This window comes from Shewanella sairae (assembly GCF_023283535.1).
Classification (GTDB): Bacteria; Pseudomonadota; Gammaproteobacteria; order Enterobacterales; family Shewanellaceae; genus Shewanella; species Shewanella sairae.
Genome location: NZ_JAKILT010000001.1, coordinates 115,344 through 173,014, shown reverse-complemented (window position 1 = coordinate 173,014; position 57,671 = coordinate 115,344). Strand labels below are relative to the sequence as shown.

Genomic DNA, 57,671 nt, shown 5'->3' with positions numbered 1-57,671 from the left:
GGCCATAAACAAGTTGCTCAATTTCTTTCGGGTTTAGCTCTGAGCGAGAAAGTAGTTCATTAACAACCATTTTTCCCATGTCTAAAGCTGAAACACCATGAAAAGCCGTTGCTTGTTTAGCGAACGGGGTACGTAAACCCGAAACTATCGCAATCCGCTCTCCTCGCGCATTTGTCACCTGTTGTCTATCACTCATTTTCTGCCCTCTTATTCTGGCTACAATCTCTGTTGTAAGCTTTTATTATCCTTGAGAAACCTATTTACTGCATTTGAACAGGTCTGACCAATAAAGTGTGATCTGATTCTAACTTCTAAGTGAAAAGTTTTAAACACTTGTTTGTTTTTTTGTTCTGCAAATATAACAAACTTGTTTATTAACAAAGGTTAATGGATATAAATTTCATTTTTGTTGTCTACAAAAATCACTATAGCGACCTAAATATCGCATCTGCAGCGGTTAACTCCGCCAATTATCGATAGCAAAACACAAATTAACAGCGATTGGCACTAGCCAAACCCGTATTGAATTTTTTACTATGTTGCAGGTCTATATCTTACTAACTTTAAATAAACCGAGTAGCATCATGCCCTTGAGTCGATTTCACGCTTTACGCGATTACCTTAATACTGTCATTCTTGGACAGCCAGTTCTTACCGAAAATCTACTAATTGCATTAATTGCCGACGGACACTTATTAGTGGAAGGACCTCCAGGTCTGGCTAAGACTCGTGCAGTAAAGGCACTATGTGATGGCGTTGAAGGAGATTTTCACCGTATTCAATTTACCCCAGATTTACTGCCGGCAGATTTAACCGGTACTGATATTTACCGCGCGCAAACGGCGACATTTGAATTCGAAGCGGGTCCCATTTTTCACAACCTTATTTTGGCTGATGAAATAAACCGTGCACCAGCCAAGGTTCAATCAGCTTTATTAGAAGCGATGGCTGAAGGCCAAGTTACTGTGGGTAAGCACAGTTATCAGCTGCCAGAGTTGTTTTTAGTCATGGCAACGCAAAACCCACTTGAAAACGAAGGCACCTACCCGTTACCTGAAGCTCAACTCGATCGTTTTTTAATGCACTTAAACCTTGATTATCCTAGTGCAGAGACTGAGTTTGAGATCATGAGAATGTCTCGTAACGAAGCATTAAAACACGTTGCGCCACACGTTGAGCCGATTATTCAAGACGACATTTTTGCTGCACGTGAGCACGCATTACAAATCTATTTAGCTGAGCCGCTAGAGAAGTATATCGTCGACATTATCATGGCAACACGTAAGCCAGAAGCATACAGCCAAGAGCTTGCTAGCTGGCTTGAATATGGCGTCAGTCCTCGTGCAACCTTGTCACTAGAACGCTGCGCTCGCGCAAGAGCTTATTTATACGAACGAGACTTTGTGTCGCCTGAAGATATTCAAGCTGTTGCCCCTAACGTGCTGCGTCACCGTCTGCTATTAAGCTATCAAGCACAAGCTGACGGCGTTAGCGCTGATGATGTAATTAACCATATTCTTTCACAAGTTGCGGTTCCTTAATGGTCAATACAGCACTGCCATTGTTTAGCGATGGCATTCATATTACAGAAAAAGAACTTCTAGCTTGCCAAAGTTTAGCTAAAGCGCTGCCTGAAAAGCGATCCAAGGCTAAAGCAAGCCTTGCAGGACACCGTGCAAGTTTAATTAAAGGTAGAGGTATGGAGTTTGCTGAGGTTCGCCACTACCAAAGTGGTGACGACGTGCGTACCATAGATTGGCGTGTCACGGCTAGAACCGGCAAAGCCCATACCAAGCTGTTTGTCGAAGAGCGAGAGCGACCAGTGCTCATTCTACTCGACCTTAGCAGTAGCCTTTATTTTGGCTCAAGTTTAATGCTGCAATCCGTACAAGCGGCGCACTTAGCCACCACTTTAGGTTGGAGCGCTATCATGCATGGCGATCGTTTAGGTGCACTCATTGCTACAGAGCAAGAGCATATTGAACTTAAACCTAGAAGTCGCCAACAGGGAATTTTGCAAGTCATTGCAGCCATTAAGAAGTTGCACCAAAACCAATTGCAAAGTATTGAGCAACCACCAGAACCACAACATATGGTAAAGGCTTGTCAACGTTTGCGCAGACTGGCAAAGCCCGGCTCATTAATTTGGATTATCTCTGATGGTAGTCATCTTAATTCAAGCTGTTTAGCGACACTATCAGACCTAAAACGCCACTGTGATATAGGTGCATTCTTAGTTACGGATCCATTACGCCAAGGCAAGTTAACGCTACCTAAGCATTTTCAGCTACCGGTAAAAGAAGGCGGCAAAGAGCAACTCCTTGATAGACATAGCTATGAGAAATGGCTTATCAGCCAACACCAACTGCAAAATAGTTTTATCGAAATGATGCAAAAACTCAATGTACAAACTCGAATGATTGATTCTGGTATTCGCTTGAATCAACAGCTAGAGGCACTGCGATAGATGAGCAATTCCGTTAACCCTGCCCTAGCAAGCCTGCAGGATATTCAAACACCGACAGAAGTCGGTACATGGCCTTTTGCCTATGGTTATTGGCTTACACTTACCCTCCTTATCGTGTGTGTAGCTCTGTTATTTGTTTGGTTTAGAAAACGTCAGCAACGCCTAGCCCCTAAAAAAGCAGCGCTAAATGAACTTGCCGCAATGAGCCCTAGCAGTGAACACTTTGTTGTCGAAGTCAGCAGCTTACTAAAGCGGGCTGCGATGAGTTACACCAGCAGAACGGATATAGCCAAACTCAGCGGTGATAAATGGGGTCAATGGTTAAGTGCTCAAGTGACTAAGCCTCAAGATGAACTCGCTCAATTGCTAGCAGCCCGTTTTCAACCGCAGCAATTAACTGAAGCAGATAAACAACGACTCAAGTCATGTGCTCAAAACTGGCTAAAGCAGGCGCTACCACTAAAGCCAAATCATGACCAAGATGCAAATCGAGAGGTAAGTAAATGTTAACTCTTGCCTGGCCATTTTTGCTGTTGTTACTGCCATTACCACTTATTTTTAGAAAAAAACAGCAAGTGAAGCCATTAGGTGGCCACTTACTATTACCCGGTGTAAGCATGCCGAATCAAGCGCTTGCAATCGAAAATAGCCGCAAGACAACTAAGCGATATTGGATTGTTTGGTGCTTACTTGTTTTAGCCTGCGCCCGACCACTTTGGGTTGGCGAGCCGATAGAGCTGCCTAGCAAAGGCCGAGACTTGATGCTATCTGTTGATTTGTCCGGCAGTATGCAAATCGAAGACATGGTCTTAAATGGCAGAAACGTAGATCGTTTTACGCTTATTCAACACGTCATTAGTGACTTTATTGAACGCAGAAAAGGCGATCGTATCGGCTTGATCTTGTTTGCTGATCACGCTTACCTGCAATCACCACTCACTCAAGATCGCAGAACCGTTGCTCAATATCTAAAAGAAGCGCAAATAGGCCTAGTGGGTAAGCAAACGGCTATCGGCGAAGCTATCGCTTTGGGGGTAAAGCGTTTTGATCAAGTAGAGCAAAGTAACCGCGTACTTATTCTACTCACTGACGGCTCAAATAATGCGGGCGCAATATCGCCTGAGCAAGCCACAGAGATAGCTAAAAAAAGAGGGATCACCATATACACTATTGGCGTTGGCGCTGATGTTATGGAGCGCAGGACCTTATTTGGTAAAGAGCGAGTCAACCCATCAATGGACTTGGATGAAAATCAATTGCAACACATCGCCAGAACAACGGGCGGTCAATACTTTAGAGCGCGAAATACCGAAGAGCTAGAACAGATCTATCAAGTTATTGATACCTTGGAGCCCGTTACCCGAGATCAAATCAGCTATCGTCCACAGGCGGAGCTGTTTTATTGGCCTCTTGCTTTAGCCTTGTTAGCATCAATACTCATGTCATTAACTCATTTGTCTTTTAGCTTCCCGAAAAAACTTGGCGCCAAAGGTTTTGCGCAATCAGCTAACCATAACGACGTTAACAGCAATGTTAAGGGAGGCCGTTAATAATGCACTTTTTACGTCCAGAATGGTTTATAGCCCTGCTTCCTCTCGCCTTACTGTTACTATTGCTATTTAAGAGCAAAGCGGCAAGTTCAAACTGGGACCATTATATTGCGCCTCACTTGGCTAAGCTGTTGATTAGCAGTTCAAGCCCAAAAAAGCACAATAATATTGGTTATCTTGCAATAGCCTGGTTTATAGCGGTAATCGCACTGTCAGGCCCGTCTTTAGAGAAACGTGCCCTTCCAGTGTATGAGTCGACACAAGGACGAGTGATTGTGATGGATATGTCACTCTCCATGTATGCCAATGATGTTGCACCTAATCGTTTAACCCAAGCCAAATACCGTGCCACCGATCTGATTGGGGAGTTAAGTGCGGGCGAAACGGGGTTAATAGCCTATGCCGGAGACGCATTTACCATAAGTCCTTTGACTCGAGATAAATCGACATTGCTCAATTTGCTGCCTACGTTAACGCCGAGTATTATGCCGGTTAGAGGTTCCAATCTCGAAGCCGCTATTAGCCAGGCGCAATCGTTACTCAGTCAAGGCGGGCATATTCGCGGAGACATTATTCTTTTTACCGATGGCATTTCAACCACGCAATTTAAACGTGCTGAATCGGTATTAAAAGACAGTCCATATCGTCTGGCGATTCTAGCATTTGGTAGCCAACAAGGTTCGCCCATCAAACTTCCTGATGGACAACTATTACGCGACAATGCCAATCAAGTCGTCGTCGCAAAAACCGATTACGCCCTATTAAAAGAGCTCGCTAATGACGCAAACGGGATCATGGTGGCGAACCGTGCCGATGGGGCTGACGTAGCGCAAATCAAGCAATGGTTAGCAACAACTCAAGATTCTAAAGCCAGTGATTTAGAGGGAGAAACTTGGGTTGATCTAGGGCCATACATTGCACTGTTATTACTACTACCTGCACTGTTGAGCTTTAGAAATGGCATGCTCGCCGCGCTAGCACTTTTTATGGTTATACAACCTAGTGGCGTGACCTACGCCAATACTTGGGATGACTTATGGCAAACTCAAGATCAGCAAGCCATGCAAGCTTACCAAGATAATGACTATACAAAAGCTGCGAGCCAGTTTGTCGATCCCCAATGGCAAGCAAGTGCTCTGTATAAGGCTGGCGAGTATCAACAAGCGCTGAATGCATTTGAAAAAGATAATTCTGCCAATGGCTTATACAATCAAGGCAATGCGTTGATGCAACAAGGTCTATATCAAGAGGCGCAAAAGCGTTATCAATCAGCGCTGGACAAGTCCCCAGATTTTGACGCAGCCAAGAGCAATTTAAATCTCGCGAAAGAGCTTGAAAAGCAACAGCAGCAAAATAACCAACAGTCGGATCAGCAAAACCAACAGGACTCGCCTCAAGATCCATCTCAAGATAAGCAGCAATCAAGTGAACAGTCGCAAAATCAGCAATCGCAAGATGGGCAATCTAATCAAGATCAGTCGCAGCAGAGTCAACCTCAGCAGCAAGAGCAATCAGAGCAAGGCGGTCAACAACAAGATGAACCGCAGCAGCCTGAATCAGAACCTGAACCTGAATCACAGCCATCAGAAAATGACACTAGTGAACAAGACGCTAATGACAGCACTCATGATGAGCCAAAAGACCAACAAGCGACCAACGAAAATGACGCCAAGTCAGGTGATGCTGAGCAGCAATCAAATGAAGCTGAAATGCAGGCTAGCCCTCAAAGCAATCAGCAGCAAGCTAAAGACAAAAATGCCGAGCAGCAAACAGAGCAACAAGCACAGTCAGCACAGATGACCGAGGACGCAGAAGCAGGCAAGCCAGATCAGCAATCTGAGCAAGTCGCAGCTAGTGCCCTACCAACCGATAAACCTTTGCCGCCAGAAATGGAGCGAGCACTGCGGGCAATAGCAGACGATCCCCAAGTGTTACTGCGCAATAAAATGCAGCTTGAATATCAGAAACGTCGCCAACAAGGTATTAATTCTAAGGAAAATGAACAGTGGTAATACGGTATATTTTTACGTTAGCAATTATCGCGCTAACAGCGGCCTTTCCTGCCAGCGCTATAACAGTGCTGCAAGCTTCTGTTGACCGAAACCCGGTAATGGAAGGCGATACATTAGTACTCACGGTAACCGCTGATGACGATGTCAATAATGGTAAGCTCGATACGTCAGCCCTGCTGAAAGACTTTATTGTGGGTCGCACAAGTATCAGTCGTAGCAAGAAGATTATGAACTTTGATGCGAGTAATGAAACCCGCTGGCAGGTTCTAGTTTCACCAAGAGCCCCCGGCAATATCACTATCCCGGCGTTTACAATTGACGGTGTTAGTTCGAGCCCTATCTCGCTATCTGTGGTAAAAGCCGGTTCTCAACCACAACGGATGCAAGATATCTTCATGCGCGGCAACCTCAATACAGAGGAAGCATATGTGGGTCAAATGCTCACCTATAAAGTCAAACTTTATTTAGCGCTTGAACTGCAACGAGGCGTGCTAAACGCACCCGATTTAGAAGGCGCGCAAATAAAGCAACTTGGAGAAGACACCGATAGTACTGAAATCGTTAATGGTCGACGCTATCGAGTCATTGAGCGCAACTATGCCATTGTTGCCGATCAACCTGGAGAGCTTACCATTAAGGGCGCTAGTTTTGCTGGGGATGTGCTTGTTCAAACTCGCCGTAATGGCGGTATGTTCGGCTTTAACGAAAGCAAGCCGACGCAAACTCAAGCGCCTAAAATGACAGTGCTAATTAACCCTATGCCTGCCGATTATCATGGTGAATGGCTAGTGTCTGATCTTGTGGTATTGAAAGAAGACTGGCCAGAAACACAAACTGAATTTAATGTTGGCGATCCCATTACCCGCACCATTACCTTGCTTGCATCGAATACCGATGAAACCAGTTTGCCCGACATCAATATTGAGACTCCTGCAGGTCTAAAAACCTACCCAGAGAAAGCGCAGCGCAATACCTTCTTACGTGATAACCAAATGGTATCGCAACTCACCCAAACAACGGCAATTGTTGCTACCAATGGTGGTACGTACACATTACCTGAAATTAAGGTGCCTTGGTGGAACCCTCACTTAAACAAACAACAGTTTGCCACGCTGCCAGCGCGCACAATTACCGTTAACGGACCAGTTGCTGTCACGCCGCTGCCTGAGCAAAGTCTTACACCGCAACCAAGTTATGATGCAGGCTTTTGGCCTTGGTTATCGTTAATATTCGCCATACTTTGGCTTGCGACGATAATGCTCTGGCTCAATGCACGTAAAAAAGCTCAAGTACAAAACGTGACAGCGCCTTTACCTATAGCGGTAAAGTCACCATTGGCGCTCTCTGAATTGCAAGCTGCTTGCAAGTCACAAAATGCCACTCAAGTGCTAAATGCATTAACGCGATATTACTCAGAACTTTATCAGCGCCCGATGTCATTAACTCAGATAGCCGTTACCGATGAAGCCATTAAGCTTGCCATCAGTCAATTGCAACGCATGGCATATAGTCCAAATAAACAGGCTGAAACAGTCGACTTCAACAAATTGTTTGCCCAAGTGAAAGCAGTAAAAATCAGTGAGAACAATACAGCAACCGCGCTGATGGCACTTAATCCCAATTAATTGCGCTTTGTCCGCTGTTAATCCAATTAGAGCAAACATAGTTTCTCAATACTAAAGGCACAGATAACCAGTGCCTTTTTCTATTTTAACGATAGAAAAATTGGGTCTAGGATTTAGGAGGTAGCGAGAAGCAGGATGCCAGAGCCGAGAATAACGATTAGCTTCAATTTTCCAGCTTGCCTTCAGAGCTTTGAATTCACACTGAATGAACAGATTATTAATGCAATTCGTATAACAATTGGCATTACATCTGCGACAAGGTTAAGCTGATGTGACTCATCTAAATTAGAAAAAATAAAAATGTTTGAGAGTTGGCGAAATAAAAAATCAAAGTCCACGGTCTCTTCAGACATGGTTAGTAAACAACGACGATACGATAGCCTTGTCAGGGCACTTCATGCCGATATTTACCGCTTTGCCTATTGGTTATGCGGTGATAAACATATCGCTGAAGATATCACTCAAGAAACCTTTCTTCGTGCTTGGCGCTCGCTTGATTCTTTAAAAGATGAAAAAGCTGCTAAGTCTTGGTTAATCACAATTCTAAGGCGAGAAAACGCCCGAAGATTTGAGCGTAAACAATTTGATTACTCAGATATTGAACAAGAGTTTATCGAAGATAACCTTTCGAGCAGTACCGAAGAACATGCTGAACAACACCTATTGCAACGGCAAATCGCTAAGCTGGAACTTGAGTATCGCGAACCTTTAGTATTACAAGTCATTGGCGGTTTTAGCGGTGACGAAATCGCCAAGATCCTCGATTTAAATCGAAATACCGTGATGACACGCTTATTCAGAGCCAGAAACCAGTTAAAAGATGTACTTGAACAACCAACCCACAGAGGTCAATCCAATGGATGAGCTTAAGTTTCGCCGCCAGGCCTACAGTGAACCTAATAATCAAGATCCTGACTTTCTTGCTGCAGCAAAAGAGTCTGCTGAACATGAAGCATTTTTAACGGTTCTGAAAAAGTTAGATAGTAAAATAGAAGGTGCGCTAAAAGTCGATGTACCCGACGATCTTGCCGCGAAGTTACTATTAAGACAGCAGCTGCAACAACATCATAGCCAACGTCGTAAAACCGGGTTTGCTTTTGCGCTCGTCGCATCGGTTGCCTTCTTAGCGGGTATGACATTCACCTTGCTGAGAATGGCTCCCGTTGATTTAAGCCAGCATGCACTTGCTCATGTGTATCATGAAGATAGAGCATTACGGATTGATCAAGACGTGCAATACCAAGACGTGAACTTTCAACTAGCATCGCTTACAGGCGGTCAAAATATGAAGTTTACCCAGCAACCCGGCAAAGTGTTTTACAGTAAGTATTGTGACTTCCAAGGCGTGCAAAGTTTACATTTGGTGATGCAAGGCGAGCATAGCAAAGTCACTTTGTTCATCGTGCCCCTTGAAGACAGGTTAGTACTTGAAGAAGCCTTTGCCGATAATAAATACAAAGGCATGGGCTTTGAAACAGATAATGCCTACATGTTACTAATTGGTGAGCAGAGCCAAGATCTCAACTTCGTAAAAAACGAAATTAAGCAAACTTTTATCTAAATCCCTTACAACCAATAATGTCAAACCGGCATTATTGGTTGTAATTCATCACATTTCCGCCCTTTATTGGGCTCAAGCTCATACTTCTGTTAACATAGCGCTCCCACATATCGAAAATACAAGAAGCGTGAATCACACATGACAATTGAATTACCCATTTTAATTACTTTTATAGGCTATCTCTCTTTAATGATGGGAATTGGCCTATGGGCATATAAAGCCACAGACTCTGTAGATGATTATATCTTAGGTGGTCGCGGTATGGGCCCAGGTGTAACAGCATTGAGTGTTGGTGCATCCGATATGTCAGGCTGGTTGCTACTTGGCTTACCTGGTGCCGTATATCTTGGTGGTTTAGGCGAAGCCTGGATTGGATTTGGTCTTGTTTTTGGTGCTTGGCTTAACTGGCTGTTTGTTGCTAAACGCCTACGCATTTATACTGAGTTCACCGATAACGCCCTAACCCTACCCGACTTTTTCGAAAAACGCTTTGAAGATAATAAAGGCATTTTGAAATTAGTCTCTGCTGTCACAATTTTAGTTTTCTTCACCTTCTATGCATCTTCAGGCATGGTTGGCGGTGCGATACTGTTTGAAAAAGTATTCGGCTTAGATTACACATTAGCACTGATCATTGGTTCAACCATTATTGTTGCCTATACCTTTGTTGGCGGTTTCTTTGCGGTTAGTTGGACTGACTTTTTTCAAGGCTGCTTAATGTTGGTTGCTTTATTAATTGTTCCTGTAGCAATTATGAGCCAACCAGAAACACAAGTTGGCTTGGAAAACATCGATCCAAAAATGCTAGCCTTTATTAGCGATGACACTACAGTTCTAGGTATCATCTCTTTGTTAGCATGGGGCTTAGGCTATTTTGGTCAACCACATATTCTTTCTCGATTTATGGCGATTGGCTCAGCAAGCGAAATCAAAGTGTCTCGACGTATCGCTATGAGCTGGATGCTTTTAGCTCTTGTTGGTGCACTCGCCACTGGTATTGCGGGGAGCCTCTATTTTGCTGCCGAACCTTTAGCCAATCCTGAAACCGTATTTATCCATCTTGCACATGCCGCCTTTAATCCATGGATTGGTGGCTTATTGATTGCCGCAATTCTTTCGGCAATTATGAGTACCATTGACTCACAACTTTTGGTTTGCTCTAGTGTCATAACAGAGGATTTCTATAAGAAATGGTTACGCCCACAAGCGCAAAGTAAAGAGTTGATGTTAGTAGGCCGAATTGGCGTATTAGCGATTGCCGTGATTGCGGGAATTGTCGCCTTGAACCCAGAAAGCAGTGTGCTTGGTTTAGTGAGCTATGCATGGGCAGGGTTTGGCGCAGCATTTGGCCCCGTTGTCTTACTCGCGCTATTTTGGCGTAACTACAGCCGTAATGGCGCGATTGCAACAATTGTTGTTGGCGCATTAACTGTGGTTATTTGGAAGCAAATGTCTGGTGGTATTTTTGATATTTACGAGATCTTACCGGGCTTTATTTTAGCCACGCTTTCTGGCGTTATCATTAGTAATCTACAAGCTCCTTCAGAGGCAATTAAGCAGCAGTTTGCCCATTTCGAAGCCAAGCTATAACCCAAATAGCGATTTAAAGCAGACAAAAAGCGTACATTTGTACGCTTTTTTACTTTTCCAACAAGTTTGTTTAATTTCCGTTAGTTACATATCATTAACTAATAGTGAAACCAACTATTAGCGCCAACCCCCTGCTGGCTATACTTTCTTTTGCCTGTTTTAAAGGCTTGCTTTAAATGCAATCAACAAACCAGTCTATAATTAACTAATAATTAACAGAATTCACGTTCTGGTCGGAGTTGTTAGCTTGCTAACTACTACCTACTATGCACTCGTCTAATAAGTGGATCTTGCCGCCAATCAAACAGAGTTGGCACTAAAATAAGCAAGACCAAAAATAATAGAGATGATTAATAATGAAGTATTTCAACAAGACTCTTATTGCAGTATCAGTAGCTCTAGCAAGCACACAAACCATGGCTGCCGGTTTCCAACTAAACAGCCAATCTGCTGTTGGTATTGGTCGTGCTTTCGCTGGTGACGCCGTGATCGCCGATAATGCCTCTGTATTGGCACGTAACCCAGCCGCCATGGCTATGTTTGATACGACAGCAATTTCTGTTGGCATGACCTATGCTGATGTCACTGTTGAGGTTCAAGACGCAAATTGGGATCGCGGTCCTCTAGCACCAAATGCGCCAGACGTAGAGTATGGTCATGTGGCTAATGCCGCAGAAGGGAAGTTAATTCCTAACGCTTATTATATTCAGCCAATCAACGATACTTTTGCTTTCGGTCTAGCTGCATTCTCTAACTATGGTACAGGTACTGATACGAGCGATCTTACCGCTGGCGGTAATTTACCAGTACCAGGTGACTTAGTCGGTAACACCGAAGTCACCACCGTAAACTTTAACGCTAGCGTATCGGCTCGTATCAACGACCAATGGAGTGTAGGTTTAGGCCTAGACATTATCCATGGTGAAGGTGTATTAACTCGCGATGGTCAAACGGTAATTACTGGTCCAGATTCAGTTAATTTTGTAGACGTTGAAGCTGATGGTATTGGTTTTGGCGGTATCGTGGGCGTGACTTATGAAATGAACGCCAATAACCGTTTTGGTCTGAGCTACCGATTCAGTCCTGATATCGACGTAGATGGCACACTAAACCGTCTGGGTACAGAATATGAAGAGATGACTGTACCATTAGCTGATATTGCGCAGTTTGCCGGTTTCCACCAGTTAACAGACACTTTTGCAGTTCACTATACAGCACAGTGGACACAGTGGAGCAACTTTACCTCAGTTGATTTGCATGATAACAACGGTACAACAGTACTGAAAGAGTACCAGTGGAATGACTCTTGGTTCCTAAGTGCCGGTGTAACTTATCAATTAGATGAGAAAATGACACTACGTGCAGGTATTGCATATGACCAAGGCGTAGTTGGTGATATCGAGTCAATTTCAATCCCAGATTCAGATCGTAACTGGTTTACTGTTGGTGCAACCTACCAGCTAAACAAACATTCATCTGTTGATTTTGGTTATGCTTATGTGACTGGCCGCGATACTCAGGTAACTGAACAGTCAGTAGTGGTTGATAGCGTTCCACTTAACGGTACACTAACAGCGACAACAAGCACTGGTGCTAACTACTTCTCGTTAGCTTACAACTACCAGTTCTAAATGATTAAATGCTGATACCGTATTTTTGATTAAAAGCCGCACCGAGTGCGGCTTTTTTGTTGCCGTTTAATGAAACTATTTTCACTGTCTTCTTTTGTCTATTCTTGTTAACGTTTATATATCATCAACAATATTGAGAGATATATGCAAAAATCTAACGCGCTTCCCGCCCTCATCCTGGGTGGTTTACTTTGCTTAGGCCTTATCATGCTGGGCAACACTGTTGGTGATAAGCTGATAAAAATGAAAGCAATGGAGCGGACTGTAACCGTTAAAGGCTTAGCCGAAAAAGAGGTTAAAGCCAACGTTGCCATCTGGCCTATTCGCTTTACTGAAGTCGACAATGACCTCAAGCAGTTATATCAAACAGTCCAAGTCAAAACCGATAAGGTTGTCGATTTCCTCAAACAGCAAGGCTTTAGCGAGGATGAAATCACCATTGCCTTACCCGCGATAAATGACAGACAAGCCCAAGGCTATGTTGATCCCAATGTGAAGTACCGTTACGCCGCCAATATCTCTATCTCGCTTTATACCGATAACGTTGATCTATTACTTAAAACCCGCACTAATATGCTAAGTCTTGCTAAAGACGGCATCGCTATTTCAGATCAAGATTATAATAGTAAAGCCCAATTTTTATTTACCGAGCTAAATAAAGTCAAACCAGAGATGATAGAATCGGCCACCAAGAATGCTCGCCAAGTCGCTGAAAAATTTGCTAAAGACTCAAATTCAAAACTCGGCAAGATAAAAAATGCATCTCAGGGTCAATTCAGTATTAATGATAGAGACAGTAATACCCCTTACGTTAAGAAAGTCAGAATCGTCTCAACATTAACCTACTACCTTAACGACTAGACTCAAGGGTTAAAGTCAACACTTTCGCTCTATGACTCATCTTTTTAGGTTTAAGATACAAAGGCTTAACTAGAAACCCAAGCCTTTGCATCCAATAATTCAACATCTTAACTTCCCCTTCCGTCTAAATTTATTACCCGTATGAAAATGCGTGCTTGTTAAAGCCTCTCGCGCATTTGAGCAATTAATAGCGTTAGCACGCTGCTCATCATCATGACGGCTATCCCACCGTAATGAAAATTCGCTACCCGTAATAACTAAAACAGCTTGGCTCACTATAGAGTCAAGCTAACTTGCAAAAACTAATCGCTCAATCAAAGTCAAAAATAACGAATCTCTATGTCAGTCAAACACGAAACCATGGCTTTTGAGGGATTAATGGCATGACTATCAGGAGCCTTAACTATATGGATTAATGATAATTTTATCTGGCTCACAGTTTTTGTTGGAGCAAATCTATTACAAAGCACCTATACTGAATTCTGTCCGGCAGCCATTATTATGCGTAAACTTGGCGTAAAATCTGAAGCTGAGCTAGCAACTGCCAATCAAAAATAAATAATGATAAATAAAGGTATATTGATGAGTACCGCTTTTAATTTACACTATTCACGGCCACAACTTATGGCTTTCTTGTTAGGGTTAAGCCTACTCCTAACCGCATTTAGCTCAATAGTCACTGCAGCTGAACTTGATAGCAAGGTTGCTTGGCAAAAAATTTCAGCTGGTGCATTGGTTATTGATGTACGCACAGCTGAAGAGTTTGCCCAAGGCCACTTACCTGACTCCATCAACATTCCTTATCAGCAAATTAATCAAGCATTTAAACAACAAAATATAGCTAAAGACCGTTCTGTCGTGGTTTATTGCCGTAGTGGTAATCGCAGCGGGATCGCAGACAAAATGTTAGAAAGCGCTGGTTTTACTAATGTTTATAACGGTGGAGGTTACCAAACCTTGATGATGGCGAAAGACTAAAAGCAACTTTGCTTCATTTAGGTCATCTCACGAAAGCTGCTTATGCAGCTTTTTTTTATAATTATTTTATAAAAAAGGTCAACATAAAGAGTTATACCAATCAGTATAGGAAGTTGATCGACTTAGAGCGCGTTTGGCAGACTAATTCAAGGCGAATAACTGACACAATGTTTATTCCCTCCATCCCTGGAGGTCAGACTTGGTGAATGTTATTAAAGCACGACCATATGGATATAGTAGGTAGGGTAGCGCAGGAACGGTTACCGAGGAGCGCTTAATGACCTTGCCTCTGTACCGCAGAGGCTCACGCTGAGCACACAAATCTTTAAACTGAGTAGTATTGCATTTATTTATATTCAAAAAGTGAATAACATATAGCAAAAATTCAAATCATTATTTAGACCATTATTTCATAGACTTAACATTAGTCTTATCTAAACTATTTTTTTTGACTACTTTATACCAACTGGAACGCGGCACAAACAACAAACCAGCAACTAATTAAAAATTCACAAAAACAACCAAAAACAACATAAGCAAGCATTAATTACAGATAATTAAGCCAAAAGGTTATTACCAAAAAGCTAATACCTTAATACCTCCGCCTTACCTGTAAATTTTAACATTTCATTTACAAGATTTAATTTCATCGATACATTCCCTATCTCAAGAGCGTAATTTCAAAATTATGCTCTAAAAAAATTACTAAAAATAAATAAATAACCTAAACACAGGGAAGACAGTAATGACAAAACAAAATGTCAAACAAGCAGCGCTATCGCTTTCTGTATTAGCACTTGCTATCTCTACAAGTGTAAATGCAGCCCCCTCTTTTGAGCTTAAATTACCGGCTAACTCCAAACAGTTAACTCAAGAAAATCCGTTACCAAAACGTTATATCGTTAAGTTTAAGAATGCTAACCCTAGCGGAGGCTTTACTCAATCAGTTAACGCAATTCAAAACATGCAATATGAGCCTAGAACAAATGAAGTTTTCTCTCACTTTCGTGCTCTAAATAGCGTAGCAGCGAAAGAAATGAAGCGTATAGGTCGCAGTAATAGTTACTCGGTCAAGTTAGACGACAATACGCTAGAGCAACTTAGATTTCGTGCCGATGTAGACTATGTAGAAGAAGATGTTCCGCGCAGATTTTTGAATGAGACGACACCTTGGGGGCAAACCTATGTTGGAGCAACCAGTCTAAGTGATAGTCAGTCAGGTAATCGTACTATTTGTATTATTGATTCTGGTTATGACAGAGGTCATAACGATCTTAATGCCAATAATGTAACCGGTACTAATAACTCAGGAACAGGTAACTGGTTTGATCCAGGAGCTGGTAACGCTCACGGAACTCACGTGGCAGGAACGATTGCCGCAATAGCTAACAACGAAGGCGTTGTGGGTGTAATGCCAAATCAAAATGCCAATATCCATGTGATAAAAGTATTTAATGCGTCAGGTTGGGGTTACTCATCATCATTGATTTCGGCCGTTGACACTTGTGTGAATAATGGCGCCAATGTAGTAACCATGAGTCTAGGTGGTGCCAGTTCAAGCAATAGTGAAAGAAATACACTAGCTGCGCACGAAAGTAATGGCGTACTACTGATCGCAGCCGCTGGTAACGATGGTAACAGTACCCACAGTTACCCAGCATCTTATGACTCCGTTATGTCTGTCGCGGCCGTTGATAGCAATCGAGATCATGCTGCATTTTCACAATACACCGACCAAGTGGAGATCTCTGGTCCTGGTGAAGCGATTTTATCAACAGTGACTCGCGGTGAAGGCCGTTTAGCAGACATCAACATTGCAGGTCAGTCATATTTTGACAAGGGTATTGTGCCGCATAACCGCTATGTACAATCTGGCACGAGCCACGTTAGTTCACCTTTTATCGGCACTGCAACCGGGACTCTGGCTGAATGTACCATCAATGGCAGCACATTTAACTGTGGCAACATGAGCAACCAAATCTGTTTAGTTGAGCGTGTTGGTAATCAAGGCGCAAGCTACCCAGAAATTGATGCGGTAAAAGCCTGTGCAACGGCAGGAGCAAGCGCAGTTATTGTTTATAGTAATAACATTCTTCCCGGTCTACAAAATCCATTTCTGGTCGATAGTAATAATGAAGCACCTGTTGTTTCTGTATCCGTTGACCGTGCAACCGGTTTAGCACTGAAAAACCAAATAGGTAATAGTGTCACCGTTTCTAATACTGACAACGAAGACTATGAGTATTACAACGGTACATCCATGGCAACTCCCCATGTATCAGGTGTTGCAACCTTAGTTTGGGGCTATCACACGCAATGTAGTGCAGAGCAAGTCCGTAGCGCACTAAAAGCCACAGCAGATGATCTTGACACTGCAGGTCGTGATAATAAAACCGGTTTCGGCTTAGTTAACGCGACTGCAGCAAGAGCTTATCTGGACCAATCTTGTAATGGCCCAACCGATCCAGGCACAGGTCCTGGTGATAACGTGTTAGTCAACGGCGTAACTAAGGCTAACCTAGCAGGTGCAAAAGCTGATGAGTTGTATTACTCAATTGATGTTCCTGCTGGTGCGACAGATCTTAACTTTGCCATGAGTGGCGGTTCAGGGGATGCAGACTTGTATGTTCAATACGGTGCATCACCAACGCAAAGCAGCTATGACTGTCGCCCTTGGAAAAGTGGTAATAATGAATCATGCCCAATTACCAGTGCACAATCAGGTACTTATTATGTAATGGTACAAGGCTATAGTGCATTCTCAGGCGTCAATTTAGTCGCTAGCTTTACTGAGTCATCAGGCGGCGGAGGCAATACTGGTGGCCCAGCAACTTACACCAATACTAACAGCTACAGTATTCCAGATAACAGCAACGTAGGTGTTGAAAGTATAATTGCCGCAACTCGCTCGGGAGATTCAGGCGAAGTCACTGTAAAGGTTAACATCAGCCACACCTATATTGGCGATCTACAAGTTGAGTTACATAGCCCATCTGGCCAAGTTGCAATATTGCACAACAATACAGGGGGCAGCAGTAATGATATTGTGCAAACCTACACGGTCGATATGACGGGTGTTGGTTCTGCTGGGGACTGGAAACTAAAAGCCATTGATAATGCACGTCGTGATACTGGTAGCATCAACTCGTGGGAACTTAGTTTCCAATAACACAACGCAGAATTGATGAAGTAAATAAAGGGAGCGACATGGGCTCCCTTTTTAATTTACTCATGACTATTACCACTGCACTACTAACAATAAAGATCTGTCACAAATAAGCTGATATAATGCTCGCATACAAGTCAGTACCAACAAGACGATTGCAACAACATTATGACTCAAGCAAACAACCCGCTGCACGGCATTAAGCTCGAAGATTTATTAACCGATCTAGTCGACCATTACGGCTGGGAAGAGCTAGGTAGCCGCATTGATATCCGCTGCTTTAACCATGATCCGAGTATTAAATCTAGCCTAAAGTTTTTGCGTAAAACTCCGTGGGCAAGAGATAAAGTAGAATATCTTTATTTAAAAATGAACAAGCTACCTTTGCCTGCACCTAAAACATACAGTGATGAGCCCGCTGCCGCTAAGCCTGTGAAGCCAAGAAAACAATTGCCAGCTGCGAACATAAAAATCTGGGGCGATAGATAATCGCCTGCAAAATTGACGCTAATAGACTGGTTTATTTAACCAGTCTATTACAGATTGACCAGCATTAACTCAAATCAAATTATCGCTAAATCGGAAACTCAAATATCAAGCGCCATACCTCAACACCATCCCCTGCTCGATAGCTTAAACCAAAGCGCTCTATATTAATTAAGTCCCAGCCCACAGGTTTTGAAAAGGCGAACGTCATGCCCACTTCATAACTATTGGCCACTAACACATCGTCCTCAAAAGGCGTGGTAAACTTTAAGCGGTCAAAGTACCAATATCCGGCAACGAAAAAGCGCGGCTCAACTTCAACCCCTTTTACTTGAAAGTAGTAGTTTGTGCCAAAATCCACACCTGACTGCACTGCAGAATAGGTTTCACTGGAATGATCACTTAGCGTGGTATAGCCTGCAAAAAACACTCGATTGACCCAAACAGGCGACGTGTCACCTAATTCAAAGTCCATTAAACTCGACATACCCGCCGAGTAGATCATCACATCGTTGCCATTAGTGAAATTAGTACCAAAGCCTAAATCTGCATAGGTTTGAAATTCATGGGTATCAGAAGTCTTCACCCGATATTCAATACCTGGCGTAACCGTTAAGGTACCGACACTTGACGGAAACTCACCATCCGGCAAATCACTCCAAGTAAAATTGAAGAAGCCTAACGACACGGGCGTGTTGAGGACTAGCGATTCAGTGTCGCTACGCTGCAAGTCAAAACTTAGTGGGATATTAGCAACGGTAGCATTCTGACCAGAGGTGCGATACAAACCACTGCCTAAATAGTTAGCGAATGCATAGTGACTGTAGTCTGTTTCGGCCTTAACCGGAAGAGCAATAAGACTGAAGAGGAAAAGGTAAAGCAAACGGACCATAAATTGACTTTAAACTAAATTAAACTCTAATAGATAGCCCGAATATAGCGGTATAGCTGGGTAAAAGCCAAGATAATTGACGCATTTACCCATTACCCATTAATCATTACTCTTTACTGTCGTCCTGTTCGGTTTCAGTAAAGTGGTGCTCAGACATCATATGACCCAATTGAGTCGACTTAGTCTTAAGGTACGCTTCGTTGTAACGGTTCTTACCCACTTGCAATGGTACACGCTCAACCACTTCCAAGCCAAAACTTTGCATCGCTTTAACTTTACGCGGGTTATTGGTCATTAAACGTACTTTGTCGATACCAATTTTTTCCATCATCGGAATAATCATATCGTATTTACGCATATCCGCTTCAAAGCCTAAACGCTCGTTAGCTTCAACTGTGTTCGCACCTTGATCTTGCAATTCATAAGCACGGATTTTATTAAGCAGACCAATACCACGCCCTTCTTGACGTAAGTAAAGAATAAAGCCTTGGCCTTCTTCAGCAATATTTTGCATCGCCGTTTGTAACTGAAAACCACAATCGCAACGCAAACTAAATAATGCATCACCGGTTAAACATTCAGAATGAATACGTCCTAAAACAGGGACGTCTGGAGAAAATGTACCAAAGGTAAGCGCTACATGCTCCTTACCTGTCTCACTATCTTCAAAACCATGCATTTCGAAAACACCCCAAGGGGTTGGTAATTTTGAAGACGCGATGTATTTAATCGACATGAAAAAACCTTAACGACAACTCTCAATCCTTGAGACTGCAAACATCCTGATAAGAAAATAATTGCTTGAGACGATACTCTTGCTAGCCCTTTGATGCAATCGCACTATGATATAAGACATAAAACTTAACCATAGCCGATTCTCGGGCCAGCATAAGCTTACTGGCTAGTGATATCCATGAAGCGGCTCACTAAATGGATAACTAAAAACAGCTTAAAACTCTTTTGGTGCAAAACCTGTGACTTGCTTAATACCCATTTCACGGCCTAATGCCGTCATTGGGTGTACCACAACCAAACCTTTAACCGACTTTTTCAACTTACCCATGTCGGCTTGTTCAGCTTTAGTTAACACGCGGCTAAACTTAAGGCCAGCAACAGTGCCACCTTGTTTGCTTAGTTCACGGGTTTGCTGACCTTTAACGCTGCTAATACGCTTAGTGATTGCCGCAATCTCTTGCTTAAACTGGATCACAACCGTTGGATCGCTGCGCTTTTCAGCTGCTGCTAGCTTACGACGAAATTTATCTAACTTATCGTTGAGCGTTTGCAGCTCCTGCTTTAAATTCATTTATAAACCTTAAATTCAGATCTAAATAACACGTTTAGAAACAAAAACAGCACCAGTGAACTGACGCCGTTTTTCTATTATTGCCTTATTATAACAGCATATAAGCCAATTTTACCTAGGTTTATAAGTAATCGGCTCACAGAGTTTACCTTAGGGCTTTTGACACTTATCTTAAGTAGTGAATGATTTGGTTACTGCTGCCCCTAAAAACCAGGCTTGGATCAGCGAGTTCTTGCTCAAATTTACCGTCAACCACCACATTAACCAAATCAACTACAGCTTGCTGCTGTGACGAAAGTTCAGCCAAACGGTAACCCGTCCACAGCCAAATATCCTTACCCGGGCATTGCTCTTTAACTTGCTTTACCAAAGATAATATGGCGTCAAGATTTGCTGGATACAATGGGTCACCACCAGATAATGACAAACCACGACGCTTAATGCGCTCATCATTTAAGTCATCAACAATACGTTGTGCCATATCGGCATCAAACACATGCCCACTGCATGGATTCCAGGTTGACTGGTTATAGCAACCACGGCATTGATGCTCACAACCCGAAACAAAAAGCGTGGCACGAGTGCCGGGGCCATTAATAACATCTGTTTGATAGTATTGATGATAGTTCATAATTGATTCCAGCTAGAAAACAAAAAAGGTGCTGAACACAGCACCTTAATTTTAGCTAACACCTATTGAAGCATTAGCCGTTTTACCTATAGTTGGTATAAGTACTATAGGTGCTTAACGCGGCGCTTAACTTCTTCTTGCTTACCGTAGTTAAACGGTCTTGCATCAGGGCTACCTAGGTAACCACATACACGGCGGGTTACCGATACACGGCTTGGCTCATGGTTACCACATTTAGGACACGTAAAGCCTTTACTGGTACAGCTAAACTCGCCAGTATAACCACAATCGTAACACTCATCGATTGGCGTGTTAGTGCCGTAATAAGGCACTTTGTGGTAACTGTAATCCCAAACGTTTTCTAGCGCTTCAACGTTATTTTGCATGTTAGGGAATTCGCCGTAACAGATGAATCCACCGTTAGCCAATTCTGGGTACGGCAATTCAAAGTCAATCTTGTCGTACGGGTTCACCTGCTTTTCAACATCCAAATGGAAGCTGTTAGTGTAGTAACCTTTAGCCGTTACGCCTTCAACAACACCAAATACTTTAGTGTCAAGCGCACAAAAACGGCTACATAGGTTTTCACTTGGCGTACTGTAAAGGCTAAATGCATAACCTGATTCAGCTTTCCAGCTATCAGTTGCTTGCTTCATATGCTTGATTACGGCAATGGCTTTTTCACGTAGCACTTCGCTATCGTAAATATGCTCTTCAGTGCCATAAAGTGCGTTAATGGTTTCATGTAGACCAATATAGCCAAGCGAAATCGATGCGCGACCATTTTTGAAGATCTCCGACACATCATCGTCAGCCTTTAGACGCACACCACATGCACCTTCCATATAAAGGATTGGTGCAACGCGCGCTTTCACACCTTCAAGGCGAGAAATACGAGTATCAAGTGCTTTACGAGCCATGGCTAAACGCGCATCTAAAATGCGGTAAAACTCAGCTTCATCGCCTTTTGCTTCTAACGCGATGCGCGGTAGGTTCAAGCTAACTACACCTAGGTTGTTACGACCTTCATGTACAAGCTCACCATCTTGCTCATAAGTGCCTAAGAAACTGCGACAACCCATTGGCGTTTTGAATGACCCAGTCACTTTTTCTACTTGCTCGTAGTTTAAGATATCAGGGTACATGCGCGTAGAAGCACACTTAAGCGCCAATTGCTTAATATCGTAGTTGCAGTCGCCAGCTTTGTGGTTAACACCATCACGAATAGCGAAAACAAGTTTAGGGAATACCGCTGTTTTACGGTTCTTACCCAGACCAGCAATACGTACCGTCATCATAGACTGCTGAATTAAACGAGATTCCCAAGATGTACCTAAACCAAAACCAAAGGTCACAAACGGCGTTTGACCATTTGCAGTGTGCAGCGTATTAACTTCATACTCTAAAGATTGGAACGCGTCGTGACACTCTTTTTCAGTTTGCGCAGTCGCAAATGATTTAGCGTCGCTAATGCCCCACGTAAGCGCGACTTGGTAATGCTTGTCGTAGCTCTTAGCAACAAATGGTGCTAACACTTCATCGATACGGTTAATAGTGGTGCCGCCATAGATGTGGCTTGCCACTTGCGCAATAATTTGCGCCGTCACCGCTGTTGCCGTTGAAATTGACTTAGGCGTTTCGATTTCAGCGTTACCCATTTTAAAGCCATGAGTTAACATGCCGCTTAAATCGATAAGCATACAGTTAAACATTGGGAAGAAAGGTGCGTAATCAAGATCGTGATAGTGAATTTCACCTGACTCATGAGCAGCAACGACATCTTTAGGCAGGATATGACACTTAGCATAATGCTTAGCCACAATACCCGCTAATAAGTCACGCTGAGTCGGGATAACTTTAGAGTCTTTGTTAGCGTTTTCGTTAAGTAAAGCTGCGTTGCTTTGCTCAACTAAACCACGGATCTCTTTATTTAAACGACTGCTTACTTCACGATGAGTATCGCGATCATGACGGTACTCGATATACATGCGTGCAAGGGATTTATATGGGCCTTCCATCAGTAAGTTTTCAACAGTATCTTGTAAGTCATGGATCTTAACTTCATCCAATTCTGCGACACTTTGTTTTACTTTTTCTGCCACTTGTTGTGCGTATTCAGCGCACTCAATGCCTGCCGAGTTAGCAGCTGCTATCACGGCATCTTTAATCCTTGTTTCGTCAAAAGGCGTACGGTAACCATCCCGTTTAATAACCACTGGCATTGTATAAATCCTCTTCAGCTCTCGTTACTAAGTAACACTATATATAGTGCCACTTTTTCAATACATCACAATATGTGGCGCATTAAGCTATAAAATCAGATTGAGTACTTTGATCCAGATCATGATTTTAAAAGAGGAAGACAATAAGAAAACAGTTCTGCCAATAAACACACTTATCTCAAATTATGCGCTTGACGAAGACTGTTAACAGCGATAGTGACAGGATAATAAAGGTATAAATTGTGGATAAAAATATGAAAAATAAACTCGCTAACTTGAGCTGTGCTCGCAAGCTATTGGATGGGCTAGAAAAGCTTAAATGTACAAACAAACAATAAAAACATCGTGAAGCAAAGCGCAGCAAAATTAGCTTACTAAAAGCCAACTCAATGCCATAAAAACCATGGCAGTTTAATGTCGTTTAGCTAAAGCGAGGTAACTATTAATCTGACCATTTTCTTGTTGGTGCTCTCCCGTCATAGAGGTTAACTGCATGAGCGATTTGATCCCTTGATAGTGATTTCTTTGCTCATCGGTTAATGGCCTGTCTGACTGCAGCAATTCCGTTATCTGACTAGAAACACGATTAGCCTTTTGAGCAACAAGCGGAGACTGTGACACATCCATCGCGCCCATAACCCATTTTGCATCATCTAACATCTGTGCCATCTTTTTATCTTCTTCTGAGTCACCCAAAGCGGACCGCTGCTCATCTATAAAGCCAAATAGCGACTGTTCACTCGCAGGGGGAATATCAAAGCCGCTGTTAGACAGGCGATTAAGCTGACCTTCTGACAAAATGCCGTCTTGATATAAACGTTGAATTAACTGTGGCAGTTGCGCCGAAGTGAAGTTACCACCTTTAAAGAAGTCATTAGCCATGGCTTCTATCTTTTGTGCACGTTCAGCACGACCAGACAACACTAAAGTGTTGTCTTTGGTCGTCAAGTCACTGGCAGCGGGATTAACAGGCTTGGCACTTGCGTTAGCGACGCTAGCAGCATTGCCGACATTTGACTGACCGCTATTCACACCATAGGCGTCAGATAACGCATTGTTGTTGATTGACTGGTTAATACTGCTCAGTGGATTCATTGTCAAAAAGCCGGCGTAATCGTTAGATAGCTTAGCTAAAGCATTTAACGTGCCGACTTATCAACTTTAAAAACAACTGCTTACTTTTGCGTCAACTCATGAGTTAAGTTTAAACATAGCTGCCTAAGTTGTTCAACGGCTTCAGGCTGCATATCCACTTTGTCTAATAGCGTCTGCTTCAGCGCTAAGGCTTCAACTTGCAGCTCAAGCCCGGTCACAGTCAGAGCTATGACTTTTTTACGCTCATCAGTTTCATCGGCTAAACGCTGTAAAAAGCCTTTTGCTTCTAGTCGTTTAACGATTGGGGTTAAGGTTCCCATATCTAGACGAGTTGATTGCGATACTTGGGTTAAGCTAACTCTGTCTTGCAGCCATAAAGCTTGCATCACCAGATATTGTGGGTAAGTTAACTCATAGCGCTCTAGTAACGGTCGATAGGCACGCATTAACGCATTTGCCGCTGTATATAGCGCAAAGCAAACATTGTCAGAAAGGCTAGCATTCGCTTGGGAATTTTGCGGATTATCAGTCACAACGCATAAACTTAAGTTAGGTGAGATAGCGCTAATATTACCTTACATCAAAGGTTAACACTAGCAAGCTGCCATTACTTACACGCAAATACTTTGCGCGCAAAGCATTTGCAATGTTAATTTGCTTTGCTTATGATGCCCCTAATTACTTTGCGCACAAATAAATTAAGGAAAGATATGAAATCTCAAGTGATTCAACTCAAATCTCGCCCTGAAGGCATGCCAACAAACGACAACTTTGACCAAGCAGAGCTAACACTAGCAGCCATTAAGTCCGGTGAGTTTTTAGTTAAAAACCTATGGATGTCGGTTGACCCTTACATGCGTGGACGCATGATAGATAGAAAGAGCTATATCGCCCCTTTTGAACTAGGTAAAGCATTAGAAGGCGGCGCAATTGGTGAAGTGATTGAATCGCTCAATCCAGATTTCCCTGTGGGCAGCAAGGTCAACAGTATGTTGGGCTGGCGCAGCCACTTTATTACCGATGGCACTGAAATCACTCGCCTGCCAGACACACCACTGTGTGAATCACACTTTCTTGGGGTGCTCGGTATGCCAGGCATGACCGCATGGACAGGGCTTAATCGAATTGCCGAGTTAAAAGCGGGCGAAACCTTATTTGTATCTGCCGCCTCTGGCGCGGTCGGTAGCGTTGTGACGCAAATTGGTAAACTAATGGGCGCACGTGTGATTGCATCCGTAGGTAGCGATGAAAAGGTCGAGTATCTCAATAAGTTAGGTATCGATGCAGTGATTAACTATAAAACCTGTGGCGATTTAGACGCCGCACTTGGCGAAGCCGCACCAGAGGGCCTTGACGTTTATTTTGAAAATGTCGGCGGCGAGCATCTGAGCGCAGCACTTAATCATATGAAAGATCACGGTCGAATCGCCGTGTGTGGCATGATTGCGCAATATAATGATACCGCCCCTACGCCAGGACCAAGTAACCTTGCACAGATCATTATCAAGAAACTGAAAATTGAAGGTTTCATTGTATTTGAGCATTGGGATCATTACGGCGAGTTTGCAGCACAAATGGGGCAATGGTTGACTGCAGGCAAAATCCATGCAGAGCAAACCATCTATGAAGGCTTAAGCCAAGCGCCAGATGCCTTTATCGGCCTATTTGAAGGCAAAAACCGTGGCAAGATGGTAGTTAAATTAGGCTAGTCAAATATTCACAGTGAATATTTAAAGAGCAAAAAGGCGCTATTTGCGCCTTTTTAAATTTTACAACAGCATCTTTCAATAGCACATGGTCCGATTCTACGATCTCACAATGTCAGTGGAATGCTGTGCAAGCGCCGCTTCAATTAAGTGCGCCACTTTTTCAACAGCCGCTTCACCGGCAGCAATGGCTTCTTCAGCACGATGAAACTCCATGGTGCCAATATCACCTAAGTCAGGCACAATGCAGATATCAGGCGGATCGCCCATCAAACGCGCGCGCTTATGGCGCTGCTCTAAAATATCCATTGATTGTGACATCACAGCCAGCATACCTGGGTTAGGGTTTTGCGGCGCATCGGCTTTACCACCAAGAGAAAACTTCTCGGTTAAGCCTGTAATGTAATCACGGCCTCGAGCCAATAAATCAGTAAAACCATTATCTTGGTGCTTTTCTGCTTCTTTGACTTCTTCTACCGTTGGTTTATCGCTTTTCATATTCACCGGCAATACTTGCATACGGCCTCGCTTTAAGCCATGTAAGTCAACAGCGATCACCAAGTCAACGTCCATTGCACGGCTAACCGATACCGGCACAGGGTTAACCACCGCGCCATCAACTAACCATCGATTACCTACTTTTACCGGCGGCAGAATACCCGGCATTGAACACGATGCTCGCACTGCGTGGCGCAGATCACCTTCGGTAAACCAAATTTCTTGCCCCGAATACAGATCGGTTGCCACCGCCGCAAACGGTCTTTTTAGATCGTTAATTTGTAAGTCGCCAATACGTTTTTGCAGCACGTCGAATACACGCTCACCGCCAATTAAGCCACCGCGGCCCCAGCTCAGGTCCATTAAGCCTAAAACGTCCCAACTACTAAAACTACGAACCCAATCTTCAAGCTCTTCAAGATGATCATTAGCATAAGCAGCGCCGACTAATGCCCCAATCGAACAGCCAGCGATTTTATCCGGGTAAACGCCCATCTTTGCTAGGCCATTAAGCACGCCAATATGCGCCCAACCTTTAGCCGCGCCACTGCCTAACGCTAATCCAATTCGTACAGCTTGTTTATTTGTCGACACTCTTTAATGACTCCACAACTCAATTTAACCAGCAGGCACAAGGTTTAATCCTCTGCAGCTTACCAATGAATATTGCTTAATTTCAGCTACAAGGTAATCAGGCTTAAACCTATTAAAAGCAAACTTACCTGCAAAGAAGCGCATTTTAGCAGATATATCGCCAAGTGAAGTACAAAGTTGATGGGTATTCGTAGCGTAATCGCAAATCTGTAGGTTATAATACGCGGTCGTATCATTTATGGAGTACACCTTTGCAATTTACCGATTTCGCACTGGATCAACGTCTGTTACAAAGTCTAAAGCACATGGGCATTGACACCCCAACAGAGATCCAAGAGCAAGCCATTCCTGTTGCCTTAGCGGGCAAAGACTTAATGGCGTCTTCTAAAACAGGCTCAGGTAAAACATTAGCCTTTTTATTGCCGGCGATGCAAAGACTGATTTCGTGTAAAGCATTGAGTAAGCGCGATCCGCGTGTGGTAATTCTATTGCCGACCCGTGAGCTTGCCACTCAAGTGTACAGCCAACTACGTTTATTAGTTGCCAACACTCAGTTTAAAGCCACTAAAATTCTAGGTGGTGAAAACTTTAACGATCAAGCAAAAGCCCTAGCCCGTGACCCACATTTTGTTGTGGCAACCCCAGGCCGTTTAGCCGACCACCTAAAACAGCACCATCTGCACCTTAATGGTCTAGAGCTACTGATTTTAGATGAAGCTGATCGTATGCTTGATTTAGGTTTTGCTGAGCAACTAAAACAAATTAACGCTGCCGCTGACCATAAACGTCGTCAAACCTTAATGTTCTCGGCAACCTTAGATCACGGTGATGTTAACGACATCGCTAACGAGCTATTAAAGTTCCCTGAACATGTAGCAATTGGTGCGGGCAACCTAGAGCACAAAGATATTACTCAGCGTATTTTCTTGTGTGATCACTTAGATCATAAAGAAGCGCTATTAACGCGTATTCTTAAAGAAGAGCAGCAAAAGCAAATCATTATCTTCACTGCAACTCGCCAAGATACTGACCGTTTGGCAAAGAAATTAGCTGATGATGGCTTTAAAACCGCATCACTAAGCGGTGAGCTTAAGCAAAACGCGCGTAACCAAATTATGGATGAATTTAGCCGCGGTCTGCAGCAAATTCTAGTGACAACCGATGTGGCTTCACGTGGTCTAGATTTGCTTAACGTATCTTTGGTCATTAACTTTGATATGCCAAAGTTTGCTGAAGAATATGTACACCGTATTGGCCGTACAGGCCGTGCAGGTGCTAAAGGCGATGCAATCTCACTGGTTGGTCCTAAAGACTGGGTCAACTTTACTCAAGTGCAAACTTTCTTGAATAAAACCTTTAGCTTTAGCGAGCTTGAAGGCCTTAAAGCTAAGTTCTGCGGCCTTAAAGCCAAAACGCCAGCTAAGAGTAAAGCCAAACCTGCAGCCGTTGCTAAAAAGAAAGCCGCAACAGCTAAGAAGAAAACCGCTGCAAAAGCTGCTGCAAACCGTGATAGACGTTTTGCAACTGGTGTTGATGTTGGCGATGCGCCAATGCTTAGAAAACCAAAATCTAAGCTACAAGACACACCAGAAGATTAAGCGACAAGCTTTTATCTGATACACGCTTAATTATAAAAGCCGCAGTGAGTCATCTCACCGCGGCTTTTCTTTAATGGGCTAATTCTAAGAGCTCGTAGAATAGTGATTACGTCAATAAATCCCCCTGATTTTATCGTAATCACAACGACTTATTTTCTGCAAAACATCAGCTAAATATGCAGTAGTAAACTCGCTAGTAATCACTTAAAAGAAAAATTTGATTTGAATACATTAGAAAGCGCATTAAAACGCTGACCGTTTCAAGAAATAGCGTTACAATACAGCTAATATTGTTTTTTTAAGGTTTATCATGAGAGTTTGTGGCGTAGAGTTAAAAGGTGGCGAAGCCATCATCAGTTTATTAAGTTATGAAGGCGAAACGTATAACGTGCCGGATTGCCGTCAAAAGTCGTTCGCGATTTCAAACTCTGAAAGCACTGAGACCATGCGTGAATTTCACTTTGCTTTTGGTAAGTTGATTGAAGACTACCGCGTTGATGAAATTGTTATCATCCAACGTGAGCAAAAAGGCAAAGGCGCAGGTAGCGTGACTAGCTTCAAATTAGAAGCATTGATTCAAATTCTACCAGTTACAGTATCAATTGTGTCGCCAGTTGCCATTAAAGAGCAGCTAAAGCGTAATCCACCACAAGTTGATTTTGAAGGTCTAGAGCTTAAGCGTTTCCAAAAGAACGCATTTGAAGCCGCTTATGCTTTCCATAACATGACTATCTACAAGACTGACGAAGAGTAAGCATATCCGCTAACAAAGTAGAGACTATTGGGCGCACTAAATTGCGCCCTTTTTACATCTTAAACATCTATTTTGAAAGCGATATCTAGAGGCTATCGTTTAAAGTGGTGCCTCTTTTCAATGTAAAAAATCAACACCTTAAAACCAACTTCATAAAGTTTAAGTCAAACATGCAGCCACTCAAATACCTAGCCGGTTACTCAAGCGATATACAAGACCAAGTTCAAAGCTTGATAGATCAAGATAAGCTTGGGCAGTTCTTACTTAAGCGCCACCCTGAGATCCACGCGATTCGTACAGATAAAGCCCTGTATGACTACACCATTGACATTAAAAACCAGTATTTACGCAAATCCCAACCACTCTCAAAAGTGATTTTCGACGATAAAATTTCACTGAGCCACCAAGCACTCGGCCTGCACTCCTATGTTGCCCGTAAGCAAGGTGCCAAACTGAAAGCTAAAAATGAAATTCGTATCTCTTCACGGCTGAAAAAAGTCCCTGAAGGACTATTAAGAATGGTGGTCGTGCACGAACTAGCTCACTTAAAAGAGAAAGATCATAATAAATCCTTTTACCAGCTCTGCTGCCATATGGACGGCGATTATCACCAGCTTGAGTTTGAGTTAAGGCTACTGCTCACCTTAATTGATGCGGGTAAAAACCCGTATAGTTAAGCCTTTTAATGTCCAACACTATGGCGCTTTCATAAAAGCGCTATTACATTCTCTTCAAGTGCCCTACCTTATCAACCAGATTAAAACCTTTGACAACACGGATGTACGACAGACCACTTAACGGTTTGAATAATAGCAATAACTAATCTACACCAACCTTAACGATAATGATTTTCATTTAATTTAAATTGCATTACACTCACCATATTAGTACAGCGCTAACGACTCAATAGTGGCCAAATCCTGGCCGTGCTGCTAATAAATTTTAATCGTTAATATTGCGACTTAGTCTTAAGCCCCCTCTCAAGCAACGCCTTAAGCATAAGCGAAGTTAGCACTGCTGTTTTTTAGATTGATTTTGTTTTTATTTTAGGTAATTGATGATGAGTGATGAGTTAGTTAAAAAGCAGCAAAAATCACGCCGCAAGCTGGCAAAGTACCAGCAGAAAATCAACTATTACGCCGAGCTTAGCAACAGTGATATTTCGCTTAAAAAGCGCGCCGCAAAACTGTGTAAATATCGCCTCAAAATAATCAAACGTCAGTTAAAGCTTAAACGTATAGAAGCAAAGATTAATCAGTTCTCAGCCTACACTAAACTCATTCCAGCAAACGATGGCTTTAGTGCAGGTGTTAATCTGACTAATATGTCTAACACCGCAGGCACAAGCCATGCTAACAACAGTATCTATACCGTTAAGCATTCAGCTCAAATCAACCTGTACCTGCCTTACAAAGCCAAGCCTTGTCAAAGTTGCCCCGCCCTACGCGGTAAAGCCTGTTTATGTGCGATGAAAGTCCAGCAACGTAAACAAGCTTAACTTTAGCCTTAAAATGAAGCCTTATTACATCTTTCTGAGCTGTGGCTACAGGGAAATGTGTTCTGTATTTTAGCTTCATGGTTGCTAATCGCCTGCCGCGGGTGCTGAACAGGGTGTCCGAATGTCGTGGTCACATGGTCAATGATGTTCCCTACATCATAATGACATTTCCCATATCCCTATGGGTCAGATGTGAATGAGCGACCTCATGTGCAGACACAGCTGCGAGACGCTACTACGCCTGACCTCCATGGACGGAGGGAATGCCAAATTCAGCATGGAACAGAATTGGCCTTGCAGGCTCAACGAAAACAAACAATATCCCTATTTAAACGCCTTTTCGGCATCCTGCCTCTCGTTCGAGAGCTTGATAACTTCGTTATCTCTCACCTTGTTTTCAACGGCTTCAGGCGTATCTGCACTGAATAATTGGTGTACTCATTTAGGTTAGTGTTTCTTGGTGTTTAACACGGAAATCTCCCATTACAGTTTAGAGTAATCAATCATTCACGTCCTTTCCATGTGGATTCGCGATACAAAAACTAATGAAATAACGTATGAGCATTATTGGCATTTCTCTTAAACACATAACGGCTTAATTAATCAGCTTTATACTCACTTTCAGTTGTTGGTAGTGCCTGAACAGTCCCAGCCTGACTAGGGCTTAACTGCATTATTTCCTAAATAAAATGAACCTCTTGCCGTTAGCCTGATCTCCCAAAGTAATGATTCGGAAGCAGAAAGATGGGAGAGCCTAAGTAAAAAATAACCAACTGGTCTCAGTACAATAAAGGGGGAATTACTCGTAGGTCTTTACCCTTCAGGGGTGATGAGCAAGCCATTAAGGCTTGCGATTTACCGAACATCATGATCGCCTTGGGCGAGGGTTGATATTGCTATTGAAACTGCGGTGTTGTTAAAGGCGTATTCAATTTATCACTGCAAGCACTTTACCATTAACAATTGAGAATCTAACTGCAAAGGATTCTCTCGATTTAGGAGTAAGGTTGGTTAAATCAATCAAAAGGATGATAATCAAAAACATGTAGTCTAAGGTATTGTTTTTTTTAACTTAGATATTGCATCATTAAAAATTATCATACATGGATGTTGTATCAAATGAAATTCAAATGCCTATTGGCCCTGCTCACCTTACTTTTATTTCAATCACCTTCTTATGCTGGCGCTTTCAAGTGTAAAACAATGGACTTTAATGGCTCTTCACCTGGATTAGGCCACTATGCCCCTTGGAGTTTACTACCTTCATCCGAACCACCCGTGGACGAGATGAAAGGCGAAGAGTACATAAAAAAGTTAATGTATCCTGAGCAACTCACAAATTACTACACGGTCTACAGTAGTGATGACTTTTTGGACACTCTTAATAAGTGCAAGGCGTTCGCTGAAGAAAATATGGATCATGTTGTCCGTGCAGCCTCTATGGATATGACGGATCATACCGGTCAGAAGTACGTCATATCATATCGGACACTAGAGGGTGAGTTCTTCCCAATGAGTTACCCTTCCCCTATAGACGGGTACTATCAAAATGTTTTTTGATGGGGCATTGGAGTTATCACAACGCGCCATACCAGTTGATTTATTACCATATGGTTATTGATAATGATTCTCGATATGGTGATGGAAGGCCCTGGGGCGGAACAGCCCTTCCTTTTGTTATCAGTTTTAACGATGACGATTGTGATGATGGCTGCCCAATTGAAAATGGAATTGATGCTTATAGAGGAAGTGTTCGTCTCTCTTTAGACTCGAAGTTTGTTAATCCCAATAGCGCCAAGCTGTATGCTGCGCAACCCAAAACCGCTAGTAGCGCTGAGTTATTAAACTTTATCTATGAAACTGACGTTACTACTGAATCTAGGCCTATAGAGGATATTAAGGCTCATTGGATAAACAGCAAAGAATACCGAGCCTCTTCCGGTAAAAACCCTTATACCGATGAATCATGGAAGTCTTATGACTGGCAGACTGAAAACCCTCAATCGATAACACTGTGGAGACCTGATAAAACTAAAGTCTCGTTTTTCAAAGTTAAATATGGTCCAGCAGAAAACTGGATTTCGTCTGGCGGTAGTCAGCAGGGGTCTTTGGAAGGGCAAAATGGTATATACACCTTCACCGCCAATAATAATGACAAAGAATATTATAGTTTTGGACGATTAATTAAAATAAAAAAGAGCAATGGTGCCATTATCACCTATTCCTATACCGCTGACTCAATGTCGTACACGGTGAAGAAAGGGGTTGAGTCTCAGGCTGAGCGGACAATATCCCGTGAAGATACAGCATCAGGGTACCAATACAGCCTAGGGCACGAAGGGCAAATTTACTCTTTTGTATTTGATAGCAAAAATAGGCTTATTTCGTCGAATAAACCCACCGATGAGGAAGGAGTTTTTTCTACGGTTACTTATAAGTACGAAGACCACCGAAATACACAGCTATTAACATCAATTATTGATGAAAATGGCAATATGGTTTTATCGTATACCTACGATGAATATGGCCGAGTAGAAAAAACAAGCAATGATAGTTTGGCCCCACCCGTTTCGGTTATTTATGGTGATAATGGCAAGCGAACAGTTACGGATAGTAAAGGCGATATAAAAGAATATCTCATTGAAAATGGGAGAATCGTTCAGGTTAATTGCGCAACGTGTCAGGACGCCATAAGGCTGCGTTTTTATGAAGGAGGAGCCGGTGACACGCTAAAAATAACGAAAGATTATAACAACACTGTCACTTCAATATTAATGTCGTATGGCTTCACACAGAAAATCAAAAAAGAAACCGAATATGGCCAAACACAATCGGTAAGCTATGTTTGGGACAAAGAAAGCAATTTACTTCAATCAATTATAAGAAATGAGCAATACCAAGATGATGAAGGGGGGAGTGATGGCTTTGACTGTGATGAAGTTAATGAGTGGGCAAATTGTGATGTTGTTGGTGGCCCACTGGTAAATACCGAAAAATCTGAAGAGCAAATAACCAGCTTTGAATACAACGAAAGAGGTTGGCTGACTAAACGCATCACCAATAATGAGCGCGAAGTGAGCTATGACTATGACGATTTTGGCAATATAATCGCTATCGATGGCCCCAGAATCGATGTAGCTGATACGGTGTCGATTGATTATACCGCTAAAGGTTTCAAACAAACATTAACCAATGGCTTAGGGAATAAGGTATTTGATGTTTTGTCTTTCGATGCTTTTGGCCGACCATTATCTGTCAGTGATGCAAATGGTTTATTAACTCAATATCGCTATAACGCTCAGGGACAAATTACCAGAATCAAATCTGACGCAGAAGAGGTTACGCTAACCTACGATAAAGCTGGAAGATTAATTAGCAGAGCGACTAAAAACGGCCTAACTCTCAATTACGAATATGATAATGCCTCAAGATTGGTCAAAACGGCAATTCAAGACGGCAGTGCTGAGTTGCTCACTAGAGATAGCCGAGGGAATGTAATTGAGCAACGCTATGTAGATAAAACGGGGCAGCAGACATATCTACAAAGGTATACCTATGGTCTCCATTCAGAATTGCTCAGTCATCACGCTTTGAATAATACGACATCATACAGTTACAACAACAAAGGAGAGGTTATTGCTCTACATGATGTTAATGGTAATAGCCAATCAACAGCGCTGGATGGTTTTGATAGACCGGTCACCATAGTCAACAAACTAGGGAATAGAACTCAGTTTGGTTATACTTCATCCGGTAAGCTCTCAAATGTTATCGACCCCCAAGGTAATACGACGACCTATCAATATAACTTGTTTGATGAAGTAGAAAAAATTGTCAGCCCCGATTCCGGCGTAACGCAGTTCAGTTATGATGATTCGGGAAATCTCACTTCAAAAACTGATGCCAGAAGTATCACCACAAATTTTCAATATGATGCACTAAACCGTATTTTAGAACTTAGTTATTTAAACTCTAATGAAAATATCAGCTTTAACTATGATGATACGACGAATGGTAATTATGGCATAGGTAAGCTGACCAAGGCCGTAGACCAAAGTGGTAAAACGCAACTGAAATATAACCAACTGGGGCTATTAACTAAAGAAACAAATCAGATAGATGGTAAGCTGTTTTCGACTCAATATGGTTATGGTGAACAAGGGCGGCTAGATACATTAACCTACCCTAGCGGAACTCAGTTGGATTATCTCTATGACAGCATGGGACAGCTAACCAGCGTGAATGTAACAAAGCAAGGGGTTACAACGCAACTTGCAAATGAAATCAGCTATTATCCTTTTGGGCCATTAAAACAAATGACATACGGTAATGGTCTTGTCTTACAAAAGACATACAATACAGATTACCGAGTGACTGAGCAAACGATAGGTCAACACAGCTCTCTGAATTATGTTTATGACAATACCAATAATATTACCGAAGTCATCAATCAACAGCACACAGAACTTACTCAAGAGTTCAGTTACGACCTATTGTCACGTCTTGTTGCAGATAAGCGTGGCGGATGGAAATACAGCTATGATGATGTGGGTAATCGCTTAAGCCAAGTCTCTACTACAAATGCCGAGACAACGTATCAGTATTTGCTAAGTAATAGACTAAAAACAATTAACGGACAAACTCTGCTTTACGATGAAATGGGAAATACACTTAAAAAAGGCAATATGAGCTTTAGTTACAACCAAGCGGGCCGCTTAGCAGACATGAGTGAAGCCGCTATAAGTGCTCAGTACATGTATAACTACCAAGGTGAACGTGTTTCTAAATCTGTTAACGGAGTGAAACAGTATTATATATACGCTCCAGACGGCAAATTAATCGCTGAAGCGGATGTCTCAGGAGTTATCACCAAAGAATATGTTTATTTACATCAAGCGCCTTTAGCAATGATGACACAGGAAGCAACTTATTACTTCCACAACTCTCACCTGAATACACCAATGAGTTTAACGGATAGTCAGCAGCAAGTGGTTTGGCAGGCAAAATATGATGCGTTTGGTAAAGCGAGTATAGTAAGTCAGGGCATTGAGAACAATTTACGCTTTCCGGGACAATATTACGACCAAGAGTCTGGATTACATTACAACTACTTTAGGGATTACGATCCTGAATTGGGTAGGTACATTCAATCTGACCCGATTGGTTTAGCTGGTGGTATTAATACATATGCTTATGTGGGTGGCAACCCGATTAACTTATATGATTTTTTTGGTCTGGACCCTAACTTAAACTTAGTAAAAAAGGGAGATAGGGATTGGCGATATATGTTTAGATATGTAAACCCTACACCTAATGAGTTTTCTGTTGGGGCACACGGAGATACTGATGGAGCCGGTCCATTAGATTATAGAAATGTGATTCTTACACCTGAAAAGTTATTGGAAAAAATGAAAGATGCTGGTTATACAGGTAATGAACCAATCAAAATTTACGCCTGTTCAACTGGTAAAGGAGGAGACGATTCATTTGCACAAAAGCTTTCAGATTTAACAGGACAACCTGTGACAGCCCCTACAGATTTGTTTAATATTGATAATTATGGACGCCATAGCATATCGAATAATGGGCAATGGGTGAAATTTAATCCTAATAAAGGTAATTAAAATGAAGTATTTTAGGTGTGCTTTAACCTTATTGTTCGCACTTTTATCGAGCATTGTTTTTGGTGATGAATTAAAGAAAGAAGGTGCGTTAAAGCTAGGCTTAAAAATAGAAAGTATCGAACTTCCTAAAGAATATAACACAAGCTGTTCAACGGTAATTGTTAATTCACCACTACTCATTAAGGAGTACCCAGAACTTGATGAGTTTAGTGTAAATGCTGAGGTATTTTCCAAAGATACTGAGAAGTTGTTGGTATCTACATTTTTAGATATTTCTCAGGATAAGAAAGAAAAAGAAAACATTGGCATGGGCTGTTTGCCAATAAATACAGACTTTCGAGTAAAGCTTACTTTTAATTATCGTCCTAGCAACTCTTTGTTTAGTTGCTCCAAATCCTTTGTAATAGAAGATTTAAGGGTTTGGTTGAAAAACGATAAATAGTTTAACAACTTTTGAATCCAAAGCCTCGCTAGTGAAGTGACCTCGTTAAGTTGGACTCATGTCTAAGCGGCTACCAAGGTCTGATTTCGATATGCTATCGGACTCAGGCCTTTAAGTTTCAGCTTAATTCGTTTGAAATGATAATAACTATTACATCCATTATTATTTAGCAAATTAATCGCTGAAGCGGATGACTCAGGATGTATCACCAAAGAATATGTTTATTTACATCAAGTGCCTTTAGCAATGATGACACAAGAAGCAACTTATTACTTCCACAACTCTCACCTGAATACACCAATGAGTTTAACGGATAGTCAGCAGCAAGTGGTTTGGCAGGCAGTTTGGTAAAGCGAGTATAGTAAGTCAGGGCATTGAGAACAATTTACGCTTTCCGGGACAATATTACGACCAAGAGTCTGGATTACATTACAATTACTTTAGTGATTACGATCCTGAATTGGGGCGCTACATTCAATCTGACCCGATTGGTTTAGCGGGTGGGATTAATACATATGGATATGTTAAAGGAAACCCTATCAACGCTACAGATCCTTATGGGCTAGAGACTTGGGGTTTTTCAGTTGGGTTTGGTTACACAACCAATAGTGGTGTGTCGTACGGTGGCTCAGCTACATTTGCATTAGATAGCAATGGTGATTTTGCCGTTTTAGCCAATGGAGAAGGTGGTGTCGGTGGTTTCGGTAAAGGGCTATCATTATTTGGAAGAGGTATGTTTGGTTTTGGTGACAATACTATTGATACTCTTAGGGGGCTAGGTGGTTCTTTTTCCTTTAATAAGGGCGCTTATTCAGGTTCGGTAACTTTTCCTCATAAAGCTAACCAATGCAACCCTTGGGATGAGAATGGTGGACCTCAGTCGTATCCCCCAGTTGTTGAGTTTGGCTGGGGTCGTGGTAAGGGCGCATCAATGACGGGAGCATTTGGAGATATTCAATTTCGTTGGAGTGGTTTAGGTGATCTTGGTAGATGGATAGGAGGTGGTGTATATGATCTCACTCACTAGTATTATTCTATTAGTTTTTGTCCTTACGGCTTGCTATGCCTTTTATAAAGACTTAAATAATGAGATTTGGAACAAACTCGTTGATAGCTTTCATAGTGATTCAATCAGCTCATCTAAACAGGCTAGTATACAAGCTGTTTATTTTAAACTGAATAATGACTCATCATTTGATCATTTTAATTCAATGAATGTATGTCGTAGTGAGGAAGGTGTGCTTATGTACCCAACTATTAATCATTATTTCTTGAAGCCTATTTTTATACCTTGGACTGAAATGGAAAAGATCTCTGATAGTTTGATAGGTAACAAGGAAGAGTACAGGTTGGCAAAGCTAGATCTTACATTAAAATTTTAGGTTCAATTTTGAATCCAAAGCCTCGCTAGCCGGGGCCTTTTATTGCTTTACATCAAGAACAAGCAGCACATTGTTTTACATAGATATTCTGAATTGTTCGTTTAAAGTTTATGGCGGTAAAAACGCTTTATATAGTCAAGGGTAAATAAACATGAAAAAGAAGTACTTTGAGAAACAGCTAAGTGTCTAAGAAATTAGGGGCTTACCACTGTGAGCTTCCGTTTCAGGGTGAGATATCTAAAAAAATACTCTTCGAACGAGAGACATGGATGCCGAACTGGCTATTTAACAGGGAGGTTATTGGAAACCGCAGAGCGGCCAAGGACGGCTTTACAGCGACCCACAGAAGTAGTGACATGTGAGTAACTAACGACTCAAGTTGCATCTTAATAACCAAGATTTTCTTTTCAAAACCGAGTTAGGGAACAAAACTAGCACTGCAATAAACAAGCAGTCATTATTCATCCCCGTCTACAATATTTTCAACTTGGGTCGGTGACCCGGCTGCAGGTTAAATCAATATGGGTAATATTGAGGGAATAGTCACTCTTAAAAGTTATCAAATGCAGTACGATATCGATGGCGAATACTTAAAGACTGAGCAGACTCAATAATCTGACAAATAACGATAATGTAAGCTAACGAAACCACAACCAACTTCTAGCTGATGATAAGCTAAGCGGTTTAAGCTTATGATCACTTCCCTACTAAAACTATTCAATCAGAGTTGTAATATGCACGATATTCAAGCGTTAAGTGAACTTTATGAAAAGCAGGTAAGCCGATTAATTGAAGAAAATATCGAAGGCTTAACATTCTACGTTAAGCAAGAAGCCTTCTCACACATGACTATCTCTGCAGCCTTTTGGCATGGCGATTTATACTGGAATATTTGGAATAAAGACGGCAGCAAGTTTGAGCCACACCCGAGACACTCACATGATGAGTTTATTGTTGAGGACGTGTATTTTGATGACGATGAAGCAACGCTAAAGCTGCGAGCAGTTTATGCCAAATGGAATGAGGTCACTGCAAACGATGATGGTGATGAAGACGATGAGGGTGAACATTTATTCTCACGGCTGATCAGACAGTCACATCAGGCATTAGCTACTGCATTTCATAGCGATACTGTTACGCAGCAGCTAATGAGCATATTAGTGCAAAATCCACACTTTGAAGCGGCGCAGTTTAACCAAGTCGTCCGAGTTGAAGATCCAGATGGTCAATTTGAATTCAACTTTTTGGATGTTACCAATAAAGAATAACAGATAAAAATAACACCAGCTTACGCTGCTCGTCCCCCAATTAGGAACTCCAATGCAAAAATTAGGCACCGTAAATTCTGTTCTCGCCGGTAAAACGGTGGCATTTGCTCACGGCGCGCAAAGTGCGATTAATAAACAGGTTTTAGCCGAGCGTCAGTACGCAACAATGCTCGGCTTTAGCAACGACGAGCAAGGCGATCCGCGCTTTCATGGCGGCATTGAAAAAGCCCTGCATATTTATCCAAGCGAGCACTACCCTGTATGGCAACAAGAGCTCGGCGACAAAGCTATCTTTGAAGCAGCTGGCGCCTTTGGTGAAAACCTTAGTTCAACAGGTGTAACCGAAGCAAATATTTGCCTTAAAGACAAAATACGCATTGGCTCAACAATATTAGAGGTCTCTCAAGGCCGCATGCCATGCTGGAAACTAAATGTACGATTCGAGCAAAATGATATGGCGCAAAGACTACAAGATACCTTAAGAACCGGATGGTATTTTAAGGTGCTACAAGAGGGTGAGATTGGCTCCGGAGATGACATAACCTTATGTGAAAGGCCTTACCCTGACTGGTCATTGGCACGGATCATGGGTGCAGTGTTTAGCGGTAGCTTAGATGCACAAGAGCTCAGAAAACTGTCTGAACTGCCGTTAGTTGAATCTTGGAAGGCCCTGGTCAAACGTCGACTAGAAACCGGGAAAGTTGAAGATTGGCACATGCGATTGGTCGGCCCCACAGCCTAGTAGTAGCCCTTGGTAAACCTTGGGAGATACTTAAAAGTTAATCCTTCAAAAACCCTAAACAAAAGCCATCAATGAATGATGGCTTTTTGCTTTATTAAATCAATTTTTTAAAACTGCCTAAACCCGCTAAATACGCCTCGGCAACCGACGCGAGATCAACGAGTTTAGGCTATTCCCATCATCATTTTTCTGACTTTCACTATCTGGCTAAACTCGCTCATCTGTTTTGAAGATAGCTTACTTGCCATTGGGATTTTGGCTTTCATAGAGTCAACTGGACGGCCATTAATATGGAATTCATAATGTAAGTGTGGGCCAGTCACTCGACCGGTATTACCTGATAAACCAATAACTTGACCACGAGATACTCGCTGCCCTTTGTGTACAAGGAACTTAGATAAATGTAAGTAACGGGTGCGGTACTTATTACCATGGTCAATAACGATGTACTTGCCGGCAAATCGGTGATTGGTCACCAAAGACACAATACCATCGCCCGGTGCCACAATTTTTGTGCCAATAGGAATAGCAAAATCAGTACCGTTATGCGGTGATGTTCTCCCTGTCACTGGGTGGTGACGGTGAGGATTAAAACGCGAACTAATACGGTAGTTTTTAGCTAAAGGAATACGCTGAAACGCTCTTGCTAAACTCTGACCTTGTTCATCATAAAAGTTACCATCGGAATGTTGGTAAGCATTGATGCTACTTGAGCCGCGATCGATAGTCACCCCAAGCACATGGCTGTTACCCGTTGCTTCACCATCAATATACTGATCGTTCATCAGTACTGAAAATTTATCGCCTGCACGTAGATCACGGGCAAAGTTAAGCTTCTCTTTTAATAACGACTCAACACGCTGGATCTCACCAGCATTAAGCCCCATTTTTTGCGCTGATAAATAGAAAGAACCGTGGATCTGCCCCGATACTGCGCGGTCACGCCAAATCCCTTCAATATTGATTTCGTCAACATTAAACGAGCCATCATCAAAACGGCTGAAAATAACTTGTCTAGACGCGTCAAAATAAAGGCTAAGCTTTTGCAGCTCACCGGCATCATTTAACCAAAACTGGATGTTATTGCCCGGTTTTAGCGTATCAAGTGCCAGTACGTTTAAGTCAGCTTCTAACACCTTATACATGGTTTGCTGATCAACACCGCCTTGCTCGAATAAGCCGCTTAACGTATCGCCTTTAACGATTTGCTTTTGAAAATCGGCAGCGGGTTCGAGTAATTCTGTAGTCGGAATCGCGATGTTTTGGGAAAGAATGGCGTCAATGTCAAGCTGAACCGGGATCCGCTGTGGTATTAACTCATGGCGGCTTGGCATTAATATCGCACAACCAATAATAAGCACTGAACCGAGCAGTACCTTGCGATGCAAAGAAGGTAAGCCTGCCAAACGATTTTTAGACATATTTGAAAAAGAAAATTTACTTGCGCGCAACCTATGCCTCAACTTTCGTTATTATGATTATCTATTTGACTGAAAAACCCCGCCAAAACGAGGTTTGATGCCAAGTTATATCAAAAATAACCCAATATACAAACTGATCTGCGGCACAAAATAAGCAGATAGTCGTAAATAAAAAGTCGTTTTAATGGCTAATCCCCTTGTATCGACTCGCTTAATTAGCCAATACATTCGCCTTAGCCATTATCAACAATAGGTAACTTACGGCAGCGTTATACTGATTTCGCTGCCATTAGCGGTTTTATTAATGTCGATGCGGGTGCCGATCTGCTCTTTCATCTCAGACACATGGGAGATGACACCAATCATGCGGCCAGAAGATTGCAAGTCCATCAAGGTTCTTACCGCTAAATCTAGCGAGTCTTGATCAAGACTACCAAAGCCTTCATCGATAAATAGCGTATCAAGCTTAATGCCACCCGCATAAGCCTGCACCACATCGGATAAACCCAGCGCCATCGACAGCGCCGCCATAAAGCTTTCGCCACCACTAAGCGTTGCTACCGGGCGCACCTTGGAAGTGTAAGCATCTTCAACTTCTAACTCTAAGCCAGAAGCCTTATTGCCCTTCGCGCGTTCTTCTTTGCGCAGCAATCGATAGCGACCTTTACTCATTAACTGTAAACGGTGACTCGCTTCAAGTAACACATCATCAAGCAGCACACTGAGCACGAAGCGCTGTAGGCTGATTTTGTTACCCGTTTGCCCATTGGCAACATCAGATAATGTGCCGATAACGGCGTATTCATCTTCAAGCTTTTTAGCTTTTGCGTCAGCTTCTTTTAGCAGCTTTTGGGTTTGAGTTAGCTGCGTCACACGCCCTTGTATTGTTTGCCATTGATTATCTGCTGCCTGTTGCTGGCTCTGGATATTGTTAAGTTCGCTCTCTAGCCCAGCTAACTCAGGTTTAACTTGTTCGGCTAATTTTTCATTTAGCGCAGTTAATCGGGTGTCATTTGCGGTGCACGCTTGCTGATAATGACTTATTTCATCAGTTATCGCTTTAAGCTCGTCTTGAGATAACAAAGCTTGAGTCAGTGCCTGTTGGTCGCTAAAGCCCGCGCTTAGCAACTGTTGAGTTAATTCTGTTAAGGCTGCATCGCTGTGGGCAGTTGCTTGAGTCAAACTCGTTTCAGTTGCCGTCAAAGCTGAGGTATTAGCAGCATCTAACTCTGCCGCTTGGCTATGATGTTGACGGGTCGAATTAATCGTACTTTGCAAAGCTGCTATTTGCGCATTAACTTGCCCTATCGCGCCATTTAACGCGTCCACGCTGCGATATTGCTCAGGGATTGCCGCGAGTGCATGTTTAAGTTGACCTTGCAGATCAGCCAGTTTGCTTTGTTGCTCAGAAAAATGCTCTCGCTCTGTTTCAAGCTGCGTTTGCAGCGCCCTTTCTTTGGTTTGCCATTCTTGCAGCTGGCCTCTAATTTGGGTTAATTGCTTAGCGGCATCATTCGTTTGCTGCAATTGTTGTTGCAGCAGTTGCAATTGTGATTGCAGGTTATCAAGCGATTGTTGACTGGCCTCGCCAATTTTTTGCAATAACTCAGCGGTACGCTTTAACTGTTCTTGATATTTAGTATTCAGGCTTGAGTATTCCGCCCTCGCTTGATTAAGCGCCTCGTTTGCCAACTCTTCAGCGTGCTGCGCCTGTTGCAGCTGCTCTTCTGTTGGCAGCGTTTCGGCGCTTTGCGCGGGATTAGGATGCTCTCCACTACCACATACTGGACAGGGCGAACCAGGGCTTAATTGCAAGGCTAGACTCGCCGCTTGGCCGCGGTGCCAAACTAGCTGTAACTGCCTATGCTGAGTTTGCGCCTCGGTAAACTGATTACGTAGCTGACCGCCCTTCTCTTTTGCCTGTGCTAACCCTTGCTCAGTAAGATTTGCATCAAGGCTTGCTTGTTGCCAAAGCTGATAACGTTCAATCAAGTCGGTTTGAGTGCTCAATGCTTGCTGCGCGTTGACTTGCTCTGCAGCGAGTAACTCTAATTGCGGTACTTGCAGTTCAGCTTGCTGCTTTTGTGCTTGCAATGCCTGTAACTGAGCTTTTTCGTTAATGCCTTTTTGTTTGGCTTGCTCTAACTGCACACTGGCTTGATTAACCTGATGCTGCAGCGCATCTAAGCCTTGTAATTGCGGCAATAATTGATTGAGTTGCTGCAATTCATTTTGAGCACTTTGCAGCTTTTGCTCTTGTTCAGGCAAGGCATCGACTTGTGCTTGGCTCTTGGCTAGCGCCTGTATGCTTTGTGCTTTCGCCGCCTGTGCCTTAACGCAGGCGCTTTGTGCTTGTGCAACTTCTGCGCTGCGGGCAAGCGACACGTCTAACACAGGTTTGAGTTGCAGCGCCTGTTGACCACTTGCAAGCTTTGCTTGCTGCTGCGTGATGATTGGTTTTTTATCATCAAGTAATACGGCGGTTTGCTTAAGCGTATCGAGGGCTGCAAAGTCGCTATTGAGTAACTTAGCTGACTCAAACTGTTTATTCGCCTCAATTAGCGCCTGCTGACTTTGCTGCTTTAGTACCGCGGCATCGTTAAGCTTTGGTTCTAGCTCGGTAAGCTCTTGCGCAAGTTGTTCATCAGATCCAAGACCTATGTTAGCGAGCATGCCGTCACGCTTATTACGGTGGTCGCGCACCTCAGCTTTAATCGCCGATGCTTGAAACTTGAGTTTATCTTCAATTTTGCGATAAATTTGCGTCTGAAACAGCTGGCTAAAGATCTTTTCTCTGTCTTTAGAGTCTGCCATTAATAGCTCGCGGAATTTGCCTTGTGGCAACACCATCACTTGACGGAACTGATCGGCATCTAAACCGGTTAATGTTTCAATTTCAGCCGTCGCTTCTGAAACTTTACTGGCCACCAGCAGATGTTCTGTGCCATCGCTATCAATGAAATATAACTGGGCTTCTGGTTTTTGCACCGTGTAGCCATCACCACTTTTTTTCGCGCGCTGCTGCTCAGGGACGCGGCGAATACGATACTGTTTATCGCCGAGAGCAAAGCTAAAGGTAACTTCTGTTAATAAGCTGTCAGGCGCTAAGTCGCAGCGCATCTGGCTGCCCTCACGCTCATCGCCTGTGGTTTTACCATACAGTGCAAAACAGATGGCATCTAACAGGCTGGTTTTACCCGCGCCTGTTGGGCCATTGATTAAAAATAGTGGATTAGAGCCCAGCGCCGTAAAGTCGGTAACTTGGGTTGAAGCAAATGGGCCAAAAGCACACATCTCAAGCGTTAATGGTCTCATGCTGTGCGCTCCACTTTATGTAACTCTTCTATCGCAGCAGTCATTGCTTGTTGCTGCTCATCTGTCATCGGCTCACCTGAGACTTGAGCGAAAAAATCGCTGAACATATCAAGCTCACCCTTTTTAATATGATCGCGGCTCAGCTCAACTTTGGTGTTGTCGCTCATCAGTCCAGTGCGCTCTAAATGCAAGACATTAGGATATACATCCCTGAGTTTACCCATAGCATCTAAAATGGCGTTTTTATCGGTCAGTCTAACCATCAAATAGTCTTGATTGTGAGCATCGGTTTTACCCTGCTCTAACAGCTCTGCCATTAACCCCTCGATAATGCGCACATCGCGCATAGCGGTTAACGGTAATAGTTCAAAACTGGCTGCGCCATCTTCAGCGATGTCAACTAAAGTGACCGACTTATTTTGGTGTTGCTCACTAAAGGAGTATTTGAGCATTGAGCCGCTGTAACGCACATGCTCTGCGCCCTTATATTGCGGCCCATGTAAATGCCCGAGTGCGGTGTAATTAAAAGGCGTGAATAACGTCGGCGAGATCTTATCTGCGCCGCCAATACTCAATGGCCTTTCAGATTCAGACTCACTACCACCATCGAGGAAACAATGGCTCACCACAATTTTGGGCAAACCATGGCTATCGTGCTCATGCACTTGCTCTAGCAACTTCGCCATCGCCTCTTCATGGGTACTCACTTCACAGTCAAAGACATGGCGCACAGTCGCAGGGTCGGCATAAGGCAAACCGTAAAATACAGCATTACCTTGTTTACCTTGTAGCTCAATGGTTCTGACGTCTTTACTCAATGGTCCAATAATATGCAGACCACTGTCATTCATCTGCCTTGCAGCAAAGCCTAGGCGCTCATGACCATCATGATTCCCCGCAATCATAATCAGCGGAATGTTTAACTCATTGACCAAGCGATTCACCACATCATCCAATAACGCGACTGCATTAGCGGGCGGAATTGAGCGGTCATATATATCACCGGCAACCACCACGGCATCAACATCATGCTGGCTTGCAAGTTCAACGATTTGATCTAAAACAAAGCGCTGATCATCAAGCAAGCTTTGATTATGCAGCTGCCTGCCAATATGCCAGTCAGAGGTATGGATAAATTTCATGTTGTCTCGTTTTACAATGGGGGGATACGGCGACGCGCCAGTTAAGGGTTAGCGCGCTAACTTTCCGTTTTAACTGTTCATTTTAATAAGCTAGATAGTAAGAAAACTCAGCCTATTACACAATAGGTCATTCAGCGCGAGTAAATCGACTGCATTATCCATCAGCAATCAAGCCCGCGCTCAACTGCACACAGTTGATTAAAACTGAGCAATTGAACAAAAATTTTACGATTTATTCAGTAAACCATGATGAATGCCAAATTAGTCACTAAAAACTGAAAAAATGAGTGCACTTTATTCTGAGTCTTGTTACTACAAGCATACTTAGGCAATAGTGGTAAAAGATGGCATGCAGTTTTCAAAGTTTGGTGAAAAATTTAATCGTTACTCCGGCATTACCCAATTAATGGACGATCTTAATGACGGCTTAAACACACCTGGCGCGATCATGCTCGGGGGAGGCAACCCAGCAAACATTCCAGCAATGCAAGATTATTTTAACCAAGCTGCGGCAGATATGCTGGCTAAGGGCGAGTTAGTTGCCGCCCTCAGTAACTATGATGGTCCTCAAGGTAAAGACAGTTTTTTAAGCGCCTTAGCTAATTTACTCAAACAAACCTATGGCTGGGATATTAGCGAAAAGAACATCAGTTTAACCAACGGCAGCCAAAGCGCCTTTTTTTATCTGTTTAACTTATTAGCCGGTAAACAAACTGATGGCAGCCACAAGAAAATACTACTGCCATTAGCCCCTGAGTATATTGGTTATAACGATGCAGGTTTAGATGATGATATTTTTGTCTCTTATCGTCCTGAAATCGAGATGCTCGATAATCGCATGTTTAAATACCATGTAGACTTTGACCAACTCACCATTGACGATTCAGTTGCGGCAATTTGTGTGTCTCGACCAACCAACCCAACAGGCAACGTGCTTACTGACGATGAAGTAATAAAACTGGATGAACTCGCTCGCGCCAATAATATTCCGCTGATCATTGATAACGCTTATGGCACGCCGTTTCCTAATATCATTTTTGAAGACGTCACGCCATTTTGGAACAGCAATACCATCTTGTGTATGAGCCTGTCGAAACTTGGTTTGCCTGGCGTGCGCACTGGCATTGTGATTGCCAGTGAAGAAATCACCGCTGCGCTATCTAACCTCAATGCGATTATCAGTTTAGCTCCAGGCGGCTTTGGCCCTGCGATTGCTAAACACATGATTGATTCTGGTGATCTACTTAAATTAAGCGAAACCGTCATTAAGCCGTTTTACCAGCAAAAATCGGCCTTTGCGGTTGAGCTGTTACAGCAATCGATTAGTGATAACCGCTTTAGAATTCATAAACCAGAAGGCGCCATGTTCCTTTGGCTTTGGTTTGATGAATTACCGATTACTACCATGGAGCTGTATCAGCGCTTAAAAGAGCGCGGGGTATTAATTGTGCCTGGTGAGTATTTCTTCTTTGGACTCGAAGATGATTGGGAACATGCGTGTCAATGTTTGCGCATGAACTATGTGCAAGATGAAGCAAAAATGCGTGCCGGTATTGCAATTATTAGTGAAGAGGTCGCTAACGCTTATTCGACGCAATCATAGTTCAACTCGCCCGTTTTTATAGACCCGTCTTTAGGGCTATTCCCTCGCAGAAACGCATCATTCTATTGCTCTTAAGGCTAAAAAAGAGCAATAGAATCCCCCAAAAAAACAATATAGATTTAACCTTTACTATTAATCACTTAACAAAATAAAAATTATATTTTTTAAGTGTTTATTGAGATAATACCCTGCCTATTTTTCTGGATATCCACTAAAAAACTAAATTTTGAAACTTTCCTGTCGTCTTTATATTAAATCTGCTCCCCTTTTTATTAACGCTAACGTACCGCTGTTTACACTCGCTCAAAGCCCTCTTCTCTAAACGCTATTAAAAGATAGCGTTTAGAGAAAGCAACTTTGCTTTTAGCGATGAGAAAAATGAATGAAAAAACTTATACTTGCTGTAGTGATAAGCAACCTTATGATCGGCTGTTCATCTGACGATAATTCCAATGAACCTTCAGTTCCTGGCGAACCGAGTATTCCTAGCATTCCGTTAGAGCCGTCTATTCCGGTTGACCCTAGCATTCCAAGCATTCCGTTAGAGCCATCTATTCCGGTCGACCCTAGCATTCCAAGCATTCCGTTAGAGCCGTCTATTCCGGTTGACCCTAGCATTCCAAGCATTCCGTTAGAGCCGTCTATTCCGGTTGACCCTAGCATTCCAAGTATTCCGTTAGAGCCGTCTATTCCGGTCGACCCTAGCATTCCAAGTATTCCACTGGAACCCTCGACGCCGTTATTTGACATTATCGATGACCAACTCTGTGAAAATACCTTTACCAGCACACTATCGACTGATGACCACTTTTTCTGCAGCGCAGAGTCTAAAGTTCTAATTAACAGTCAGCTTAAAGAGAATATCTTCCCAAGTGCTGATGCCTGTGAAGCCGCATTAACCAGCTTAACCGCGGCTAAAACAACCTACACCAATAAGCAATGCTTTGCGGGCCAAGTTGAAGTCATTCCGCCAACTGAAATCCTTCCTGCTAAAAAGACCTACCAAGGCAGCCTGCTATTAAATGGTAAAGCGTTATCAGGGCAAATTACTTGTAATGATCAAGAGCTCGGTGCAACAGGTCAGTTTACGTTTAAAGACGGTGATAATGTTAGCTGTTACTTTGGTTCGTTAGAATTGCTAAACAAAGATATCCCCTTGCCCGAAGGCTGGACACGCGACACACATAATGCCATGGCATTAGACATGAAAAATGATTGGCAACATGAGATCAGTGTTGTAGATGGCGCTAGAGTGATGACAAAAGTCAGTACTTGCCCTGCGTTAACTGATGAGATTTGTCTGGATGAAATTGACGTCTATGACGTTGCGCCATTATTTGCAATAAATGACCCAATCACCATTGAAGCATTTGTGAATCCACCAGCGGGAGAAGAAACCGATGAAGTAGATAAAGCGCCGAGCTCCCATGTTGATAACACCCTTACACCTGAAATCTCAGTTGGGGCTAAGCCAGACATTAACGCAGGTTTCGTCTCTGCCTCTGCAGAAGATGCTTATACCTATAAGCCAAGTCAGGACAGTTTAGTTGACACTCAAAGTATTTTAGCTGATGCCAATGGTAAGCCAATTGCTGGCATAAACTATTACACTAAGTCATCTCGCGGGATCACCGACTCAAGCGGTCTAATCTCTTATGTATGGGGCGAAACGATTACATTTGGCTTAGATACCTTTACCTTTGGCTCTGTTAAAGGTAACCAAGTTGAATATCAGCTGTCTGACGTTTCTGAAAACGAAATCGTTAAACAAAACATTAATACATTGATTAATCGCTATGCGAATAACAGCAGTGATTCAGTCACTTTCAGCGACAATGTACACAGTGTTTTTGCGCAATACCCGAACGTAATTAACGAAATTATTAATATCAATTTACCTAACGGTGCACAAATTGAAGATACGCAATTTAGCGTACCGAACGAGTTTAACGCTCAATTTGATAACGGTTTAGCGCAAATTATTGATGCTGAATTAAACCAAAATCCGGCTGGATTACGTGAGCTAGCTGCGCCTTTATTGCAAAAAGGTCAATATGTTACCAATACATTAACTCAGCTCTATAGCGGTGTTGATCAGTTCCATGTGTTTCACGATAACTCAGCTTTTTATGGTGAGGTAGGTTATACCCGCTTTATGCGCTCAATGAACACAGCCAACACAGCATTCCCGGTGCTAATGCCGCGTAACGATGTGAACTACTGGCTGCCATTTGGTGCTGAGCAGGCTTATCGTCGTGATGACGGTTTCCCCTATGTGACTGATGCAAAGATAATCGATGTTAATTCAGATGTTGCGCTTAAACGTCCTGAAATAGTGGGCAAAGACACCGCCACATACAATTTGCCCGTCGTCACTGCCGGTGAGATTGGTCAAGGCAAGGTTGTGTTTATGGGGAACAGCATGTACCCCAATATTTTGAGTCATCCGACCAATTACTGGGCCGGCGGCGAAGATGCAGGTAAAGACAACGGCAGTATGCCTCGCTTCTTTAGCAACATGTTCACTTGGTTCGTACCTGAACATGATAATGGTAAAACCAGCATTAATGTTGGTACCAACATTAGTAAAGTATGGAAATCACAAGTCAATTCAAACCAGCAGTATGAGTTTACTATTGATCCTTCATATAAACTGAATAGTGAAGTATTCACCACTGGTGGATATGGTGGACTAAGCCCTTCAACGACACCTTTACTGATTCTTCAAGCTTATGAAACAGGCCTATTTGGCGATGGCATGAGCGTAAAGGTACTTGCTGATGTAACTAATCCATTACTTTCCGCTACTGACATAACCGATTTAATTCAATATGTTAATGCTGGCGGCAATATCTTATTCATGGATGCTATCGAGCAATTAAACCCTGAACCTATTGCGCGTTTAGCCGATGCTGCGGGGATCTCTTTAGGCGGTGCTAACTTAGCCCGTACAAAGCAGGGCTATTGTGGCGAGAGTTATTACTGTGAGTCACGCGCGCCGAACCCACGCGGTAGCTTAACCGACACACTCGTGACCTATGAAAAGTTCGATGATATGTCTAAATTTGTCATCAACCAAGATGGTACGGTCACTTTTCCATCGCCAATAGACAAGCCTAGTTTTGGGGTAGCCCAATACAAAACGCTAGATGACCAAGGTATTGAACATAATAACTATGCCTTTATCAGCGCTAAAACAGAGGTTGAACGACTAGCAGCAGTAGCTAAAATCAAGGCTGAGTTCCCTGATGTGCAAGAGTGCACTGATTCGAGTTATGACTATGAAATTGGCTGTATCGAAACTCGTAAAGGCCATGGTTTTAGTACTGGGTATAGATATTACCGCCCTAGATTTACCCGTTATGAAATCAGCCCAGATGTGATTTCTACTATGGTCAAAGCGGCAAACCTTGGCGCCAACGTAGAAAAGTTATACCAACACGAAATTTACTATCGCAGTAAAGGCGTAGAAGGTGCACGTTTATCACTTAACGAGTTAAACCAAACCTATGACAACTTATCTATCTGGCTGTGGAATGACGAGCAGTACACCTATAAACCTGGCGTACAAGATGAACTTGGGTTTAAACAAGCCACTGAGTTTTTAAACTGTTATACCTCTGATGCACATCAACCAGACAATGCTTGTGCTGCAGAGACTTTTGCAAAAATGCAAAGTTATAACATGTTGACTGCAACCGGTGAACTTAATCCTAGCTACCCACTTAACTACCAAGAAAAGCCACTTACGCGGATAATGCTGGGTCGCTCATATTGGGATAATGATATTAGCGTCGATACCAGCATCTACCCAGGTAATACTGCAGATACCGGCAGCACAGCTGAAGTGCAGATTGAAACCTTCAACAATGCTGTCGTTGGCACAGCTAACAACATGCAATCAACGGGTCTTTGGGCCGTTAAGCGCAATGTAGTAACAGTTAGTGGTAATCACGATGCAACCATTACTGTGGCACTGGTAGATGATGTTACCGGTAAGCACCAGCATGAACTCGCATTAAAGCGCCCTTCTCGCGTACAAAAATCTTGGAGCCATAAAGCAGGTGCTACCACTGAGATTGTTGCACCTTATGGTGGTCTGATTTATATCAAGCCAGCTAAAACACTCGAAGCCAACAGCGTTGAGTTTAGTTTTACGGGTGTACTCAAAGCATCACTTTGGAAAGGCGGTCAGTGGGTAAACCAAGTGAATAGCGAAGTACCACTGGCTGAAGTGGTAACAGGTCAGTTTGTTTATACGACCCCAGTTAACAACGTCATTAACACTGACATCGAGATATTCAGTGAAGGCATGAATGACTTTGCAGAAAAAGCCAGTGACTTCCACGCTCGCGATAACTCTGAAGGTAATATGCGCTTTACTGGTGAGCTATTACCTGAGCATAGCCATCGCTTTGTCAATGACGCGCAAATATCAATTGGTGCAGCCCACTCTGGTTACCCAGTGATGAGCACAACCTACAGTCGCAGCCGCAACACCATTCCAACCAATCCGGTCAATGACTGGTTGTTATGGCATGAAGTGGGCCATAACCTCGCAGCCGCACCGTTCAATGTCAAAGGCGCTACCGAAGTTGCTAACAATATTCTTGCACTTTATATGCAAGAGCAGCGCGATAACGGCATGGGCGAAATGGATCGCGTTAAAACTGATATCCAAAAAGCGCCAATGTTGATTAGTCGTGATGATGGTCATGTTTGGAGTCACGGCGATGCAGGGTCACGTTTGGTGATGTTCGCACAGTTAAAGATTTGGGCAGAAGATCATTTCAAAGTGGCTGACCACTTTGCCGCTGACGCTATCCCGTCTTACTATGGCGATGATGAAGGCTGGAACATGATTAAGATGATGCACCGCGAAGCACGTAACATCGATAATCCATCTTGTTCTGCGCAAAACTCAGCAAGATTGAGCCAAGGCGACTTACTGATGGCATGTGCATCTTCAGTGTCGCGCTACGACCTAACCAGTTTCTTTGAATCTTGGAACCCTAGTGAAGTATCTGTAGTCACAGCTGACGGCACCCGCGACTACGAGGGGGGTATTACCGCGAGCGGCGTTGCGTATGTGCAGTCGCTAGAACTTGCCATTCCAGAAATCAAACCAGAAACAATTGACTCTCTGAAATAGTCATTAACCCAAAAGCCCCTTTACTAATATAAAGGGGCTTTCTTTTTACATACCTATCCTTACAACTCTAAAACTTCATAACTAGCAAATATCGCCAGTTACGCCGCACACAAGTCATTGGAAAACACCGGTGGCAACCGATTAGTTTTAGCATGATACATCGCAATATCAGCATCATGAAAGACTTCGCTAACTGAAACCCCATTCCGCTCATCATGACAACTAATGCCAATACTCGATGAAACTAACAGCTTTTCGTCATTAAATGGGATGGAAGCCTCAACCTGCTGAACTATGCTCTGTGCAATTTGACCTAATTGAACTTCTGAATGCTCGCCAATTAGACTGATAATAAATTCATCGCCGCCTAAACGATACACGCGGGCAAATGCTGGAATATTGTCGGTTATGCGCAGAGCCGTCACTTTTAATACTTCATCACCCGCTATATGACCATGAGTATCGTTAATACTTTTAAAGCCATTTAAATCTAACATCATTAAAGCAAACTGCGGATGCTCCTTATTTTCAACTTGCTGTACAAACTGGTTAAAACTAACACGGTTAGGGATCCCCGTTAACGCATCTGTCTGTAACTGCATCACAACAGACTCTCTCGCTTCAATCAGTTCACTAATATCCATTGCGGAGCATTCAATTTCATCTTGTATTCGCTCTGAATGGTTAACCTGGAAGTGTTTTGATAAACCTTTAACGCTAATAGTATACTCAAAGCTATGACTGCTTTTGCGCTCCAGCAACATAGAGACAAAACGCTGTAAGCGATCGGCATGATGGATATTAACCACCGAAATATCACTGACTAACTTGGTAAAAGTTTGATTTGCTCTGACGATTTTACAGGTTTTCACATCGACAACGAATAAACACACTTGGGTCAAGTTATATGTTCGCGAGTAGTTTTCCTCACTCTTTCTCAATTGATTTATAGACTCAAGTAAACGCACACGCATCATTTCTAATGATGAAAAAATAGCATGAATTTCAATAAAGTCATGGTGATTTGGCGGAGGCGATTTAAAATCACCACTGGCGACTAGCGCTGTAAAATTATGCACATCTTTAAAGGGTTTTTTCAATATAGCCAAAATTTTATGACTAAATAAGAATGAGATAAAACTCACCAGCAATACAAAAAATATGATCTTAGGTAAAACAGAATAAATGATGTGCGAACTAAACGCTTCTTTATCTTTATAGATAACTAATTGCCCTAACTCATTGCCTTGACGGTCAATGATAGGATAAGCAAGCGGCGTTAAATTTTTTGACTGAGTATCAAAGTTAATCACCTCTGCAAACTTCATCGCATACAAACTAGACTCAAGCTTTACCGAGCGAATATAGTCTAAACGGGAAAAGTCATTAACCACTAACTCAGCTAAGGCAAGATCAAACTCCGTCAAGGATTTCTCAGCATTAATTAATTGCTGCAAAAGTACTTTATCGTATAAATTTGTCCATTGTTGTTGCTCTGCGATATAGCTTCTAGCAACACTAAATCCGCCGATAATCAACAATGGCACCAGAGTTAACACGATATAAAGCATGATTACATGAGAAGAAAGTCTTTTCATTCTCATACCTTACAATGGGTAAGAATTTCACGAGAAATAGTATTGTTCTTTCCCTTTAATCGAGTAACCAGCTCGTTAATTTTTTCTCGATCGCTAGCAGTTAACTCAGAATTTTGAGGATTAGCTGTAATTTCAATTATCCCTTGCTTAATACCAAAGTGCTTTTCTGTGCTATTCCATATGCCATTTTTTAACAACATCAAAGCAGCAAAAATAGCCTTATCAGAGCGTTTTTCAAACGAGGCAAGCAATGTCTCTGGGTAATCTGCATTACTATTACTATCAATACCAAAACTATAGTAATGAGGACCGGCCTTTTTCATGGTGTCCATAGCCGCTTTACTGGCCATACCGCTAACCGGAAAAATAACATCCACTCCTTCGTTAATCATCTCTTCAGACAATGATTGAGCAGACTCTAAATCATCCCATGAGAACGTACCCTTATTAATATAGCGGCTGACCAAGGTGATATCAGCATTCGCTTGTTGTAAACCCAACTCATAGCCACAACGAAAATTATTAATAACGGGAATATCGATCCCGCCAATAAATCCTACTCTATTGGTTTTAGTTTTTAAGCCTGCGATAAATCCAATGACATAAGCGCCCTCAGCATGATTAAACGTAAGGGCTAAAATATTCGGCACATCATAAGCAACATCTAAAGAAATAAACTTTGTAGCAGGATAAGCTTTGGCAATATTGGCAAAAAGCGGTAATGAATTAGAATCTTGTACTATGATTGGACTAAAACCTTCCTTGGCGCTGTTTTCAAGCTCTTTTAGGTAAAGCTCATCACCTCGGGGCAAACGTTTTTGCACAACGGGAATTGAAGTCACATTTTCAAACTCTATGACTCCCTTTTCCACCATTTGCAGAAATGAACCTTCAGCAACCTCTCCTTGGAATAACACTAAGGGTCTAATCTCTTCCTTTGCCGCAAACACATCGGAAGAGCAGGTTACGATCCAAAGTACTATTCCTATCCATACCCTAATCATAAATATTCTTGCTCTTATTATTAATATCCACTTCCCATCAAAAGCGAATCATTATTCAACTTTCAATGCAGATTTCGTGAACCATAATAACAAAAATAACTTAAATAAAATATTTGGTTAACGTAATTTTACCGCTCATCCCTATATTCCATAAAAGCGTGATCCACCGCTTACCTCAATGGACAAAATGACGCATTTTATTTTGGTAAATCAGCCTGATGAGCGCTGATAAATCGCGCCATCTCGCTTTGGGCTCGTTGCTGAGCACTTGCTAAACTATCTTGGTCAGTCATTAATTCAACCACTTCGTAATAGCATTTAATTTTTGGCTCAGTACCTGATGGTCTAACAATCACTCGAGCGCCATTTTGCAAACGATAAATCAATACATCACTTGCAGGCAGCGCTATCTCCTCGCTGGAACCATCGGCAAACAGACGCTTGCCAATACTGATATCATCGGTCGAGACAACATCATGTCCGGCAATTTTTACAGGCGGGTTTTGGCGTAAATAAGCACCTATATTCGGCGTTGTTGGTTTTAACGCTATGCTAACCTGATCATTGAGATGGAAGCCATGCTCGCGATAAATGGCTTCTAGACGGTCCCAAATAGTTTGCCCTTTGCTGGCAAGCTCTGCGGTTAATTGAGCAAAAGCCACTAAAGCCGATAAGCCATCTTTGTCCCACACCATTGAGCCCACTGTGTAGCCTAAGGCTTCTTCATAGGCAAATAAGAAACGATTGTCATCCGTTTCTTCGCTCATACCGACATTTGTCAGCCATTTAAAGCCTGTGAGTGTAGTGCGGCAATTTGCCTGTAAACTATGAGCCACTTTTGATAATAAGCTCGACGAGACAATGGTGGTGCAGGTTAGGCGTTCGTTTTCATTAGCGTGCGTCAGCAAATAATGACCAAAAAGCACACCGACCTGATCACCCGTTAACATTTGGTATTCGCCAGAATCGTTACGCCCTGCAACGGCAAAACGGTCTGCATCAGGGTCATTGGCACAAGCCAGCATTGCCCCGTGCTTTTTCGCTTCTTCAATCACCATATCCATGGCGCCCTTCTCTTCTGGATTAGGGAAATTAACCGTCGGGAAGTCGCCATCTGGCTGCGCTTGCTCCGCAACCGAGTAAACCTTAGTAAAGCCAGCATCTTTTAGCACATTGAGTGCCATCTCATTACCCACACCGTGCATTGCGGTATAAGTTAAACTTACCGAGTCTGGTTGGGTGTGATTTTGCAATACCCCCGCTTGTTTAACGCCTTGGCGATACGCTTGATAAAATTCATCTTCAAGCATCACCAACAGATTTGCCGCTTGTGCTTTATCTGCTTCTAGCAAGGTCAGCGCTTCTGTCGCGGCTTTATCTATACAAGCGGCAATACCACTATCATGAGGCGGAATAATCTGCGCGCCATTGCCCCAATAAACTTTGTAACCGTTATATTGCGGCGGGTTATGGCTCGCGGTCACCACAATGCCAGCTGCAGCGCCTAAATGTAATACGCCAAAGGCCACCAGCGGCGTAGCTGCAACATTAGCGGTAAGATAAACCTTTATGCCCATTGCAGTTAATACTCCTGCTGCGTCCTGAGCAAACTGTTTTGAGTCATGACGACCGTCATAACCGATAATGACGCCACGGGTCGCCACATCACTGATTTGCCCCTTCAAATAAGCGCCAAGACCTGCAGATGTTTGCTGCACCACTAAACGGTTCATACGTGTAGGACCCGCCCCAACTACACCACGTAACCCTGCGGTACCGAATGCGAGCCTACCAGCAAAACGCGCTTCCAGCTCTGTAATATCATTTGAATCAACTAATTGTTGCAGTTCTTGCTGCATCCGCGGATCAGGGTCATGCTCAATCCAATTTTTTACTCTCAATGCCAACTGCGTGCTCATAACTCACTCCATTTGCTATTTCATCGAAAATGCCAAAGCTTAACTCAACCTAAATCACGCGAACGTATTCGCAAGTACCATATTCGCTGAGTAGTTAGCGGCATTACCGCAACCTTAATTAACTAAACACTAAGCCTAGCAGCTACCTAGAACAAGACAATTTGCATTAAATTTTCATCATCACGACTTGTTAGCCTTTGATTTTACCCAAACGATGCACAGCAATAAGCGTGTTTAACCAGCGAGAGATAACTTAGCCACTTCAGAGGTAAGCAAATTCATAGATAATCATGTAAAATCGAGCTATAGCTTACCTAACACCTTGTAGTCATAGTCAA

At 42.7% G+C, this 57,671-nt stretch carries 43 protein-coding genes and 2 pseudogenes (1 of these 45 only partly in view); 29 read left to right on the top strand and 16 right to left on the bottom strand.

The window, feature by feature from the left end:
• Positions 1-196: the start of an acetyl-CoA C-acyltransferase FadI gene (fadI, locus tag L2748_RS00700; protein ID WP_220780609.1), read on the bottom strand. It extends 1,115 nt beyond the left edge of the window; the window shows 196 of its 1,311 coding nt (coding positions 1-196); it begins with the start codon at positions 194-196; the stop codon falls past the left edge of the window.
• A 388-nt stretch (positions 197-584) separates the two neighbouring features.
• Between fadI and L2748_RS00695 the strand changes: the two genes are divergently transcribed.
• The 15 genes and pseudogenes from L2748_RS00695 (at position 585) to L2748_RS00625 (ending at position 17,930) form a co-directional block, all read left to right on the top strand.
• Positions 585-1,541: an AAA family ATPase gene (locus L2748_RS00695; protein WP_220780608.1), complete on the top strand. Its 957-nt coding sequence runs from the start codon at positions 585-587 to the stop codon at positions 1,539-1,541.
• Complete coding sequence (locus L2748_RS00690) at positions 1,541-2,467, top strand: DUF58 domain-containing protein (RefSeq protein WP_220780607.1); 927 nt, start codon at positions 1,541-1,543, stop codon at positions 2,465-2,467. Before L2748_RS00695 ends, L2748_RS00690 begins: the two co-directional genes overlap by 1 nt.
• On the top strand, positions 2,468-2,977 hold the full coding sequence (locus tag L2748_RS00685; RefSeq protein WP_220780606.1) for a DUF4381 domain-containing protein: 510 nt from the start codon (positions 2,468-2,470) through the stop codon (positions 2,975-2,977).
• Entirely contained in the window at positions 2,971-4,017 is a 1,047-nt protein-coding gene (locus L2748_RS00680) for a vWA domain-containing protein (protein WP_220780605.1), read from the top strand. Before L2748_RS00685 ends, L2748_RS00680 begins: the two co-directional genes overlap by 7 nt.
• A gap of 2 nt (positions 4,018-4,019) precedes the next feature.
• Positions 4,020-6,029: a VWA domain-containing protein gene (locus tag L2748_RS00675; protein ID WP_220780604.1), complete on the top strand. Its 2,010-nt coding sequence runs from the start codon at positions 4,020-4,022 to the stop codon at positions 6,027-6,029.
• Positions 6,023-7,654: a BatD family protein gene (locus L2748_RS00670; protein ID WP_220780603.1), complete on the top strand. Its 1,632-nt coding sequence runs from the start codon at positions 6,023-6,025 to the stop codon at positions 7,652-7,654. The genes L2748_RS00675 and L2748_RS00670 overlap by 7 nt, the downstream gene beginning before the upstream one ends.
• Positions 7,655-7,954: 300 nt before the next feature.
• Positions 7,955-8,518, top strand: a complete 564-nt coding sequence (locus L2748_RS00665) for a sigma-70 family RNA polymerase sigma factor (protein WP_220780602.1) — start codon at positions 7,955-7,957, stop codon at positions 8,516-8,518.
• A complete protein-coding gene (locus L2748_RS00660) occupies positions 8,511-9,215 on the top strand; it encodes a DUF3379 domain-containing protein (protein WP_220780636.1) in 705 nt (234 codons plus the stop codon). The genes L2748_RS00665 and L2748_RS00660 overlap by 8 nt, the downstream gene beginning before the upstream one ends.
• A 138-nt stretch (positions 9,216-9,353) precedes the next feature.
• The gene (gene putP / locus L2748_RS00655; protein WP_220780601.1) at positions 9,354-10,805 is read left to right on the top strand and encodes a sodium/proline symporter PutP; all 1,452 of its coding nucleotides are present in this window, start codon (positions 9,354-9,356) and stop codon (positions 10,803-10,805) included.
• Between the two features lie 356 nt (positions 10,806-11,161).
• Positions 11,162-12,436, top strand: coding sequence for an OmpP1/FadL family transporter (locus L2748_RS00650; RefSeq protein WP_220780600.1), 1,275 nt, complete (start codon positions 11,162-11,164; stop codon positions 12,434-12,436).
• A gap of 144 nt (positions 12,437-12,580) precedes the next feature.
• On the top strand, positions 12,581-13,297 hold the full coding sequence (locus L2748_RS00645) for an SIMPL domain-containing protein (protein WP_220780599.1): 717 nt from the start codon (positions 12,581-12,583) through the stop codon (positions 13,295-13,297).
• 339 nt (positions 13,298-13,636) lie between these two features.
• A pseudogene (locus L2748_RS00640) lies at positions 13,637-13,855 on the top strand (YgaP-like transmembrane domain).
• Positions 13,856-13,921: 66 nt separating this feature from the next.
• A complete protein-coding gene (locus L2748_RS00635; RefSeq protein ID WP_248957660.1) occupies positions 13,922-14,275 on the top strand; it encodes a rhodanese-like domain-containing protein in 354 nt (117 codons plus the stop codon).
• A gap of 745 nt (positions 14,276-15,020) precedes the next feature.
• On the top strand, positions 15,021-17,444 hold the full coding sequence (locus tag L2748_RS00630; protein WP_220780597.1) for a S8 family serine peptidase: 2,424 nt from the start codon (positions 15,021-15,023) through the stop codon (positions 17,442-17,444).
• A 165-nt stretch (positions 17,445-17,609) separates the two neighbouring features.
• Positions 17,610-17,930, top strand: a complete 321-nt coding sequence (locus L2748_RS00625) for a VF530 family protein (protein WP_220780596.1) — start codon at positions 17,610-17,612, stop codon at positions 17,928-17,930.
• Positions 17,931-18,015: 85 nt separating this feature from the next.
• Here L2748_RS00625 and L2748_RS00620 read toward each other — a convergent pair whose 3' ends face one another.
• The 7 genes from L2748_RS00620 to L2748_RS00590 form a co-directional block, all read right to left on the bottom strand.
• Complete coding sequence (locus tag L2748_RS00620) at positions 18,016-18,819, bottom strand: hypothetical protein (protein WP_220780595.1); 804 nt, start codon at positions 18,817-18,819, stop codon at positions 18,016-18,018.
• Positions 18,820-18,925: 106 nt separating this feature from the next.
• Positions 18,926-19,555, bottom strand: a complete 630-nt coding sequence (gene ribA, locus L2748_RS00615) for a GTP cyclohydrolase II (protein ID WP_220780594.1) — start codon at positions 19,553-19,555, stop codon at positions 18,926-18,928.
• Between the two features lie 213 nt (positions 19,556-19,768).
• A complete protein-coding gene (locus L2748_RS00610; protein WP_220780593.1) occupies positions 19,769-20,125 on the bottom strand; it encodes a YibL family ribosome-associated protein in 357 nt (118 codons plus the stop codon).
• Between the two features lie 166 nt (positions 20,126-20,291).
• The gene (gene nrdG, locus L2748_RS00605) at positions 20,292-20,756 is read right to left on the bottom strand and encodes an anaerobic ribonucleoside-triphosphate reductase-activating protein (protein WP_220780592.1); all 465 of its coding nucleotides are present in this window, start codon (positions 20,754-20,756) and stop codon (positions 20,292-20,294) included.
• Between the two features lie 104 nt (positions 20,757-20,860).
• A complete protein-coding gene (nrdD, locus tag L2748_RS00600; RefSeq protein WP_220780591.1) occupies positions 20,861-22,978 on the bottom strand; it encodes an anaerobic ribonucleoside-triphosphate reductase in 2,118 nt (705 codons plus the stop codon).
• Positions 22,979-23,389: 411 nt separating this feature from the next.
• Positions 23,390-24,073 (bottom strand): hypothetical protein, encoded by a 684-nt coding sequence (locus L2748_RS00595; RefSeq protein WP_220780590.1) that lies wholly within the window; start codon positions 24,071-24,073, stop codon positions 23,390-23,392.
• A gap of 80 nt (positions 24,074-24,153) precedes the next feature.
• Positions 24,154-24,606, bottom strand: a complete 453-nt coding sequence (locus L2748_RS00590; protein ID WP_220780589.1) for a MarR family winged helix-turn-helix transcriptional regulator — start codon at positions 24,604-24,606, stop codon at positions 24,154-24,156.
• Between the two features lie 177 nt (positions 24,607-24,783).
• Between L2748_RS00590 and L2748_RS00585 the strand changes: the two genes are divergently transcribed.
• Positions 24,784-25,782: an NADP-dependent oxidoreductase gene (locus tag L2748_RS00585; RefSeq protein WP_220780588.1), complete on the top strand. Its 999-nt coding sequence runs from the start codon at positions 24,784-24,786 to the stop codon at positions 25,780-25,782.
• A 96-nt stretch (positions 25,783-25,878) separates the two neighbouring features.
• On the opposite strand, the gene rssA is transcribed toward L2748_RS00585, so the two are convergent.
• A complete protein-coding gene (gene rssA, locus L2748_RS00580) occupies positions 25,879-26,871 on the bottom strand; it encodes a patatin-like phospholipase RssA (protein WP_220780587.1) in 993 nt (330 codons plus the stop codon).
• 251 nt (positions 26,872-27,122) lie between these two features.
• Here rssA and L2748_RS00575 point away from each other — a divergent pair, with 251 nt between their 5' ends.
• The 6 genes from L2748_RS00575 to L2748_RS00550 all read left to right on the top strand — a co-directional run bounded on the left by L2748_RS00575 (position 27,123) and on the right by L2748_RS00550 (position 36,787).
• The gene (locus tag L2748_RS00575; protein WP_220780586.1) at positions 27,123-28,469 is read left to right on the top strand and encodes a DEAD/DEAH box helicase; all 1,347 of its coding nucleotides are present in this window, start codon (positions 27,123-27,125) and stop codon (positions 28,467-28,469) included.
• Positions 28,470-28,779: 310 nt separating this feature from the next.
• A complete protein-coding gene (locus L2748_RS00570; RefSeq protein ID WP_220783273.1) occupies positions 28,780-29,223 on the top strand; it encodes a DUF3010 family protein in 444 nt (147 codons plus the stop codon).
• A 170-nt stretch (positions 29,224-29,393) separates the two neighbouring features.
• Complete coding sequence (locus tag L2748_RS00565) at positions 29,394-29,900, top strand: M48 metallopeptidase family protein (RefSeq protein WP_220783272.1); 507 nt, start codon at positions 29,394-29,396, stop codon at positions 29,898-29,900.
• A gap of 383 nt (positions 29,901-30,283) precedes the next feature.
• Positions 30,284-30,721, top strand: coding sequence for a hypothetical protein (locus L2748_RS00560; RefSeq protein WP_220783271.1), 438 nt, complete (start codon positions 30,284-30,286; stop codon positions 30,719-30,721).
• Positions 30,722-32,280: 1,559 nt separating this feature from the next.
• A complete protein-coding gene (locus L2748_RS24385) occupies positions 32,281-36,345 on the top strand; it encodes an RHS repeat-associated core domain-containing protein (RefSeq protein ID WP_276521490.1) in 4,065 nt (1,354 codons plus the stop codon).
• 1 nt (position 36,346) lies between these two features.
• Positions 36,347-36,787: a hypothetical protein gene (locus tag L2748_RS00550; protein WP_248957659.1), complete on the top strand. Its 441-nt coding sequence runs from the start codon at positions 36,347-36,349 to the stop codon at positions 36,785-36,787.
• A 62-nt stretch (positions 36,788-36,849) separates the two neighbouring features.
• Here the strand turns inward: L2748_RS00550 and L2748_RS24525 are convergent.
• A pseudogene (locus L2748_RS24525) lies at positions 36,850-36,933 on the bottom strand (IS3 family transposase); the annotation flags it as partial.
• Between the two features lie 100 nt (positions 36,934-37,033).
• On the opposite strand from L2748_RS24525, the gene L2748_RS00545 reads away from it, so the two are divergent.
• The 5 genes from L2748_RS00545 to L2748_RS00525 all read left to right on the top strand — a co-directional run bounded on the left by L2748_RS00545 (position 37,034) and on the right by L2748_RS00525 (position 40,179).
• Complete coding sequence (locus L2748_RS00545; protein ID WP_220782162.1) at positions 37,034-37,138, top strand: RHS domain-containing protein; 105 nt, start codon at positions 37,034-37,036, stop codon at positions 37,136-37,138.
• Positions 37,101-37,814 carry an RHS repeat-associated core domain-containing protein gene (locus L2748_RS00540; protein WP_220782165.1) on the top strand — a complete coding sequence of 238 codons (714 nt, stop codon included), beginning with the start codon at positions 37,101-37,103 and terminating at the stop codon, positions 37,812-37,814. The genes L2748_RS00545 and L2748_RS00540 overlap by 38 nt, the downstream gene beginning before the upstream one ends.
• Positions 37,798-38,169: a hypothetical protein gene (locus L2748_RS00535; protein ID WP_220782161.1), complete on the top strand. Its 372-nt coding sequence runs from the start codon at positions 37,798-37,800 to the stop codon at positions 38,167-38,169. Before L2748_RS00540 ends, L2748_RS00535 begins: the two co-directional genes overlap by 17 nt.
• A gap of 734 nt (positions 38,170-38,903) precedes the next feature.
• A complete protein-coding gene (locus L2748_RS00530; RefSeq protein WP_220782160.1) occupies positions 38,904-39,437 on the top strand; it encodes a hypothetical protein in 534 nt (177 codons plus the stop codon).
• A 52-nt stretch (positions 39,438-39,489) separates the two neighbouring features.
• Positions 39,490-40,179 (top strand): MOSC domain-containing protein, encoded by a 690-nt coding sequence (locus L2748_RS00525; RefSeq protein WP_220782159.1) that lies wholly within the window; start codon positions 39,490-39,492, stop codon positions 40,177-40,179.
• Between the two features lie 164 nt (positions 40,180-40,343).
• Here L2748_RS00525 and L2748_RS00520 read toward each other — a convergent pair whose 3' ends face one another.
• From L2748_RS00520 to L2748_RS00510, 3 genes are all read right to left on the bottom strand, one after another.
• Complete coding sequence (locus L2748_RS00520; RefSeq protein WP_220782158.1) at positions 40,344-41,600, bottom strand: peptidoglycan DD-metalloendopeptidase family protein; 1,257 nt, start codon at positions 41,598-41,600, stop codon at positions 40,344-40,346.
• A 258-nt stretch (positions 41,601-41,858) separates the two neighbouring features.
• Complete coding sequence (locus tag L2748_RS00515) at positions 41,859-44,915, bottom strand: AAA family ATPase (protein ID WP_220782157.1); 3,057 nt, start codon at positions 44,913-44,915, stop codon at positions 41,859-41,861.
• Entirely contained in the window at positions 44,912-46,057 is a 1,146-nt protein-coding gene (locus L2748_RS00510) for an exonuclease SbcCD subunit D (protein ID WP_220782156.1), read from the bottom strand. The genes L2748_RS00515 and L2748_RS00510 overlap by 4 nt, the downstream gene beginning before the upstream one ends.
• Before the next feature lie 349 nt (positions 46,058-46,406).
• On the opposite strand from L2748_RS00510, the gene L2748_RS00505 reads away from it, so the two are divergent.
• Both L2748_RS00505 and L2748_RS00500 read left to right on the top strand, forming a co-directional pair.
• Entirely contained in the window at positions 46,407-47,660 is a 1,254-nt protein-coding gene (locus L2748_RS00505) for a valine--pyruvate transaminase (protein WP_220782155.1), read from the top strand.
• 382 nt (positions 47,661-48,042) lie between these two features.
• The gene (locus L2748_RS00500) at positions 48,043-52,812 is read left to right on the top strand and encodes an SslE/AcfD family lipoprotein zinc metalloprotease (RefSeq protein ID WP_246616202.1); all 4,770 of its coding nucleotides are present in this window, start codon (positions 48,043-48,045) and stop codon (positions 52,810-52,812) included.
• 98 nt (positions 52,813-52,910) lie between these two features.
• Here L2748_RS00500 and L2748_RS00495 read toward each other — a convergent pair whose 3' ends face one another.
• The 3 genes from L2748_RS00495 to L2748_RS00485 form a co-directional block, all read right to left on the bottom strand.
• Positions 52,911-54,410: a GGDEF domain-containing protein gene (locus tag L2748_RS00495; RefSeq protein ID WP_220782154.1), complete on the bottom strand. Its 1,500-nt coding sequence runs from the start codon at positions 54,408-54,410 to the stop codon at positions 52,911-52,913.
• A 2-nt stretch (positions 54,411-54,412) separates the two neighbouring features.
• A complete protein-coding gene (locus L2748_RS00490; protein ID WP_220782153.1) occupies positions 54,413-55,414 on the bottom strand; it encodes a BMP family ABC transporter substrate-binding protein in 1,002 nt (333 codons plus the stop codon).
• Positions 55,415-55,611: 197 nt separating this feature from the next.
• Complete coding sequence (locus L2748_RS00485) at positions 55,612-57,333, bottom strand: phospho-sugar mutase (protein ID WP_220782152.1); 1,722 nt, start codon at positions 57,331-57,333, stop codon at positions 55,612-55,614.
• Between the last annotated feature and the right edge of the window lie 338 nt (positions 57,334-57,671).

Bases quoted from the DNA above. Each gene is read 5' to 3' on its own strand.
- L2748_RS00695 (WP_220780608.1), top strand. From the start codon at position 585: ATGCCCTTGAGTCGATTTCACGCTTTACGCGATTACCTTAATACTGTC.
- L2748_RS00690 (WP_220780607.1), top strand. From the start codon at position 1,541: ATGGTCAATACAGCACTGCCATTGTTTAGCGATGGCATTCATATTACA.
- L2748_RS00685 (WP_220780606.1), top strand. From the start codon at position 2,468: ATGAGCAATTCCGTTAACCCTGCCCTAGCAAGCCTGCAGGATATTCAA.
- L2748_RS00680 (WP_220780605.1), top strand. From the start codon at position 2,971: ATGTTAACTCTTGCCTGGCCATTTTTGCTGTTGTTACTGCCATTACCA.
- L2748_RS00675 (WP_220780604.1), top strand. From the start codon at position 4,020: ATGCACTTTTTACGTCCAGAATGGTTTATAGCCCTGCTTCCTCTCGCC.
- L2748_RS00665 (WP_220780602.1), top strand. From the start codon at position 7,955: ATGTTTGAGAGTTGGCGAAATAAAAAATCAAAGTCCACGGTCTCTTCA.
- L2748_RS00660 (WP_220780636.1), top strand. From the start codon at position 8,511: ATGGATGAGCTTAAGTTTCGCCGCCAGGCCTACAGTGAACCTAATAAT.
- putP (WP_220780601.1), top strand. From the start codon at position 9,354: ATGACAATTGAATTACCCATTTTAATTACTTTTATAGGCTATCTCTCT.
- L2748_RS00650 (WP_220780600.1), top strand. From the start codon at position 11,162: ATGAAGTATTTCAACAAGACTCTTATTGCAGTATCAGTAGCTCTAGCA.
- L2748_RS00645 (WP_220780599.1), top strand. From the start codon at position 12,581: ATGCAAAAATCTAACGCGCTTCCCGCCCTCATCCTGGGTGGTTTACTT.
- L2748_RS00635 (WP_248957660.1), top strand. From the start codon at position 13,922: ATGGCTTTCTTGTTAGGGTTAAGCCTACTCCTAACCGCATTTAGCTCA.
- L2748_RS00630 (WP_220780597.1), top strand. From the start codon at position 15,021: ATGACAAAACAAAATGTCAAACAAGCAGCGCTATCGCTTTCTGTATTA.
- L2748_RS00625 (WP_220780596.1), top strand. From the start codon at position 17,610: ATGACTCAAGCAAACAACCCGCTGCACGGCATTAAGCTCGAAGATTTA.
- L2748_RS00620 (WP_220780595.1), bottom strand. From the start codon at position 18,819: ATGGTCCGTTTGCTTTACCTTTTCCTCTTCAGTCTTATTGCTCTTCCG.
- ribA (WP_220780594.1), bottom strand. From the start codon at position 19,555: ATGTCGATTAAATACATCGCGTCTTCAAAATTACCAACCCCTTGGGGT.
- L2748_RS00610 (WP_220780593.1), bottom strand. From the start codon at position 20,125: ATGAATTTAAAGCAGGAGCTGCAAACGCTCAACGATAAGTTAGATAAA.
- nrdG (WP_220780592.1), bottom strand. From the start codon at position 20,756: ATGAACTATCATCAATACTATCAAACAGATGTTATTAATGGCCCCGGC.
- nrdD (WP_220780591.1), bottom strand. From the start codon at position 22,978: ATGCCAGTGGTTATTAAACGGGATGGTTACCGTACGCCTTTTGACGAA.
- L2748_RS00595 (WP_220780590.1), bottom strand. From the start codon at position 24,073: ATGAATCCACTGAGCAGTATTAACCAGTCAATCAACAACAATGCGTTA.
- L2748_RS00585 (WP_220780588.1), top strand. From the start codon at position 24,784: ATGAAATCTCAAGTGATTCAACTCAAATCTCGCCCTGAAGGCATGCCA.
- L2748_RS00570 (WP_220783273.1), top strand. From the start codon at position 28,780: ATGAGAGTTTGTGGCGTAGAGTTAAAAGGTGGCGAAGCCATCATCAGT.
- L2748_RS00565 (WP_220783272.1), top strand. From the start codon at position 29,394: ATGCAGCCACTCAAATACCTAGCCGGTTACTCAAGCGATATACAAGAC.
- L2748_RS00560 (WP_220783271.1), top strand. From the start codon at position 30,284: ATGAGTGATGAGTTAGTTAAAAAGCAGCAAAAATCACGCCGCAAGCTG.
- L2748_RS24385 (WP_276521490.1), top strand. From the start codon at position 32,281: ATGGGGCATTGGAGTTATCACAACGCGCCATACCAGTTGATTTATTAC.
- L2748_RS00550 (WP_248957659.1), top strand. From the start codon at position 36,347: ATGAAGTATTTTAGGTGTGCTTTAACCTTATTGTTCGCACTTTTATCG.
- L2748_RS00545 (WP_220782162.1), top strand. From the start codon at position 37,034: ATGATGACACAAGAAGCAACTTATTACTTCCACAACTCTCACCTGAAT.
- L2748_RS00535 (WP_220782161.1), top strand. From the start codon at position 37,798: ATGATCTCACTCACTAGTATTATTCTATTAGTTTTTGTCCTTACGGCT.
- L2748_RS00530 (WP_220782160.1), top strand. From the start codon at position 38,904: ATGCACGATATTCAAGCGTTAAGTGAACTTTATGAAAAGCAGGTAAGC.
- L2748_RS00525 (WP_220782159.1), top strand. From the start codon at position 39,490: ATGCAAAAATTAGGCACCGTAAATTCTGTTCTCGCCGGTAAAACGGTG.
- L2748_RS00520 (WP_220782158.1), bottom strand. From the start codon at position 41,600: ATGTCTAAAAATCGTTTGGCAGGCTTACCTTCTTTGCATCGCAAGGTA.
- L2748_RS00515 (WP_220782157.1), bottom strand. From the start codon at position 44,915: ATGAGACCATTAACGCTTGAGATGTGTGCTTTTGGCCCATTTGCTTCA.
- L2748_RS00510 (WP_220782156.1), bottom strand. From the start codon at position 46,057: ATGAAATTTATCCATACCTCTGACTGGCATATTGGCAGGCAGCTGCAT.
- L2748_RS00505 (WP_220782155.1), top strand. From the start codon at position 46,407: ATGCAGTTTTCAAAGTTTGGTGAAAAATTTAATCGTTACTCCGGCATT.
- L2748_RS00500 (WP_246616202.1), top strand. From the start codon at position 48,043: ATGAAAAAACTTATACTTGCTGTAGTGATAAGCAACCTTATGATCGGC.
- L2748_RS00495 (WP_220782154.1), bottom strand. From the start codon at position 54,410: ATGAAAAGACTTTCTTCTCATGTAATCATGCTTTATATCGTGTTAACT.
- L2748_RS00490 (WP_220782153.1), bottom strand. From the start codon at position 55,414: ATGATTAGGGTATGGATAGGAATAGTACTTTGGATCGTAACCTGCTCT.
- L2748_RS00485 (WP_220782152.1), bottom strand. From the start codon at position 57,333: ATGAGCACGCAGTTGGCATTGAGAGTAAAAAATTGGATTGAGCATGAC.